This is a genomic window from uncultured Sphingomonas sp. (assembly GCF_964021865.1).
In the GTDB taxonomy this organism is placed as follows: Bacteria; Pseudomonadota; Alphaproteobacteria; order Sphingomonadales; family Sphingomonadaceae; genus Sphingomonas.
The window spans coordinates 1-57,671 of the sequence record NZ_CAXIAM010000002.1 but is presented as its reverse complement, the minus strand read 5'-3'; the positions used below and the strand labels follow the sequence as shown (position 1 = coordinate 57,671).

The window sequence follows — 57,671 nt, the reverse complement described above, 5'->3', positions numbered from 1 at the left end:
CTGCTCTTCGTGCTGCTGCTCGACGCGGCGCTGCGCGTCCTCTAACTCTCTGACCATGAGCGAGTTCACCCAATTCGAGGTGCAGGCGAACGGCATCCGCCAGCATGTGACCGAAGCAGGGAGCGGCCCTGCGGTCCTGCTGTGCCACGGCTTCCCGGAGCTGGGCCATTCGTGGCGGCATCAGCTGCGCTCGCTTGCCGATGCCGGCTACCGCGCGATCGCGCCCGACATGCGTGGCTATGGCCGCACCGAGGTGCCCACCGATGCCGATCGCTACACGATCTTCCACCTCACCGGCGACATGGTCGCGCTGCTCGGCGAGCTGGGCATCGTACAGGCGGCGATCGTCGGGCACGACTGGGGCGCACCGGTCGCCTGGACCGCGGCGCAGCTCCGTCCCGATCTGTTCAGGGCGGTGCTCGGCCTGTCGGTGCCGCATGCGCGGCGCGGCTCGATCAGCAGCCTCGACAAGCTGCGCCGTGCCGGGCTGCACGCGTATTACCAGCTCTATTTCCAGACCCCCGGCGTCGCCGAGCGCGAGCTGGAGGCGGACGTCGATACTGCCATGCGCCGGATCATGTGGTCGCTCTCGGCCGGCCCGCCCGCGCGGTGGAACGGCATGATCGGTCCGCAAGGTGCGCTCACCGCCTTCTGGGAACCGCACGGCGCGATGCCGTGGATCGACGACGCCGACCTCGCCATCTACGGCGCCGCCTTCCGCGCATCCGGGTTCACCGGCGCACTCAACTGGTATCGCAACATCGATCGCAACTGGGATCTCACCGCGCCGCTCGATGGCCTGCCGATCGCGCAGCCGGCGTGGTTCGCGATCGGCGACCGCGACCCGATCCTGCGCTTCGTCCAGCCCTCGATCGAGGCGCTTCCCGAAACCGTTCCCGGGCTGCTGGGCACCAGCGTCCTGCCCGGCGTCGGCCACTGGCTCCAGCAGGAAGCACCCGATGCGATCAATGCGATCATGCTCGACTTCCTCGCGCGCGTCTTCCCCGCCGCGCGCGGCTGAGCCGACGCGTCTATTGCAGGTCCGGCTCACCCGAATGATGCGCCTTCCACTGCATCGCCATCAGGATGCGTGTGTGACCGGAAGGGTGGTCGAAGAATACGATCTCCTCAAGCGGCGACGGGTTCAGCTTGCGATAAGCGCCCAGCTTCAGCGCCACGCGCGCCCAGCCGTCGGGCGCGCGCGACGCGTTGATCCCGAAATAATCAGCCTGCCGTTCGTGAAAGCGGATCAGGCTGTTCGTCACCGGGGTCAGCAACACGCCCAGCACGCTGATGACGATCGTCGCGGGCACCAGCATCGCCGGATCGTTGCGCGACCCGATCCCCCAGCGCGCGCCGAACCGCGCGACCAGCCACGGCGTCGCGCGATCGATCACCAGCAGGAACAGCCCGGCGATCAGCGTGAACCCGATAAGCAACGTCGCCGTGTGGCCCAGCACATAATGACCCAGCTCATGCCCCATGACCGCGCGCACCTCGGCCGGGGATGTCTGATTGAGCAGATTGTCGTTGAGCGCGACACGCACCGTTGGGCCGATCCCGGCGACGTTGGCGGAGATGCGCTTCGTCTGCCGCGATGCATCGACGACCAGCACATTGTCGGCGGGCACGCCATTGGCCTGCGCCATTTGCAACATCTGCGTGCGCAGCGGCGAGGCAGGCATCGGCGTGTAGCGGTTGAACAGCGGCTCGATGAACACCGGGCTGAGCAATAGCCCGATCAGCAGGAAGATGCCGCTCGCCAGCGTTCCCCAGGCCCACCAGCTGCGCGGCAGCTTCCGGTACAAGGTCAGAATTGCCAGCAGCCCGGCTGCGCCCAGCAAGGTGCCGATCACGGTCGCGATCGACCATTCCCCCAGCCACGCCGCCAGCGTCTGGTTCGACATCCCATAGTGCTGCTCGCGCGCCCAACCGACATAGAGCGACCAGGGCAGGGTCAATACGCCGGTGATCGCAAGATAGATCAGCGAGAAGAGAAAGGCCCGCAGCGCCTTGCGCCCGCGCGCCCAGCGATCCGCCGTCTGCGACAGTCGCGCCACCACACCGGCTTGTAACAGCCCCCAGGCGACGACGACGCCAACCACCGCATTCCACAGGATCAGCCAGTAGGTGCCCTCGAAATAGGTGTCCGACTTCGCGCGAGCGGCGGCATCGACTAAGGCGAGATAAGCATCGGTCGCCGCCACGGGATCGAAACCCGGCCCCACCTGCGCCGCCGCCGACGCGATCACGGCCAGTATCATCATCCAGTTCCCCCGCCCTTGTTGCGGCAGGCTAGCGGCGATGCGCGGTGAGCGCCAGCGGTGCCGTTTCCAACAGGGCAAGCCGCCTTCCTCCGTCGCGTCGGACATGATTCAAGAGTACGGAAGGCGATTACCGTCTATATCGTCCTGCCCTAAGCGCTCGCAACCTCGCCCGTGGCGAGCAGCGCGAACGTCGCCAGCCAGTGGCCCCCCATGTAATCGTCGTCGAGATGCGGCAGGCTGGCGCGCAGGTGCCGCTCGGCGGCCTCCGTCATCGCGCTCGCTGCCGGGTGGTTCCCGCCGAGCGCCGCCGCGATCGCGCGCCAACACCATGCACGGCTGAGGTTGAGGCCATCCAGATGCGCGATCTTGCCGTCGCTCCGGTCGGAAACGGTGGCCGGGCGGAACAAGGTCGCGGGCTCGCCGCGCGCCAGATCGGGCAGAAAGGCGTCGAACCAGTCGCCGAACGCCGCAGCGGGCAGCACCCGGCTCATCAACAGCGCCTCGGTCAGCGCCGAGGACAGGAAGTCGTCACCCGATGGCTCCCAGGCCTGACACCCGCGATCACCGCCAAACCAGTCACGCGCCCGCGTATCGATCAACGCGACGAGCGCCGGGTCGCGTGCCACCGCCCAGTCGCGCGCCAGCACCAGCGCGAACGCCGTATTGCCGTGCGTGCCGGCGCGCAGCGGATAGGTGAGCTTCGGCAAATATACCATGAGCCGCGCCGCGAACGCCGCCGCGAGCGGCGCGAGCGCGTCGCCCCAACCCTCCGCGTGGCGCGAAGCCTCGGCATGGAGCGCGAGCAGCCAGGCCCAGCCGTACGGCCGCTCGAACCCTGCGGTCAGCGGCCGGTCGAGATAGGCCAGCTCGCCCGCGACCTTGGCCGGCGTCAGCATCGCGTCGGCACGCGCGACGATGGCGAGCGTCTCGGGCAGGTCGGGGAACAGCCGCCGCACCGTCAACAACTGCCACCAGCCGTGCACGCAGCTGTGCCAGTCGAAGCTGCCGTGGAAGATCGGGTGGAGCGCCGCCGGGGCTACCGCATCCTGCGCGCCGGTCAGCACCTGGTCGAGCTTGTAGGGATATTCGCGCCCGACATGGTCGAGCGTGATGCGGGCGAAGCCGCCGGCGAGCGCGGGATCGAGCAACGTCATCGGACCACCCACCAGATCAGCAGAATATTGAACGCCAGCAGCGGCACCGCCGTCGCCGCCTGCGAGCGGATCACGCCATAGCGATCCTTCAGCTCCAGCAACGCGGCGGGCACGATGTTGAAATTGGCCGCCATCGGCGTCAGCAGCGTGCCGCAGAACCCTGCCAGCATTCCCAGCGCGGCGACCGGCGCGGGATCGCCGCCATAGCCCCGGACGAGCAGCGGCAACCCGACCGCCGAGATCATCACCGGGAAGGCGGCGAAGGCATTGCCCATCACGATCGTGAACAGCGCCATGCCGAGGCCATAGGCCAGCGCCGCGCCGAACACGCTTCCCGCCGGGATCGCCGCGCCGGCCAGCCCGCCGACGACCGTGCCGACGCCCGCCACCGCGAACACCGCGCCGAGGCTTGCGAGCAATTGCGGCATGATCGCGGCCCAGCCGATCTCATCGAGCAATCGCCGCCCGGCCCGCACCCCGGACAGCGGAGGCGCTTTCAGGACAAGATGGCACAGCACCAGCGCCAGGAGCGCGCCGGCGGCCAGCGCCACCAGCGTCGCCTGCGCCGGATCGATCAATGTCGGCAGTTGCTTGAACAGCAACGTGCCGGCCAGCGCCGCGACCGGGATGACGAGCGCAAGTGCTAACAACGGTCCGCGTGGCGCCGACGGCTCGACCGTCTCGCCGCGCCGCATCCGTCCGGAGGTCGCCACCGCGACCAGCGCCAGCACCAGAAGGCCGTTGGCGACGTCGCCGATCCGGTCGCCCGCGAAGAACGACAGCGCGAGCAGCGCATGGAACACGCCATTCGCCCAGCGTCGGTCGACGAAGCCGAGCATCGCCACCGCCGCGAAGAAGGAACCCGCGACCAGATAGACGAAGTTCAGACCGATCACTGCGCCCGTCGCCGCGCCAGCCGACGGTCGAACAGCCATAGCCGCGCACCGTGGATCAGGAAGGCCCCGATCGCGGTCGGGATCGCCCACATCGAGAGGTGGAACGGCTCGATCACGATGCCATTGGCGGCGAGGATACCCTTCATCAGCAGGATCGATCCGATTGCGATGAAGATGTCCTCGCCGAAGAACAGCCCGATATTGTCGGTTGCTGCGGCCAGCGCGCGGACCTTTTCGGGATCGGGGCGGGCTTCCTCGTCCAGATCGCCGCCCTGTCGCTCCGCCGCCGCCTCGGCCATCGGCGCGACCAGCGGGCGAACCGTCTGCGCCGGACCGGCAATCGCGATCAACCCCAACGCGGCCGAGATCTGCCGGAACAGCAGGTAGCTGGCGAGCAACCGGCCCGCCGTCAGCCCCTTCAGACCCGCCACCAGCGTCCTTGCGCGTTCCTGCAAGCCATTGCGTTCGAGCAAACCGATCACCGGCAGCACCAGATAGACCGCGGTAACGTAGCGCGTCTGGTTGAAGGCGTGGCCGAAGCGCCCGAGCACCGCCAGCGGATCGAGCCCGGCGGCCAGCCCGGTGACCAGCGCCGCGACGATGATCACCAGCAACGGATTGAACCGCAACAGGAAGCCGAGCGCGATCACCGCGACGCCGGACAGGACGAGCATCAGCCGGCTTCCCCGTACCCGCCGCCACCCGGCGTTTCGATCACGAACACGTCGCCCGGCGCCATGTCGGCGGAAGCGGTCGCGCCCAGCGTTTCCACGCCGCCGTCGGCACGCTCGATCCGGTTGACGCCGACCGCGCCGTCCGCGCCGCCCATCAGCCCGAACGGCGCGACCTTGCGCCGGTTCGACAGGATGTTGGCGCGCATCGGCGCGCGGAACCGCACGCGCCGGGTCGCGCCGTCGCCGCCTCGCCACGCGCCAGCGCCGCCCGACCCGCGCCTTATCGCGAATGCCTCCAGCAGCACCGGAAAGCGCGTCTCCAGCACTTCGGGGTCGGTGAGCCGACTGTTAGTCATATGCGTCTGGATCGCGCTCGCCCCGGCAAAATTCGGCCCCGCGCCTGCGCCGCCCGCGATCGTCTCATAATATTGGCGGATCGCGTCGCCGAACGTGAAGTTGTTCATCGTCCCCTGCGACCCGGCCATCGCGCCCAACGCGCCCATCAGCGCGTCGGTGACCACCTGGCTGGTCTCGACATTTCCCGCGACCACCGCGGCGGGGAAGCGCGGGTTGAGCATCGAGCCTTCGGGCACGATCAGCGTCACCGGGCGGAGAAAACCGTCGTTCAGCGGCACATCTTCAGCCACCAACGTGCGTAGAACATAAAGCACCGCGGCACGCGTGACCGCGAACGGCGCATTGGTGTTGCCTGCGCGCTGCTCGCTGGTGCCCGAGAAGTCGACGGTCAGTGCACCGATATCGCGGTCGACGCGCACCGCAACGCGCACCACCGCGCCGTCGTCGGTCGCATAACCGAATGCGCCGTCCTTCAGCCCGCGGATCGCGCGCCGCGCCAGCGTCTCGGCATGTGCCTGAACATGCTCCATATAAGCGCTGACCACGCCCAGCCCCTGCTCGGCCGCCAGCCGCTCCATCCCCGCCGCGCCTCGCGCACACGCGGCAAGCTGCGCAGTGAGGTCCGCCATGTTCTGGTCGATCGCCCGCGCCGGATACGGCCCGGTCGCAAGGATCGCGCGCACCTCGTCGTCGCGCAGCCGTCCTTCGGCAACGACCAGCACATCGTTCAGCACCACGCCCTCGTCGTGGATCGTCCGGCTATCGGCCGGCATCGAACCGGGGCTGGTGCCGCCGACATCGGCGTGGTGCCCGCGCGCCGCGACGAAGAAAGCCGGCGTCCCGCCGCCCGCAAAGACCGGCTGGACCACGGTAATATCCGGCAAGTGCGTCCCGCCGCGATAGGGATCGTTGACCGCATAGGCATCGCCCGGCTGCATCCCGCGACCGTCGGCCGCGCGGCTTGCCATCAGATGCCGCACGCAATCGCCCATCGAACCCAGATGGACCGGGATATGCGGCGCGTTGGCGACCAGATGGCCGTGCGCGTCGAAGATCGCGCAGGAAAAGTCGAGCCGCTCGCGAATGTTGACCGACGCCGCGCTACGCTGCAGCGCCGAGCCCATCTCCTCCGCCAGGCCCATGAACAAGCCAGCGAAGATCGCGAGCCGCACCGGATCGACGGCGGCGTCGACCGTCTCCATACGGCGTGGCGTCGTGCGTGTCAGATGCAGCGTACCGTCGTCCAGCACGGTCGCCGACCAGCCGGGCTCGACCGCGACGGTCGAGGTCGCATCGACGATCAAGGCAGGCCCGTCGATGCGCACGCCGGCGATCAGCGCCTCACGACGATGCAGCGGGGTAGGGGCGACGATACCGCCCAACGCCGCCTCGACCGTCTCCGGCGCAACATTCCCATCAGACGTGCCCACCGCCATTTTGGGCGCTTGCGTCGGCAGCACCGCCTCCACCTGAACGCGCTCGACAATCAGCCTGTCGTCGCCGTCGAAGCCGAACCGGTCACGGTGCGCCGCGGCGAAGGCCTCTGCCATCGCGGCCTCGTCTGCGACCGCGACATCGATACCCTGATCGGTGCGCGCATAACGGAGGGTGGCGCTGCGCTCGACCCGCGCCTCCGCGCCAAGCTCCGCGACCGCCTCGGCGGCCAGCTCATCGAGAGCATTGCGCCACGCCGCAACGCCAAGCGGTTCACCGATCGTCCGCTGTCGCACCGCGCGGCGATCCGCCAGCGCGATCCCCCACGCCGACAGGACTCCGGCGAGCGGATGGACGAGCACCTCGGTCATCCCCAGAGCATCTGCGACCAGACAGGCATGCTGCCCCCCGGCGCCCCCGAAGCTCATCAGTGCATAGCTCGCCGGATCATGCCCGCGCGCGACCGACACCGCCTTGATCGCGCCTGCCATGTTCGCGACGGCGATCGCCACCAGCCCTTCGGCCGCCGCGATCCGCTCCGGTCGCGATCCCGTTGCCGCCGTGACGTCGTCGAGCAAGGCGTCAAGCCGCGCCTCCGCCGCTGCCCGATCAAGGGGCTGGTCGCGATCGGGGCCGAACACCGCGGGGAAATGCGATGGGACCACCTTGCCGAGGATCAGATTGCAGTCGGTCACCGTCAGCGGGCCGCCGCGCCGGTAGCACGCGGGGCCGGGATCGGCGCCGGCGGATTCGGGGCCGACCACGAAGCGCCCGCCATCGAACCGACAGATCGAGCCGCCGCCCGCCGCGACCGTATCGATCCGCAGCATCGGCGCGGACACGCGCACCCCACCGATCACCGCCTCCTGTCGCCGCTCGAACGCGCCTGCCCACAGCGAAACGTCGGTCGAGGTGCCGCCCATGTCGAAGCCGATGACGCGCGAGATACCGTCAGCGGTCGCCGCCGCAGCCATGCCGACGATCCCACCCGCCGGACCGGACAACAGCGCATCCTTGCCGCTGACGCCTGCGGCATCGGCGAGCCCGCCCGACGATTGCATGAACAGCGGCGCACCGCCCGCCTCGAACGCCGCGCGCAACCCGTCGACATAGCCGCGCAGGACGGGCGTCAGATAGGCGTCCGCAGTCGTCGTGTCGCCACGTGCGACCAACCGGATCAACGGCGACACCCGGTGACTGACCGAAATCTGCGTGAAGCCGATCCGTTCGGCCGCTTCGGCCAGCGCCGTCTCATGCGCGGGGTATCGCCAACCGTGCATCAGGACGATTGCGACGCTACGCAGACCCTGCTCATAGGCAGCGCGAAAGGCGCGCTCCGCCGCGACGAGATCAAGCGGGCGGACGATCGCGCCCTCGACGTCGACACGCTCGTCGACCTCCACCACCTGCGCGGCAAGCGGCGGCAAGCGACGGATCGCCTGCGCGAAGATGTCCGGCCGATCCTGATAGCCGATCGTCAGCGCGTCGCCGAACCCGCGCGTGATCGCCAGCAAGGTGGGTGCGCCGCCACGCTCCAGCAGCGCGTTGGTCGCCACCGTCGTGCCGATCCGCACGTCGATCGGCGGCAGCGGTCCGTCCGCGATCCCGGTCAGCCGCCGCACCGCCTCGACCGCGGCATCGTCGTAGCGACCCGGGTCGACCGACAGCAACTTAGCGACCGCGATCGAGTCGTCGTCCATCTCCGCCACGACATCGGTGAAGGTACCGCCGCGGTCGATGGCGATACGCCGGAGCGCGGGGCGGGCGGCGGTTTCGGTCATCGCGCTTCTATCGCAACCGCCTGCAGGATTGTCGATGTGGCCAACGGCCTGATTTTCCGCGAAAGGGCTCGGCATGCGATGGAGACGACGTAACCTGGCCTCGATGAGCGCCGATGTCGGCGACGGGCTCGCCCCGGCGGTGGAGGCGGTCACCGGCGCGGCACCGCGCACACCCGACAGCACGCCCGTGCGTGGCTACCGCGTGATCGCGCTGGTCGTCGCCTCGGCGTTGTTCATGCAGCAACTCGACGGAACGGTGCTGACGATCGCCTTGCCGACGATGGCGCGCGATCTCGGCACGCCGGCCGCCAGCCTCAGCCTTGCGCTCACCAGCTACCTGCTGGCGCTCGCGCTGTTCATTCCCGCCAGCGGAACGCTCGCCGACCGGTTCGGATCGCGCAGCGTCTTTTGCGCCGCGATCGGGGTGTTCCTGCTCGGCTCGATCGCCTGTGCGTTGGCGGGTTCGCTGCCGACCCTGGTTGCGGCCCGCTTCGTACAGGGGATTGGCGGTGCGATGATGGTGCCGGTCGGGCGACTTGTCCTGCTGCGCAGCGTCGCGAAGGAAGACATGGTGCAGGCGTTGTCATGGCTGGTGATGCCCGCGCTGATCGGCCCGATCCTGGGGCCGCCGCTCGGCGGGTTCATCGTCACCTGGCTCGACTGGCGGTGGATCTTCTACCTCAACATTCCGATCGGCATCGCCGGGGTCGTCGGCGCGCTGCTGGTGGTGCCGGAGGTGCGCGGCGACGCGCGGGCGCGCTTCGACGTGCGGGGCTTCCTGCTCTCGGGCCTGTCGCTCGGCTGCCTGTTGTTCGGGTTCGAGCTGGCAAGCCGACCCGGTGCAGGGGTGGTCGGGGCGGTCTTGCTGGTGATCGGCATCGCGCTGGGCATCGCCTATGTCCGCCATGCGCGACACACCGACGACCCGATCCTTGATCCGACGCTGATGCGCGTGCCGACCTTCCGGCTGTCAGTGATCGCCGGATCGCTGACCCGGATCACGCAAGGCGCGCAGCCCTTTCTGCTACCGCTGATGTTCCAGCTCGGGTTCGGGCTTTCCGCCGCAAGGACCGGCTCGATAACGATGGCCGGCGCGGTCGGGGCGCTGGCGATGAAGGCGCTCGCGCCGCGCGTGCTGCGGCGCTGGGGCTTTCGCCGCAGCCTGATCGTGTCGGGGCTGGCGAGCAGCGCTGGCTATGCCACCTGCGCCTTCTTCCGCCCGGATTGGTCGAGCGGCGCGCTGCTCGCGGTGCTGGCGATCTCCGGCTTCTTCACTTCGTTCCAGTTCACCGGCTATAATGCGATAGCCTATGCCGATGTCGACAAGACGCGGATGAGCGCAGCGACCAGCTTCTACGCCACTTTCCAGCAACTGACGCTGTCGCTCGGGATCTGCACCGCGGCGACGGTGCTGGAACTAGGCACGCTGTTTGCCGGCACGCGCCAGCCGACGCTGGAAATGTTCTCAATCGCGTTCCTGGTCGTCGCCACGATCTCGGCATCGGCGATCGTCTGGAACCGGAAGTTCGCGGCCGACGCGGGCGCGGAAATGAGCGGCCACCACCGCTGAGTTGTTGCCAGGGCGCGCGTTCGGGGAGGACGGAGACGATGCGGCTTAATGGCGCTTGCGGCGGCAGCGCGCCGGATCGGCGCCGAGCTGCGTCAGTTCGGGGGGTTCCGGTATCTCCATCCGCCAGCCCTCGTCATCGCAGGGCTGGAGGCGCAGGATATGGAGCTTCGGTGCCGCCATCTGCTCGCCGATACGCAGAACATCACCAACGGCGAATTCTATTCTTTGTCGGCAAACTGGCGGCCCCACTCTCCCTTGATGGTAATGGTCGCCCTTTTACCGCGGCCTGCGGGTAACCTATTGATGGCTGGAGAAAGGGGAGGATCGAGATGACCGCAGCCGTTGAGACAGCGCCGGGGCCGGTCGCGACCGGGCCACGCGATCCGCACGACCGCGTCGGACGGCGGCTCCGCTCGCTCGACCTGTTACGCGGCGTGACCGTGGCGGGGATGATCACCGTCAATGCCACGGCGGGGGTGCAGTCGCTCGACAAGCCGGTGTTCGCGACGCTGCTTCATGCCAATTGGGCAGGCTTCACGCTCGCCGACACGGTCTTTCCTGCGTTCCTGACGATGGTCGGTGTGTCGATCGCGATGTCGGCGCGTGGCGAGGCAGGGAGTGCCGCAGCCACCCGGCGCGTTTTGGCACGCGCGGCGCGGATGATCCTGATCGGGCTGCTGCTCGGTCATATGTTCTTCCTCGCCGACTTTCACAAATACGGCGTGCGCCTGCCCGGCGTGTTGCAGCGGATCGGCATCGTCTTCGCGATCTGCGCGCTGCTGTATCCGCGGATGAGCGCGCGGGCGCGTGCGATCGCCGCAGGAGCGTTGCTGATCGGCTATTGGATCTTGTGCCTGTTGCCGGTGCCAGACGGAAGCGCGACCGACCTTTGGGTGCCGGGGCGCAATTTCGTGTCGTGGGTCGATCGCCTTGTGTTCGGCGAGTGGCGCTATGTGAAGGGGCCGTTCGGCTACGATCCCGAAGGACTGCTCGGCACCTTGCCCGCGGTGGCACAGGGGTTGCTGGGCACGCTGGCGGGCGATTGCCTGCGCCGTGGCCTTCCGGTGGCGCGCACCGCCAAGACGCTGTTGATCGCGGGGCTGGCCGGGATCGTGACCGGACTGGCGTGGGGACTTGCGTTTCCGATCGCCAAGAATTTGTGGACCAGCAGCTTTGTCCTGCTCTCGACCGGGCTGACGATCGCGCTGCTCGGGCTGTTCCACCACCTGTTCGATCGCGACGATCGTCCGGCGGGCAAGGGCGATCTGTTCGGTAGCTTCGGGCGGAACGCCATCGCCGCTTACGTGCTGCACGAAGTCGCCTCGATCATCCTGACCGGCGACGCGATCCAGTTGCCTTTCAAGTGGCTGGCACCGATCGTCGGGACGCAGATCGCGGCGTTGGCACCGGTGGCCTTATTCGTCGCGATCGTCTGGTATCCGATCGCCTATATGGACAAGCGCGGCTGGTATCTTCGCGTCTGATGCGGGAGCGTCGGACGGCGTAGCCGTCGCGCCGGATCGCCTCTGCGACCACCGCAAGATCGGCGTCAGCTCGGCGGTGTAGCGCCGCCAACACAGCAGCAACGCCGTGCCCGCTCCTTTTCGGGTTGGCCGCGACGGCGACCAGATGGCGTGGCGAATTCAAGATCGCCGGCACCCTCGGCGGCGAGCGCGGCGACCTCAAGCAGATCGACGCGTCGGGCGCCTCCGTCAGCGACCGTTCCGCTAGCCCTAACACCCACTCGCACTGCCCCGCTTGAAGGGCAGCACGCAACCTCTCGATCTCGTCAGTGCGGTCATGCCACGACGCTAGCGCGAACCCGCCGCTTATGTGTCGCGGAGGCGATCGGTCAGGAAGGCGCGCAACAATGCGGTCACCTCGCCCGGCCGCTCCATCGGCGCCAGATGCCCGCAATTGCGGATCAGGCGGAAATGCGCGTTGGGGATGCTCGCCGCCAGCTCGCGCGCATCGTCGGGCAGGCAGATGCGGTCGCGCTCGCCGACCGCCACCAACGTCGGCACGCGGACGCCGCGGATCGCGTCGCCGATGTCGGGCCGCGCCAGCAGCGCGCGTTGCTGCCGCTCGAACACCTCGGCACCGACGCGTTCGGCCATCGCCTGCGCCGGGCCGCTGATGATCGGGGTCAGCATCGGATCGGCATGCGGCGCGATCGCCAGCATCCCCTGTTCGTCGAGCGTCCGCGCACGCATCCGCAGCGAGGCGCGCGTGCCGAACAGCGCGACCCGCTCGATGCGGTCGGGCGCCTGACGGATCATCTCCAGGGCGACATAGCCCCCCAGGCTGACCCCGGCGACCGCGAAGCGCGGCGGGGCATGCGCCAGCACCCGCGCCGCCATCGCCTCCAGCGTCGCATCGACGGTCAGATCGCCGAGTTCGGGATGGGTGATGTCGCCGAGCGCGATCACCTGTTGCGCCCATAGTTGCCCGTCACAGCCCATCGCGGGCAGCAGAACGAGCGGTACGGTCCGTTGCACCATCATGTCCGTCCCTCCAGGATCAGCTGACGAGCGGGAAGGCGAGCACCGCGATCCCGACCAGCGTCATCACCGCGCACACCGCCGCGGCAGGCACCAGCGTGAAGCGCTGGTGGTCGGCAAGGTCGATCCCGGCAAGGCTGACCAGCAGATAGGTCGACGGCACCAGCGGGCTCAGCAGATGCACCGGCTGCCCCATCAGCGAGGCGCGCGCGATCGCGATCGGCTCGACGCCGTAATGCGCGCCCGCTTCGGCGAGGATCGGCAGCATCCCGAAGTAGAAGGCGTCGTTCGAGATGAAGAAGGTGAACGGCAGGCTGAGCAGCGCGGTGATCGGCGCCATGTACGGCCCCAGCACCGGCGGGATCATGCCGACGACTTCCTTGCTCATCGCCTCGACCATCCCAGTGCCCGACAGGATGCCGGTGAAGATGCCGGCGGCAAAGATCAGCGAGACGACCGACAGCACGTTGCCGGCGTGTGCGGCGATCCGCTCCTTCTGTTCGGCAACCTGGGGATAATTGACGATCATCGCCACCGCGAACGCGAGCATCATCAGCACCGACAGCGGCAGGATCCCCGACACCAGCCCGGCTATCAGCGCGATTGTCAACGCCGCGTTGAACCAGCGCAGCTTCGGGCGGCGCGCCTCGGGAAATTGCGACACCGCCATGCCGGTGAAGCTGGTCGGCTCGTTCGCCTTCACGTGCCCGATGCGTCGGCGCTCCTTGCGCCCGAACCAGATCGCCAGGCCGATCAGGAAGACCAGCCCGGCGATCATGCCGGGGATCAGCGGCAGGAACAGCGTCGCCGGATCGAGCTTCAGCGCGCTCGCCGCGCGCGCGGTCGGTCCGCCCCACGGCGTCAGGTTCATGATCCCGCTGGTGCTCATGAGCAGGCAGCACAGGTACAGCCGGTTCATGTCGTAGCGCTTGTAGAGCGGCAGCAGCGCGGCGATCGTGATGATATAGGTGGTCGATCCGTCGCCATCGAGGCTGACGATCGCGCACAGCACGACCGTGCCGATCAGGATCGCCAGCGGATCGCCGTGCACCACGCGCAGCAGGCGATTGACCAACGGATCGAACAGCCCGGTGTCGGTCATGATCGAGAAGAACAGGATCGCGAACAACAGCATCACGCCGGTCGGCGCGAGATTCTTGATACCGTCGATCATCATGTCGCCCAACCCGGAGGCGAAGCCGGCGAACAGCGCGAAGGCGGTGGGCACGACGATCAGCGCGACGAGCGGCGTCATCCGCTTCGTCATGATGAGCGTCATGAAGGTGGCCACCATCAGGAAGCCGAGCAGGGCAAGGTCCATCGAAAGGATGCTTTCGTCAGGAGGAAAGGGGGATCAGAAGGTGACGGCGATGCGGGTGCCGAGCGTCTCGCCGCTGTCGGCGCCGGTGTAGACGCCCGCGCGATTGTCGGTGTCCCAATGGGCCAGGTTGATCTGGAAGCGGGTGAAGCTGTTCAGATACCAATTGGCGCCGATCGTCGCCGCCCAGCCGCGCCCGCCGCTCAGCAGGCTGGTATAATCGAGGTTTTCGTAACGCGCGGTCAGCTCGATCGCGCCGGGGCCGCCGTCGAAGATCGGCTTCAGCACGCGCGGCTGGCCAAAGCTGCCGAGCCGGGGATTGTACGGGGGCAGGTCGCCGGTGACGAACCAGCCGCCCGACAGGCTCCACGCCTTGCTCACGAAATCGGGGCGGCCGGCGTCGAGCCGGGCGTGGCGTTGGCCGGCCTCGCCCATCACCCAGATCGGGCCGAGGTACCCGCCCGCTTCCACGCCATAGCCGGTGGTGCTACGCCCGCCGAGCAGCGTTCCGGTCGACACGCGCAGCGCGCCGTTGAAGCGCCCGCCGATCACGGTGTTGCGGGTCAGCGTCGTCGCGGCGGACGACAGCGCCTCGTCGAAGCCCCACAGGCCGAGGTGAAGCACGCCGCGGTCGGTCTTGATCGGGTTCCAGTGCGCGCGGGCGAGCGCGGTGCGGCTGTCGCTGACGCTCTGGTTGCCGTCAATCCGGTCGCCGGTAACGGTCAGCGAGGCGTGGCCGCTCTTCCAGAACACGCGCGGCATGACGCCGACGCCATAGAAGCCACGCTGCGGAATGATCGCGGTGGCGACCACCGTGCGCTCCATGAACGGCGTCGAGTCCGAACCGGTCGCGCCTTCGAAGCTGCGGTCGTTGAACAGATGCCCGGCGCGGACGTCATAGTCGATGCCCTTCCCGATCCGATTGCGCCACCCGATGAAGGCGGTGACGATGTCGACCTCGTTCTCGGAGAAGTCGGATTCGAACTGGTAGAAGAAATGCGTGCCGACCCCGCCTTCCAGTCCGAGGCGCAGCGCGCGCATCCCGGTCGTCGTCAAGTTGCGCCCGTCATATCTCGATCCGAAGGTGGAGCTGACGTCGGTCAGGATGCGTCCGCGCGGCTTGAAGGTGTAGATGCCGTCGGCGGAGTGGAACACCGGCAGTCCCGCGCCCCATTCGGTCGTAACGCCCGCCGCATTGGCCTGCCGCGCCTGCACGATGTCGCGCTCCGCGGGGCCGGGGGGCACGAGCTGCGGCGCGAACGGCCGTGTGACGGTGTCGCGGCCCTGAACGTTGGTCTGCGCGATTTGCGGCGGGCTGGACGTCGCCGGAGTCGTGGTCGCCGCAGGAGCGGCAGCGACCTGTTGTGCGCCCTCCAGCCGGTCGAGCCGCGCGCGCAGCGTTGCGATCTCCGCCGCCTGTTGCCGGACCAGCACGGCGAGTTCGTCGGCAGTCGGCGTCTGCGCCAATGCCGGTGCGGCGGCAATCAGCGCGATCAGCGCACTGGCGGTTCGGAACAGGATCATGGCGTCTTGGCCCCTTCGGCGAGGATCGCGCGCCAGTCGGTCAGGAACCGGCGGCGCTTGATCGAATCAAGATTGACGAGAAGCTGCGGCCCGACGCGGATCGGGCGTTGCTGTTCGCGCGACAGCCGCGGCGCGCGCACGTCGGCGCGCACCGGCAGCAGCCACTCGCGTGCGAGCAAGGTCTGTCCGGTGCGCGACAGCAGGAAATCGAGGAACAGCCGCGCCGCCGCCGGTCGTCGCGCATCGCGCGCGATGAACGCGACGCGCGAGGCGACGATCGTATAGTCGCGGGGGAAGATCACGCCGATCCGGGGATCGCGACGCGCGCGGGCCAGGGCATAGGGCCCGACGACGTTATAGGCGATCGCGACGCGCCCCGCCGCGATCGCGTCGAGCATCGGTTCGGTGGTGCGCGACAATATCGGGCGCGTCGCGGCGATCGCTTGCACCAGCGAGCGGGTGTCGCGCGTGATCGCCTGATCCTCGCTCAGATACAGATAGCCGACGTTCGACTGTGCCGGATCATAGGTCGCTACCTTGCCGGTCAGCGCCGCACGACGACTCCGCAGCAACCGCTCGAACGCCTCATGCGTGCGCGGCACCAGCGCGGGCGGGATCAGCCGACGGTTGACGACGAAGGCGACCGGCTCGGCGGTGACGCCATAGCCCATGTTCTTCCACACCGCGGTGGCGGGCAGCGCCGGCTTCTCGGGGCTCAGATACGCTTGCGCATAGCCGTCGTTGATCAGCTTGGCCTGCAGATCCATCCCCGACGACCATACCAGATCCGCGCCCGGCCGGTGCGCTGCCGCGTCGGACACCACGCGGCGATAGATGTCGCGCGATTCCAGATCGTCGTAGCGGACCGCGACGCCCGGGTAGGTGCGACGGAACGCGGCGATCAGCGGCTGCATCGCGGCACTGTCGGCGTTGCCGAAGACATGCACGCCACGCTCGGCGCGCGCCGCGGCGATCAGCGCGTCATAAGAGCGGGGATAGCCCGCCGGGCGTTGCGCGGCGGCGGGCATCGCGGCCCCCAGCACCAGCATCAACAGGATCGGCATACGCATCGTTCAGGTCCTCTCGCTTCCCGCCTCTGAGTTCGGGTAAGCTGTTGAACATGAATTATGCCGGCAAGCTGTCATTAACCTTTCACGGCCCGCACCCGTCATGCGTATTTTGATCGTCGAGGACGATGCGGCGCTCGCGCGCGGGATCGTCGCGCTGCTGCGCGCCACCGGCCATGCGGTCGATCACGTCGCCAATGGCGAGGACGCGCTGATGGTCGTCGCCGACGAAGTCTTTGCGTTGATCGTGCTCGACGTCGGTCTGCCGGGGATCGACGGCTTTGCGGTGCTCCAGACGCTGCGCCGGCAGGGCAATCGCGTGCCGGTGCTGATGCTGACCGCGCGCGACGCGCTCGACGATCGCGTCCGCGGGCTCGATCTCGGCGCCGACGATTACTTGCGCAAGCCCTTTGCGCCAGAGGAACTGGAGGCCCGCATCCGCGCGCTCGGCCGACGACGCGGTGGCGATCCCACGCCGGAACTGGTGGTGGGATCGCTGATGCTTGACCGGTCGGGCGGGGTGGCGCGCGTCGGCGAACGGCTGCTCGACCTGCGACGTCGCGAATGGGCGGTGCTCGACGCGCTGGCGACACGCGCCGGGCAGATCGTCCCGCGCGAAACCTTGCAATCGGAGGTATTCGGCTACGACGAGCCCGTTGGCCCGAACGCGATCGAGGTGAACATCACCCGCCTTCGCGGCAAGCTGGCGCCGGACGGCCCCGCGATCCGCACCGTGCGCGGTGTCGGCTATCTGCTCGATGGCGGATGAAGCCGCACGCGGTCGCGCGCCGGCGCTGCGCACGCGCCTGCTCGCCGCGCTGCTCGCGCCGTTGCTCGGCATTGCGATCTTGCTGGGATTGGCAGGTGCGACGCTGATCGCCGATACCGTGCGACGCACCAACGACCGCGTGCTGGGGGGCGCGCTGGGCGCCATCTCCGAGACGGTGCAGGTCGAACGTGGCGAAGTGACGATGGACCTGTCACCGGCCGCCTTCGGGATGCTGGAGAACAGCGAGCGCGACAACGTTTATTATCGGATCGCGGTCGGCGACCGTCTGCTCACCGGCTATGCCGATCTGTCCGCGCCAAGGGCAGCGGAACTGACGCTCGACGCGCCGCGCTTCCGCTATGCCCGCTATCGCGAACAGGACATCCGCATCGCCGAGGTCCGCCGCGCTTTGCCGCGCATCGCCGAGCCGGTCATCGTGCAGGTGGCCGAAACGCTCGACGGCCGGCGGGCGCTGCGGAACCGGCTGCTGCTCGCACTGCTGCTGGGGGAGGTTTCGCTGATCGGTGTCGCGATGCTGCTGATCCGACCGGCGCTCTCGTGGAGCCTGCGACCGTTGTCGCGGCTGCGCGATGCCGTGGCGGCGCGTGATACGCGCGCCACGCCGGATCTTTCCCGGCTGGACGCCGGCCCGCTGCCCACCGAACTGCGCCCGCTGGCCGATGCCTTCGACCATCTGCTCGCCCGCCTCGACACCGCGACGGCAGGAATGCGCCGTTTTACCGCCGACGCCTCGCACCAGATGCGCACCCCGTTGGCGGTATTGAAGGTGCAGGTGGCGCTGGCGCGGCGCGGCGACCCGGCGGCGCTCGGCGAGATCGCCGATGCCGCCGACCGCCTCGAACACCTCGTCACGCAATTGCTGGCGCTCGCCCGCGCCGATGAAGCCGGGGCCGCGCCGCCCTCCGAACGCGTCGATCTGCGCGAGGTCGCAGTAGCAGTCATCAACCGCCGCATCGCCCAGGCGATCGAGGCATCGGTCGAACTGCATCTCGATGCCCCCGAGACGATCGCGATAAACAGCCACCGCACGCTGATCTTCGAAATCCTCTCCAACCTGATCGACAACGGCATCCGCTACAATCGACCGGGCGGGCAGGTGACGATTGCCGTCACGCGCGGCGACGATGGCGTATCGGTGATCGTTGCGGACGACGGACCGGGCTTGCCCGATACCGATGTCGCCAAAGCCGGACACCGGTTCGCGCGCTTGTCCACCAGCCACGGCACCGAAGGGACCGGTTTGGGTCTCGCCATTGCCCGTTCGGGTGCGCAGCGCATCGGCGCGACCCTATCGCTGGTGAATACGCGTCCCGGACTACGCGTCGTCTTGCGTTTCGGCATGCCGGACTGACGCAACTTCAATAGTGTTATTGAAAGTCTTCATCGATGATCACGCTATCATCAGATAAATGCCTGAGATTACGGTCGATTGAAATAATTTTTCATTGTTAAATCATCTTGGCGGTGACACACCCCCTGCGCTGACACCGGGAGGTAAGCCGCTGACGATCCATCGCAAAAGGTGGACGCAGGCATTGCCGCCCCGGCGCTTCAGGGAGCGTAGGGGAGTAAAATAGATGACGATGAGGAATTTGCTGGCCGGCGGATGCTGCTTGGCCGCACTGATAGCCATGCCGTCGCTGGCTGCGGCGCAGACGGACGACACGCCCGCACCGTCGATCGGCGATCCGGTTGCCTCGGCGAAGCTTGCAGCAGACGGCGCGCGCGACACCCGCAGCGACAGCGGGCAAGACGTGGTCGTCACCGGCACGCGCATCGTGCGCCCGAACAACCGCTCGGCGGCGCCGATCGTCACCACCACTGCCTTCGACATCGCCGCACAGGGGGCGACCACGATCGAGGAAGTCGTCAATCGGCTGCCGCAGGTGCAGGTCAATTCCGAGCAGAATTTCAGCGATTCCGAGGGGCGTCAGCGGATCAAGCTGCGCAGCCTCGGTTACGAGCGCACGCTGATGCTGATCGACGGGCTGCGCATCGGCCTGCCCAACACCGTCGACGTCGGCATCATCCCCAACGCGCTGGTCGAGCGGATCGACGTGCTCACCGGCGGCGCATCGTCGGTCTATGGATCGGACGCGGTCTCGGGTGTGGTCAACTTCATCCTGAAGAAGAACTTCTCGGGCATCCGCATCGACGCCAATTACAGCTTCTTCAATCACGACAATTCCGCCAATGCCGTCACCGAGGCGGCGTCGCGCGCCGGCTTCAATTCGCCGAACGGTTTGACCAACGATGGCGGGCGTAGCGACATCAGCCTTGCTGCCGGCACCAGCCTGTTCGACGGGCGCATCAACTTCAGCAGCTTCATCAACTATCGCCAGTCCACGATCGTGAAGCTGGGCGATCGTTCGACCGCGGTCTGCGAAGTAACGCAATCGGCCAACAACGCGCCGCTCGGCTGCAATCGCGCCAGCTTCACGCCCGCCGGTACGATCATCCCGCAATCGGGCCCGCGCGCTGGTCAACAGCTCGTCAACAATCCCAATGGCGACGGTACGTTCATCCCGATCAACAGCGGACCGGCGGGCACGTCGGCGAACCCGTATGACGATCACGCCTTCCAGCGCCCGTTCGAGCGCGTCAACGTCGGCGGCTTCCTCACCGCCGAGATCACCAGCGACATCGAACTCTACGCCAATGCGCTGTTCTACCGCGACAAGTCGTACAACACGATCCTGAACCGCACCTTCAACTTCGGCGCATATGGCAGCGATCCGTATCAGGTGAATTGCGACAACCCGTTCCTGTCGGCGTCGCAGCGCACAGACCTGTGCGGCGCGAACGCCGGGGTGGCGGGGCAATATGCACCGATCGACGTCCGCTATCGCTTCGATGGCCTGCCGCTGGTCCGGTCGAAGTTCACTAACGAGGGCTACCGCATCGTCGCGGGTCTGCGCGGCAAGGGGCTCAACGACGTCTGGACCTATGACGTCGCGGCGATGATCTCGCGCGCGCGGCTCGACACGATCGACCAGCCGTTCGCGCAATTCGCGAACGTGAACCGCTCGCTGGACGTCGTGAACGTCGGCGGCGTGCCGACCTGCCGCTCGGTCGTGAACGGCAGCGACCCGAACTGCGTCCCGTTCAACGCGTTCGCACCCTTCAACAAGGATCAGGCGCTCAACGATTACCTGTACGGCGGCGCGACCGGCGGGATCAGCACGCGCATCCCGCGCCTGTTGCAGTTTCTCGCGACCACCAGCGGCGATCTCGGCAAGTACGGCATCACCTCGCCGTTCGCCGAACAGGGCGTCGCGGTCGCGCTCGGCGCCGAGTATCGCGAGGAGATGGAGCGGACGATCGTCAACCAGATCTTCATCGACAACAACGGCGGCCAGAACCAGCGCGTCACGCAGAACATCTTCGAGGCCAATGCCGAGATCCAGGCCCCGCTGGTCGAAAATCAGTCGTGGACGCGGTTGCTGCAGTTCAACGGCGGCTATCGCGTGTCGAAGTACAACCGCCTCGAAAACCGCTTCACCACCTGGAAGGTTGAGGGTCTGTGGGCGCCGGTCGAGGACATCACGTTCCGCGCATCCTATAACAAGGCGCAGGCCGCGCCGGGCGTCGGCGCCGCGGCGGGTGCATCGAACATCTTCTGGAACCAGGGTTTCTATGCCGACCCGTGCGCGCCGCGTGTCGACAGCAGCAACCCGAACGGTCCACGCCTCGCACCGCTGTACAGCGCGGCGCAATGCGCCAACACCGGGCTGCCCGCGAACCTCTATGGCAGCACGACGCTGATCTGCCCCGACGATCGCTGCACGGTGCGGGAGGGCGGATTCAACCTGAAGCCGGAAACCGCCTACACCAAGACGTTCGGCGTCGTGCTGCGCCCGCGCTTCATCCCCGGCCTGACGGTGTCGGTCGACCGCTGGCTGATCGACCTCGAGGATCAGCTGACGTTCCTTCAGCCGCAGGACATCATCAACGAGTGCCTGACCACCGGGCTCGACTATTTCTGCCGCGGCATCATCCGCAATCCGGGCACCGGCACGCTGTCCAGCTCGCCGGCGACCAGCCCGGCCACCGGCTGGGTCGCGCGCGGATCGTCGAACGGCTATAAGGAACAGTCGTACGGCTGGGACTTCCAGGGCCAGTACAATGTCGGCCTCGGTGGTGCCGGGCTCCTCGACGTCAGCTTCAACGGCACGCTGATGACGCGCAACGGTGGGCAGGCGTCGCCGGCCGCGATCCAGCGCAACTGCACCGGCTATTTCAGCAGCGGGTGCGGCGAGAGCATGCCGCGCTGGGCGCACCAGATGCGCGTGACGTGGTTCGCGCCGGAGCGCGTCGCCAACGTCTCGGTCAACTGGCGTCACCGCAGCGGGATGCCGACGACCTTCTACGCGCCCGCCAGCACCGGCATCCCGCCGCAGGACGAAAGCCAGCGTCGTGACCAGTACCCGGGCATCGCCACCTACGACTGGATCGATCTCGCGGTCGGGTTCGACATCAGCAAGCGCATGACGTTCCGGATCGCCGCGAACAACCTGTTCGACCGCGACCCGCCGATCGTCCCCGACAGCCGGGCGAAGATCGGACTGCTGCGCGGCAATACGATCATGGGCTACGACCTGCTCGGTCGGCAGATCGTCGCGGGCGTCTCGCTGAGGCTGTAACCGCTGTCGCCGCCCGTCCCGATCGGGGCGGGCGGCGCATCGTCACATCACGGGATCAGCCGTGCCGCACGCAACCGCTCGAACAGCGCGAAGAACGCGTCGTCGGTCGGTCGATAGCCGGTGAAGCCCAGCCGCCGGCTCTTGCTCATATCGGTGACGACCTCGATCGGCCGGCCGAGATCCGCATCGGTGTGCCACGGCGAGGCGAGGCGACCGAGATCGGGCTCGACCAGCCCCTCACGTGCCGCGATCTCGCGCCACAGCGCGGCATCGTCGGCCATCTGCTGCTCCAGCGGCCGCACGACGCCGTCGAACGGCGCGGGCTCGACGCCGAACCACTCGGCGATCCGCCCCCACATCCATTGCCATCGGAAGACGTCGCCATTCACGACGTTGAACGCCTGATCGTGCGCCGCTTGCGTTTCGGTCGCCCACAACAGATGCTCCGCGAGCAGCCCGGCGTCGGTCATGTCGGTCAGCCCCGACCATTGCGCGGCGGAACCGGGAAAGACGAACGGTCGCCCGGTCTCGCGGCACAGGGTGGCGTAGGTCGCCAGCGTCGTCCCCATGTTCATGGCGTTGCCGACGGCCAGGCCGATGACGGTATGCGGCCGGTGCACGCTCCAGGTAAAGCCGTCGCGCGCCGCCGCGGCGAACACCTCGTCCTCCTGCGCATAGTAGAAATTCTCGACGTCCAGCCGCCCTTGCTCCTCGCGGAACGGCGTCTGCGGCAGCGTTCCTTTGCCATACGCCTCGAACGGCCCGAGATAGTGCTTCAGCCCCGTGACCAGCGCGACATGGCGCGGCCCGGCCGGACGGGGCAGGGCATCGAGCAGGTTGCGCACCATCGCACCATTGACGCGGATGTTCTCCGCCTCGCTGTCCTGCCGTGCCCAGGTGGTGATGAACACCGCATCGGGGTTGATGTCACGCAGCGCCGCGGCGGTCGCGTCCGCATCCTGCAGGTCCGCCGTGACCGGCCGTACGTCGTTCTGCGCGACCGGACGTCGCGCAAGCCCGTGCACCGTCCATCCGCGCTCCACCAGCAACGCCGCCGTCGCCGCGCCGACGATCCCGCTCGCGCCCACCACCAATGCCGTCTTCGTCATAATCGCTCCTTGTCCGCGACATGAGCTAGGCACGGCGCCCAAGCGCTTCTAGACGGCACCATTCACCTCCCCAGGCACCCGAAGGTAACCACATGCAACCCGGCACGCGCGACGAGGAATGGCGGGAGGATTGCGCACCGCGCCGCGTGCTGGAGCTGTTCGCGACCAAATGGACCAGCATGGTGCTCCACACGCTTCATGCCCGCCACGACGGCGCGGCGCGCACCGGTGCGCTCCAGCGCAGCCTGCCCGGCATTTCCAAGAAAATGCTGACGCAGACGGTCCGGGATATGGAGGACAGTGGGCTGCTGAGCCGGCATGTGCACAGCGTGATGCCGCCGATGGTTGAATATCGGCTGACAGCACTCGGCCGGCGCTTCGTCGAGCCGATCGAATGGCTCTACGGCTGGGGACGCGACAATGCCGACGCGTTGGACGCGCTGCGACCGCGCCCAAGCTCGCGCCGGACCTAACGGCGTTGCCAACGATTAGGAGCCGCCGCGCTCCAGCCATGCGTTCAGCGACAAGGCATCGCTGGCGGCGGTTTCCGCGCACATGCTGTGCCGCATCAGTTCCAGCGCCCACCGCTGGTGCGCGCACGCCTCGCTTGCCACCGTGTCCTCGGGCACCCACAGCGCATAGTCGCGCATGTGCGCATCCGCGGCGGTGAACAGGACGCAGATGTCGGCGGCGATCCCGGTCAAGATCAGCCGGCTCACCCCCACTTGCGGCAACAGCACCGGCAGGTTGGTCGCGTAAAATCCCGAAAACTGCGGCTTCACGATGAAATAGTCGGTGTCGCGCGGATGGAGGAGGTCGATCAGCGGTTTGCCCCGGCACGCCTCCGCCCGGCAATGATCGATGATCGCCGCGCGATCGGACAGCCAATGCCCGAAGTTGTCGTTGACGTAGATTACCGGCACGCTCGCCCCGTCGGCCGCATCGCGCAACCGGCGGATGCGCTTCGCCGCTGCGATCGCCGCGGGCGCAAGCGCCTCGCCGCCCTCGAACGCTAGATCGTTGATCATGTCGATGATCAGCAATGCCGAGGCACCCGGCGAGGGGGTTTTTGCATCAGCCATGACGCGCTTCCTTCTGCTAAGGCCGTGCGCCGACGTCATGATCGCGATCGCGGGTCCTGTCGTTGATCCATATGAGCGCGCCGCGGCTCAGTAGATGTCGCGTCGGTACCGCCCCTGCTCCAGCATCGTCTCCAGCACGTCCTCACCCAATATGGCGGCGAGTGCGGCATGGACGCCCGGTGCCATGCCGGCGATGCTGCCGCAGACGTAGATGGCTGCACCGGCGCGCACCGCCGCGGCGATCCGGTCGCTCGCTGCCGTCACCGCCTCCTGCACATAACGCGGCGCCTCGCCATGCCGGGACCATGCGGTAAACGTCTCCGTCAGCACGCCGCTGGCCGCCAGTGCGGCGCGCGTCTCCGCGTGGAAGTCGTCATGCGCGGCATGGCGCTCGCCGAAGAACAGCCACGCAGGCGCGCCCCCGTCGACCGCCCGTTGCCGCAGATGCGCGAGCAACCCCGCCAGACCCGTACCATTGCCGATCAGGATCAGCGGCGTCGCAGGATCGGCCGGTGCGTGGAAGGCGGGATTGTGGCGGATGCGCGCGCGCACGACGCCGTTCAGCGCTGCACAGCGGGTCAGCCAGCCGGAGCCGAGCCCGGCAAAGCCATCCGCCGCCTGACAGGCTCGCACGATCAGTTCGACGCGCCCGTCCGACGGGATCGAGGCGATCGAATACTCCCGATGCGGCAGCGGCGGGAGCGCTTCGGGATCGAAGGCGTCGCCCGGATCGGCGGGGAGCAGCCGCGTCATCAACGTCGCCCGCGTCTCGGAGGTGTCGACCAGACCGTTGGCGCAGATAAACGCGTCGACGCGCGCCGGATCCTGTTCGGGCATTACCTCAAGAATGTCGCCCGCCTGCCAAATGACCGATTCCGAACGTGGTGCCAGAGCGATATGCCACGCCGCGCCGCCGACGCTGCCCGGGTTCAGCAAACGGCGTTCCACCAGCCGCCATTCGCCCATCGGCGCCGGTGCCCAATCCGGCTGATCGGTCTGCGCCCCCAGTCCGGCTAGCTGCTGCTGCCAGTGGCGTTGCGCGTCGGCATCCTCTCCGTTGGCCTCGACGAGATCGAACAGCCGCGCCGCACCGGCGTCGTGCAGCCAATGATCGACCCGGTGGCCGAACGCGCAGAAGTCGCGATACTCCCGGTCCCCCAGCGCCAGCACGGCATAGGACAGGTGCGACAGCGCGCCCGGCGCCGCCGCCATTGTCCGGGCAAAGGCCCGCGCCGCGTCGGGCGGCTCGCCCTCGCCATAGGTGCTGGCAACGACGAACAGACGCTCCGCGCGCGCCAAGGTCGCCCGGTCGAGCGCCCCGATCGGTACCGCCGCCGCGCCCGGCAGCGCATGCGCCGTCAACCGCGCGAGCCGCTCGGCCGAGCCGGTCTGGCTGGCATACGCCACAAGCGTGGTTGCCGTCTTGTTTGTCGCGGGAGCAGGGGCGAGCGTCGTCACCTCGGCCAGCGCCCGCTTGCGACGCCGCCGCGCGAAATACAGCAGGAAGCCGGTGATCGTGAACAGCGGCATCGTCAGGCTGCTCAGCATGATGGCGACGCGCCCGAGGATGCCGAAGTAGGCGCCACGATGGATTTCGAGGACGCTGGCAACGATGTCTTCGCCCGTCGAGCGATCCGCATAGCGCGTGTCGGACACGATCTTTCCGGTGGCACTGTCGACGGTGATGTCGTCGGTGACGCGGTCGTGGCGCGCATTGGGAAGCTTGGCGCGGAACTGCACCTTCGGGCCATCGCGGCTGGTGGCGGTGACGCTGTCGTAACGCTGGCCGGCGGTGACCTGCGCAAAGCTCTGCCACGCGCGCGGCAGGTCGGCGTCGGGCCCTTTGCCGGGCTTGCCGAGCTTGCCGCGCCCTTCGTGGCCGCGTTCGACCGACAGCAAATGCTGCACACCGCTGCGATACCAGTCATACGACCACCACAGCCCGGTGCCGGCGCTGATCAGATAGAAGATCAGCACCCAGCCACCGACCACGGCATGAAGCGCGCGGTACAGGTTGCGCCCGGTCATCCGGAGGTCGAGGACGAACCAGTTCCGCCAGTCGAGCGGCCGGCGTGGCCAGCGCAGATAGAGGCCAGACAGCGCAAAGTAGATCAGCGACAGCGCTGCGAACCCGGTGATCTGCCGCCCGACGCCGTTGCCGCCACCGGGTAGAGCGAGCCAGCGGTGCAGTTTCTCGACGAACTCGAAGAAGCCTTCCCCACGCGGCTCGCCAAGGATCGCGCCGGTTGCGGGATCGAGGAAGGACCGGTGCCGCTCCTTCGATCCCTTGACCGAGAAGCTGACCGACGCGGCGCGACCGGGGTCGCGCTCGACCACCAACCGCGTGATCTTCGCACCGGGACGCTGCGCGCCGAAGCGCGCGATCAGCGCCGGGGCAGGGAGTGGGGCAGTAGAGGCTGGCGTAACGGTCACCACGCCGGGATTCAGCGCGGCGAGGACCTCGGCCTCGAAGCTCATCAGCCCGCCGGTGACCCCCATCACCGCCAGCACCAGCCCGGCGGTGATGCCGAGAAACCAGTGTATTTGAAACAGGACCGTCCGCATCATGAACCAGCACTTCCCCCGCTAGTGCGAATAAGTCGCGTTAACGGAGCAGGTCGAGCTGGTCAATGATTGTGCTAAGTCTTCCGTTCCTCCCGCTCTCCGGACCCCGCTCGATGAGCGGCGCCACAGCAAGGGGCGGTCTCTGGCTCATGATGACATGAGGTCGAGCCCGCCGATTGTCATTGCGAGCGAAGCGAAGCAATCCAGGGCGTCCTGATCCGACTCTGGATTGCCCCGCTACGCTCGCAGTGACGGACGAAAATCACGCCATCAGGCTCTGGATGCCGGCTCAGCCAGACGGGAGTTACGGCTTGGCCGTACCGCCACCGGTGCGGTACCGATCGAACCACGCGATGATCGCCGACGCCTTCGCCGCCGATTGCGAAGGCCGTGACGTGAACCCGCCGTGGCTCGCTCCCGGCACCTTCACCAGCGCGGTCGGCACGCCGCGAATCTGAAGCGCGGCATAATATTGCTCGGACTCGCTCACCGGGGTGCGATAGTCCTCGCTGCCCACGACGACCAGCGTCGGTGTCTTGACGTTGCCGACCAGGCTGAGCGGCGAGCGGTTCCAATAGCTCATCGGATCTTCCCACGGCAGCTTGCTGAACCAGTAGCGTGAGGTGAACAGCGTCGCATCCATCGTCAGCGCTTCGCTGGTCCAGTTGATGACCGGCTTCTGCGTCGCGGCCGCCTTGAAGCGATCGGTCTTGCCGACGATCCACGCGGTCAGCACCCCGCCGCCCGATCCGCCGGTGACGAACAGATTGTCGGGGTCGGCGGTGCCGTCCGCGATCGCGGCATCGACCGCTGCGATCAGGTCGTCATAGTCCGCGGAGGGGTAATTCTTGTCGATCAGGTTCGCGAACTCCGCGCCATACGAGGTCGAGCCACGCGGGTTGGTCCACAGCACCGCATAGCCCGCGGCGGCATAAAGCTGCACGTCGGACGCGAAGCTGGGGCCATAGGCACTGTTTGGCCCGCCGTGGATCTCGAGGATCAGCGGCACTCGCGCGCCCGGCACGCGGCCGGCGGGGGTCGCGAGCCAGGCGTCGATCGGTCGACCGTCGGGCGCGGTGACCGCGATCTTGCGGACGTTGGCAAGCGCCTTCGACGACGTCAGCACGTTGTTGAGCTGCGTCAGCCGCCGCGGCTTTCCGTCGCTCCACACCCACACGTCGGCGGGCGCGCTCGCGTCGCCGCCGGTGTAGGCGATGGTCCCGCCCTTGGAGACCGAGAAGTCGCCACCGGTGTAGGGCCGGTCGATCCCGCCGCCCTCGACATTGTCGATCAACGGCTGCAGCCGGCCGTCAAGCCCGATCCGCCCGATCCGGCGCTGTCCGCGATCGTCATAGCTGGCGTACAGGCTCCGTCCGTCGGCGGCCCAGGTCGCTTCCTCGATCGCGCGATCGAGCGACGCGGTCAGCGAGCGCGGCGCTGCGGCCTGCCGATCACCGACGTAGAGTTGGGTATTCTCATAGCTGCGCCGCTTGTCGTCGAAGCCGAGCCACGCGATCCGCGTGCCGTCCGGCGAGACGCGCGGCTGTCCGTCCGGCCCGTCACGCGTCGTCAGCGTCCGCAGTACGGCGGTGTTGACGTCGACCGCCATCACGTCCGAGTTCAGGATCTGGCGCTCGGCGTCGGGTCCGCGGATCGCGGCGAAGACGATCTCGCGGCCGTCGGGCGTCCACGACAGCGGCCCGCCGTCGTCGAAGGCGCCGAACGTCAGCTGTCGCGCCGCCCCGCCATCGGCTGCGACCATGAACAGATGGTCACGCCCCGGCTTCACATAGCCGCCGCCGTCGTTGCGATAGTTGATCCGGTCGATGACGGTCAGCGGCTCGGCCCATTTCGCGCCCTCCGGCTTGGCAGGTGCCTTGCCCAGCGTCGTCGGCTCGCCGGCGACAGTCGCGATATAGGCCAGCCGCGTCCCGTCCGGGGACCATGCCAGCGCCTGCGGATCGCCGGGAAAGCCGGTAACCCGCGCGCTCGCGCCGGTGGCGATCCAGCGGACGAACAGCTGCGATCCGTTGCCGTCGCCCGCCACATAGGCGACGCGGGTGCCGTCGGGCGACCAGCGCGGGCTCGATCCCTGCGCCGCGAACGGCGATTGCCGCCCGCTGGCGACGTCGATCAGCCACAACGACGATTGCATCCGGTCGGTCATGATGTCGGCACTGCGCCGGACGTAGACGATCGTGCGCCCGTCCGGGCTGATCTGCGGATCGGCGGCGATCGACAGGCCGAACAGGTCCTCGCCGGTGAAGCGCCGGTTCGGCGCATCGACGGGGGCGGCGTTGGGCTGTTGCTGCGCCGCGGCCGGGGCGGCGGCGAGCAGGGCGAGGGCGACGGTCAGGCGCAAGGGGGCGTTCCTTCGAATGGTCAGCGAGCGGTGGTGGGGAGCTTCACGACGGTGCCGCGATGCATCACGAAGTCGACATGCTCCAGCCGCGTGACATCGTCGAGCGGCGAGCCGCGCACCGCGATGATGTCGGCGGTCTTGCCGGGCGCAAGCGTGCCGATGTCATCGCGCCCCAGCAGGTCGGCGGCGCCGGTCGTGGCGGCGGCGATCGCCTGCGCGGGGGTCAGGCCGTTCTTCACCAGCAGCGCGAATTCGGTCGCATTGTCGCCGTGCTTCGACACGCCGGTGTCGGTACCGAAGGCCACCTTCACGCCCGCGGCATAGGCGCGACGGTGGCTGGCGGCCATCGCCGCTGCGGCCTGCTCGGCCTTGGCGATCGTCGCGGGCGGCAACGCCCCGCCGCGCGCCTGCGCCAATGCGGCGACCGGCGCGATCTCGGTCGGCACCAGATACGCGCCCTTGGCCTTGAACAGCCGGATCGTGTCGTCGTCGAGGAAGGTGCCGTGCTCGATCGAGTCGACGCCCGCCTCCAGCGCGGCCTTCGTCCCCTCGGCGGCGTGGCTGTGCGCGGCGACCTTGCGGCCCAGCGCGTGCGCGGTGTCGATGATCGCGCGCATCTCTTCCGGGGTCATCGCACGCCCCAGTCCGCCGCTGACGTTCGAGAGCACCCCGCCGGTCGCGGCGAACTTGATGACCTTCGCCCCCATGCCGACCTGCGCGCGCACCGCGCGGCGGCAATCGTCGGGCCCGTCGCACAGGTTGATCTCATGCGCGTGCACCGCCTCGGCGAACTCTTCGCCAAGCCCGTTGCCGGCATCGCCGTGCCCGCCCGTCACCGAGATCATCTCGCCGGCATTGGTGATGCTCGGCCCCTCGACCGTCCCGGCATCGATCGCATCGCGCAGCGCACGGATCCCGCGCGGATCGCCACCGAGATCGCGCACCGACGTGAACCCCGCCGCCAGCGTCGTGCGCGCGTTGGCGACCGCGGTCATCTCGTCATCGAAGCGGTCGCGCGTCAGCGCCTCCAGCCGCGCGCGCATCGGGTCACCACCGATCCCCCACAGATGGACGTGCATGTCGACCAGACCCGGCAGCACGAACGCGTCGCGCAGATCGACCAGCGTCGCGCCCTGTTCGGGGGCGACGAAGCCGTCACGCAGCTCTGCGACCTTGCCGTCGCGCACGACGATCGTGGTGCGCCCGCGTGGCGCCTGCCCCGGCCGGTCGAGCAACGCCCCCGCCTGAATGTAGGTCACCGCACCCGCCGCAGGCGCCTGCGCGACCGCAGGCATGGCGGTCGTCATCGCCAGAACTGCGAGCAAAGCCTTGAACATCCCTGAACTCCCCTTTTGCCGGCATCGTTGCCGAGCCGGCGACCGAAGGCAAGCGGGCGTGTGCTCAGGCTGGGCGCATGCCGATATAGCGCGAGACGTTGTCGGCCAGCACGGTCAGCGGCACGTTGCCGCCATCGACCACCGCCTGATCGAAGTCGCGCAGGTCGTAACGTGCGCCGAGCGCCTTCTGCGCCCGCGCGCGCTGCGCGACGATCTCGGCGCGCCCGACCTCGTAGCCGCATGCCTGACCCGGCCATGCGCAATACCGATCGACCTCGCTTTCGGCATTGCTGCGCGGCAGCCCGGTCGCGGCGACGAACTCGGCCAGCGCCTTGTCGCGCGACCAGCCCAGCGCATGGATGCCGGTGTCGACGATCAGCCGCACCGCGCGCCACGCGAGCCCCATCAGATAGCCGAGCCGCCCGGCCGGATCGCCCGCATACATGCCCAGCTCGTCGGCGAGTTGCTCGGCATAGAGCGCCCAGCCTTCCGAATAGGCGTTGAAGGCGAGGATCGAGCGGATCAGCGGCAGCCGCTGCGCATATTCGCCCTGCCAGACATGGCCGGGGATGCCTTCGTGATAGACGAGGTCGGGGATCGTCACGCGATTGTGGATCGAGGGATCGCCGAGGTTGATCCACACCTTGCCCGGCTCGCGCCCGTCGATCGTGCCGGGGCCGCCATAGGCCGCCGGCGCTCCCGGTTCCTGCGCCAGCGGCATGCGGCGGATTTCGAGATTGCCGCGCGCCAGCCGCCGGAACGCCTGCGGCAATTTGGGGCGGATCGCGTCGATGCGGCCCTGCATATAGGCGACGATCTGGCGTCGCCCTTCGTCGCCATCCGGAAAGCCGATGCCGGGGCGCTGCTGATAGGCGATCGTGCGCTCGGCGACGCTGCCCTGCGTCAGCCCTTCGTTGCGCAGGATCACGTCCATCTGCGCCTGAAGGTCGGCGAGCCGCGCGCGTCCCATCGCGTGCAGATCGCCCGCGCTCCGCCGCGTCGTGGTGCCCGCGCGCAGCCCCCAGGCATACCATTGCTCGCCGTGCGGGCGCGCGTTCAGCCCCGGCGCTGCGGTGGCCACCGCCCGTTGCGCCCGGATTTCCGCCAGTTGCCGCTCCAGCGCCGGCACGATCGCGCCGCGCACGATCGCGGCGGCGCGGGTCGTCCAGTCGCCCGCCACCGCCTTGCCCTTGCGTGCCAGCGGCCCGATCAACGGCCCATCCTCGTTCGCCGCCTCGGCAAGCGTCCGCGTCATCCCCGCGATCGTCTTGTCGAGCAGGAACGACGGCGGCACGACCCCCATCGCGCGTGTCTGGCGTATCCGTACCGTCTCGCCGTCGAGCTGCGCCGGCATCGCCGCCAGCCGCGCGAGATACGCCTCAGCATCGGCCTTGTCGCGCACCGGCTGGTCGCCGTCGAGCATCTGCGGCACGTCCAGCCACGCGCCGACGTTCTGCACGACACCATAAGGCGTGTTGCGCCAGTCGCCGATCGTCGCCACCCCGTAAGGTAGCTTCATTCCGTCGAGCGCGGTCTGGAAGGCGCTTTCGACCACCGCGAGGCTGGTCGCCGTAGAGGCATCCAGCCCGGCGCGCGGCAGTTTCGCCAGATCGGCCAGCGCACCGCTCAGAAAGCGTTGCCGCGCCGCGACGCCGGCCGGCGAGCGATCCTCCAGCCGCCGCCGCAACCCGGCATGCGCGCCGTCGTCGACACCCAGCGTCGTCGCGCGTTCGGGCTGAAGCTCCAGCAACTGCCACGCGACCCGGTCGAGGAACGCCTGCGCGCTCTCGCCGGGCGGCGTCGCTCCGGCGGCGGTGGCAGCAGTAACGGCGGTCAGGCCGAGCAAGGTGTCGCGGCGCGAGACGAGATGGTTCATCCGCCTGTGATGGCCGGCACCGGAGGGAAGGTCAAACGTCCGTGGGCGGGGAAGCGACCCCGCCCACCGCATCACGCCGCCGGACAGGTCGCCCCGGCCGGATCGGTCGCAAGCCGCACGTCCGATACCGAGAGCGCGAACGGGGCATCGGCGTCGATCGTCATCGGCGTGGAAACCTTCTCGACGGTCGCGCCCCGCTCGCGGAAGCATTTCAGCGGCACGCGCAGCACCTGCCACCCGCTCTTGCCGAGCAGCGGCGCAACGTCGACGCGCCCGCCGCCCAGCGCCAGCCCGACCGGCCCCCTCGCCGGCATATCGACGCGGTAGGTGATCTGCAGGTTCAGGTCGGCGTTGGTCTCGCGCAGCAGTGACAGGTCCGGCCCGGCGATCTTCGCCGCGCCCTTGCCCTTCCACGTCAGCCGCACCGCGCCTTCCTGTGCGGTCGCGCTGTCGACCGCGATGCGCGAGACCGCCGGGTCGAGGTCGAGCCGGAACGGGGCAGGCACCTTGCCACGCGCGAAGAACAGGCTGGTATTGGCGAGGCTCGCGTCGACCCCCGCCACTTCGCTGAGCGCGCCGACCTTGCCCGGCCTGGCGTAGCTGAGCCCGTAACCGAACGGGAACAGCGGGTCGTAACCGGGCGCACCGCGGTTCAGCGCGAACTGCCCGGCGGTCTTTGGCCAACTGAACGACAAGGTGCCGGTGAAGTCGCGCTTGCCGCCGATCAGCACGTCGGCGACGCCTTCGCCCTCCGATCCGGGAAACCACGATGCGACGAACGCATCCGACTGGTTCAGCTCCGGGTTCACCCACAACGGCCGACCGGAGAGGAAGACCGACACGGTCGGGATGCCCGCCGCCTTCAGCGTCTTGAGCAGCGCCAGCGCCTGCTTGTCGCCGGCCTCGAACTCCAGCGTGCGGACGTCGCCACGCATCTCGGCATAAGGCTGCTCGCCGAAGACGACGATCGCGACATCGGGCTTGGTCGTGAACCGACCATCGGTCGACAGCGTCGCGCTGCCGCCGCCCGCCTTGGCCGCTGCGGCGATCCCGGCGAAGATCGACGTCGCGCCTGGGAAGTCGGCATTGCTGTTGCCATCGCCCTGCCACGACAAGGTCCAGCCACCCGACTGCCGCCCGATGTCGTCGGCGGCGTCGCCTGCGACGAGGATGTTGGCGCCCGCCTTGATCGGCAGCACGCCGTTGTTCTTGAGCAGCACGAGGCTCTTGGCCACCGCCTCGCGCGCGACCGCGCGGTGCGCCGCCGAACCGAGCTGCTGGGGCTGCGCCTCATAGGGGCGGGCAGGGTCGAACAACCCCAGCTTCATCTTCACGCGCAGGATGCGCCGCACCGCATCGTCGATCCGCGCCATCGGAATCTTGCCCGAACGCGCAGCGGCGAGCGTCGTGTCGAACAGCCCCTTCCAGCTATCCGGCGCCATCGCCATGTCGAGCCCGGCGTTGAAGGTCGCCGGACAATCGGCATTGGTGCAGCCGGGGATCTGCCCATGCCCGTTCCAGTCGCCGACCACGAAGCCTTCGAACCCCATCCGGCCTTTGAGCACGTCGGTCAGCAGCGAGCGGTTGCCGTGCATCTTCTGCCCGTTCCAGCTCGAAAAGCTCGACATCACCGTCATCACGCCGGCCTTGATCGCGGGCGGGTAGCCGGCGGCGTGGATGCGGATCAGCGTGTCCTCATCGACCTGCGTGTCGCCCTGATCGACGCCGTCCTTGGTGCCGCCGTCGCCCAGGAAGTGCTTGACGCTCGCCGCGACATGGCCGTGCTGGATACCCCGGTTCGCGCCGACGCCCTGCAATCCCTCGACCATCGCACCCGAATAGGAAGCGACCACCGCCGGGTCCTCCGAATAACCTTCGTAGCTGCGCCCCCAGCGATCGTCCTGCGGCACCGCCACGGTAGGCCCGAACGCCCAGTCGATCCCGGCTGCGGCGGTCTCCGCCGCGGTCGCCGCGCCGATCTGGCGGATCAGCGCCGGGTCGCGCATCGCGCCCAGCGCGATATTGTGCGGGAAGATCGTCGCGCCGACGACATTGTTGTTGCCGTGCACCGCATCGACCCCGAACATCAGCGGGATCGCGGTGTGACCGGCGCGCTGCTCCATCGCCACCGCGTTGAAGGCGCGCGACGTCGCCACCCACGGTGCGGCCGGCGAACGATCCGGGCTGCCGATCGGCGGCGAGCTGCCGCCGGCGAGGATCGAGCCGAGCGGATATTTCCGCAGGTCTTCGGGCTTGATCGCACCGATATCGGCCTGGATCATCTGGCCGATCTTCTCTTCCAGCGACAGGCGGGCGAGCAGTGCGGTGACCTTCGCCTCGGTCGCCGGATCGACCAGCCCGGTGCTCTTCGCGACCGGCCAGCGATCGGGATGCGCGACCTGCGCCATCGCCCCGCTCGCGGCGACCGTCATCAACGCCACCGCCAGATAGCTCACGCCCCGCATCGTCATCCCCGCCTGCCTTCTATCATCGCTCTGACTAGGCCGTGCTGATAACGCTATCCCATATGCCTTGCCAATGGCGATCAGTCCCTAAGGGTAGTAGTCCGATCGCCCGAGCTGGTATCGCTAACCTGCTCGATCACCACCACGTCGCATAGAGTGCGATCAGGATCAGCACGATGCCAAGGCTCGCGACGTTGAACCCGGTCGTGGTGCGGAAATCGATGCCTTGCACAGTCACCCGATTGGCATCCGCGCGCGATTTGACCATCAACGACAGCACCACGGCCAGCGCGAGGCTCAGCAGGAACACCAGGCTCATGCGGTTGAGGAACGGCAAATCGGGCAGGGCGGCGCGCAGGACGTACGACAATACCACCGATGCCACCGCGGCGCCGATCGCCCCCGCTTCGTTCGCGCGCTTCCAGAACAGGCCCAGCAGGAAGATCACCGTGATCCCCGGCGTGAAGAAGCCGGAGAATTCCTGGATGAACTGGAACGCCTGATCCGATTGCCCGATCAGCGGGCGCGCGGTCAGCATCGCGATCACGATCGACACGCAGGCGGCGATCCGCCCGACCAGCACTAGCTGTCGCTCCCGCGCGGGATCGGCGCGCCCGTCCTCGGCGGTGGTCGCGCGGCCGAACTGCTTGGCGTACAGGTCGAGCGTGAAGATCGTCGCGATTGCGTTGATCTTCGATGCGGTCGACGCGATGATCGCCGCGATCAGCGCCGCGAACACCAGCCCCAGCAATCCGGGCGGCAGCAGCCGCAGCATCGCCGGATACGCCTCGTCGGGCTTGGCGAGGTCGGGCGCCAGCACCACCGCCGCGATGCCGGGCAGAACGATGACCAGCGGCATGAGCAGTTTCAGGAAAGCGGCGAACACGATGCCCTTTTGCGCTTCGGGCAGGCTCTTCGCGGCAAGTGCGCGCTGGATGATGTACTGGTTGAACCCCCAGTAGCTCAGATTCGCGATCCACATGCCACCGATCAGCACCGCGAGCCCCGGCAGCTCCTTATAATGGGGGTTGTCGGGGGACAGGATCATGTCGAAGTGATCCGGAACGCGCCGCGTCAGCTCCGAAAAGCCGCCGACGATCCCGGCATCGCCGCCGATCGCCCGCAACGTCAGCGCCGACACCAGCAACCCGCCCAGCACCAGCAGCGTCACCTGCACGATGTCGGTCAACGCCACCGCCTTCAGCCCGCCACGCAGCTGATATAGCACGGCAAATGCGCCGAGGCCGACCAGCGCCAGGTCCTGGTTGATCCCGGCGACCTGCGTCACCGCGATCGACCCCAGCCAGATGATCGAGGTCAGATTCACGAAGATATACAGTGCCAGCCAGAACACCGCCATGATCGTGCGGATCGACGTACCGTACCGCTGCTCCAGGAACTGCGGCATCGTGTAGATGCGGTTGTGAAGGAAGATCGGTAGGAAGAACTTGCCGACAATCAACAATGTAGCGCCCGCCATCCACTCATAGGAGGCGATCGCCAGCCCGATCGCATAGCCCGAGCCCGCCATGCCGACGATCTGCTCGGCGGAGATATTGGCGGCGATCAGCGACGCACCGACCGCCCACCACGGCAGCGCCTTGGACGCGAGGAAATAGTCCGACGTGTCCTTGCTCTCGCCAGCCTTGTCGCGGCTAACCCATTGCGCGAGCACGAAGATGCCGATCGCATAGCCAATCACCACGACCAGATCGATCGTCTGCAACGTCATCCCGCTTCCTCCCCGCTATCTCCGCACCTGTTTAGCGTGTGTGACAGCGCCGTCCATGACGGTCGTGGCCGCGATCTAATCAGTATGGGAATTGGAGCGGCCAGGGGCGTTGGCCGCCCGATGGAGTATCGAGAGATCGTTCCGAAAACATCGGGAAAGACAGAATGGGTCGATTGACAACCAGCACTTGGCGTGGCTGATTAGACGGATGGGGACGGCGATCTCCCCACGAGGCGTCAGCCAGAGCATCGCGTCCGGCAAGAATTCGCGAAGGACGCACCATGCCTGCCCCAAACGCCATCACACCCGAAAAGCTCGCGCGCCTCGTTGCATCGACCGGCGCGCCGCAAATACTCGATCTACGCCACGCCGCGGTTGCGGCCATCCCGGGCTCGCTGTTCCCGACCCATGCGGATCCGACCCGGTGGAGATATGCTTCCGGCGCGTCCGTCGTGATCGTGGACGCCGATGGCAGCGGCCCGGCCGTCGCGGCGGCCGCCATCCTGCGTAGCGACGGTGTAGCGGCCGAAGTTCTCGACGGCGGTTTCGCCGGATGGGCGGCAAGCGGGCTGCCGATGGTATCGCTGGGCCATTTGCCGCCACGGCACGAGGATGGCCGCACGTGGTGGGTCACCCGCGCTCGGCCCAAGGTCGACCGCATCGCCTGTCCCTGGCTGATCCGACGTTTCATCGATCCTGAGGCGCGCTTCCTGTTCGTAGCCCCCGGCGAGGTGGTGAAAGTCGCTACGCAGCAGCAGGCCGAACCGTTCGACGTCGCGGAGGAGGGCGTGTTCTGGAGCCATCGTGGCGAGCGTTGCACCTTCGACGTCATGGTCGAGGCATTCGGGCTGGCGACGCATCAGCCACTCGCGCATCTGGCCACGATCGTGCGCGGCGCCGATACCGACCGGCTGGACCTGGCCCCGGAAGCAGCCGGACTGCTTGCCATTTCACTCGGTCTGTCGCGCATCCACAGTGACGATCACGTCCAACTCGAAGCAGGCATGTCGGTTTACGACGCGCTCTATCGCTGGTGCCGCGACGCGCAGGGCGAGAAGCACGATTGGTCTTCGCATCAGCCGACGCGCGCAAAGGTGTCGGCATGACTGCGGGAGTGGCGAACGCCGCAAGCACGATCCGCCCTCACCCGGTCACGCTGCAGCAAGCCTTTTGGGTCTGGTTGCGCATCGCCCTGCTCTCGTTTGGCGGCCCCGCCGGACAGATTGCGGTCATGCACCGCATCCTCGTCGACGAGAAACGCTGGATCGGCGAGCAGCGGTTCTTGCACGCACTGAACTATTGCATGTTGCTGCCCGGTCCGGAGGCACAGCAGCTCGCCACGTATATCGGTTGGCTGATGCATCGCACGAGAGGGGGCATCGTCGCGGGCGTGCTGTTCGTCATTCCCGGCGCAGTCGCCATCATGGCGTTGAGCTGGGTCTATGTCCTCTATGGCCAGCTCGGTATCGTCTCGGCGGTCTTCTTCGGTCTCAAATGTGCCGTGCTTGCGGTCGTGCTTCAGGCGGTAATGCGGATCGGTGGACGTGCGCTCGGGACAGTGCCGGCGCGGGGCCTTGCTGTGCTGGCGTTTGTGCTGATCTTCTTCGTCGGTACGCCGTTCCCGCTAATCGTCCTAGGTGCTGGGCTGGTTGGCTGGTGGTCCGTCCGTCAGGGTAGCGTCGCCTTCCGGGGCGGCGGTCACGGCGCATCAAAGGGCACGCTCGTGGCTGACGCCAATACGTTGCTTGGCGAGGATCTGCCCGCGCATGCGCGACCGTCCTGGCAGCAGACAATTTACACGGCACTGGTATGGCTCGCTCTTTGGCTCCTGCCGGTAGCCGGGCTGCTGGTCGCGCTCGGCCCAGACAATGTGTTTAGCCGCATCGCCACCTTCTTCTCGACAATGGCAGTGGTGACGTTTGGCGGAGCTTATGCCGTACTCGCCTATGTCGCGCAGCAAGCGGTGGCTAATTATGGCTGGCTGGGGCCGCAGGAGATGCTGGATGGCCTCGGCATGGCCGAAACGACGCCGGGGCCGCTGATCATGGTGCTCCAATTCGTCGGTTTTCTCGGCGCTTACCGCGATCCTGGCAACCTCTCGCCACTGGTCGCCGGCACCCTAGGTGGTCTGCTCGCGACATGGGTGACGTTCGTGCCGTGTTTCCTGTGGATATTCCTCGGCGCGCCCTTCATCGAACGACTGCGCGGCAATGCTGCAGTAGCCGGAGCGCTTTCCGCCATCACCGCGGCGGTGGTCGGCGTCGTTCTGAACCTGGCGATCTGGTTCGCGCTGCATACCCTGTTCCGCAAGACCACGTTGGTGGCGGCGGGGCCGCTCCGCTTCGATGCTCCGGTGTTCACCAGCGTTGATCCGGCGGCGGTCGTCTTGGCACTTGGGGCCGCTTACGGGATATTTGTCATGCGAGCGGGGGTCATCGCGACCTTGCTGGCGACCTCGGCCGCCGGTCTTGCGCTCTACGGCGCAGGGATCATTCGGTAAAGCGGGCATGGTCGTGTGCTTGCAACGTCGCGACACGCCATTCTTACCGCCGCTGGTGACCCCTACGAGAATCGAACTCGTGTTTTCGCCGTGAGAGGGCGACGTCCTAACCGCTAGACGAAGGGGCCGTGCGCGGTGTGAGGCGCGCTGTTAGGTCGATGGGGTCGGGGCGTCAAGCGACTTTCGTGCCGACGGCCAAAAAGGTGCGTCGGCACGATGGCCGACGCACCTCAACGTCACGCCGCCTTGCGACGCTCCGCCATCTCCGTGTTCAGCATCTCGGCCAGCAGGAACGCCAATTCCAGGCTCTGGCCGGCGTTCAAGCGCGGATCGCAGTGCGTGTGGTAACGGTCGGCGAGGCTCTGCTCGGTCACGTCGATCGCGCCGCCGGTGCATTCGGTCACATTCTGCCCGGTCATCTCCGCGTGGATGCCGCCGGCGTGTGTGCCCTCCGCTCGGTGAACCGCGAAGAAGCCACGCACTTCGGACAGGATACGGTCGAACGGACGGGTCTTGTAGCCACTCGTCGCCTTGACGGTGTTGCCGTGCATGGGGTCGCAGCTCCAGACCACCGGATGCCCCTCGCGCTTCACCGCGCGCACCAGCCGCGGCAAATGCGCCTCGATCTGGTCGTAGCCATAGCGGGTGATGAGCGTCATCCGCCCCGGCACGCGCTGCGGGTTGAGGGTGTCGAGCATCCGCAGCAAGGCATCCGGCTCGAGCGACGGCCCGCATTTGATGCCGATCGGGTTCCCGATCCCGCGCAGGAACTCGACATGGGCCGAGCCCTCGAAGCGGGTACGGTCGCCGATCCACAGGAAATGCGCCGAGGTGTCGTACCAGTCGCCGGTCAGCGAATCCTGCCGGGTGAGCGCCTGCTCGAACGGGAGCAACAGCGCCTCGTGGCTGGTGTAGAAGGTGGTTTGCGACAGCTGCGGCACCGTGTCCGGGCTGATTCCGCACGCCTCCATGAAGTCGAGCGCCTCGCCGATCCGATCGGCGGTTTCGGCATATTTCTTGGCCCACGGGCTGCGGCCCATAAAGTCGTGCGTCCAGCGATGCACCTGGTGCAGATTGGCATAACCACCCTGCGCGAAGGCGCGCAGCAGGTTCAACGTCGCCGCCGATTGCGCGTAGGATCGGATCATGCGCTCCGGATCGGGGATGCGCGACTCTGCGGTGAACGCGATGTCGTTGACATTGTCGCCACGGTAGCTGGGCAGCTCGACGCCGTCGATCGTCTCGGTGTTGGCCGAGCGCGGTTTGGCGAACTGCCCGGCCATCCGCCCGACCTTCACCACCGGCAGCTTGGAGGCGAAGGTGAGCACCACCGCCATCTGGAGGATGACTCGGAAAGTATCGCGGATGTTGTTGGGGTGGAATTCGGCAAAGCTCTCCGCGCAATCGCCGCCTTGCAAGAGGAACGCCTTACCTTCGGCGACCTTGGCGAGATCGGCGGTCAGGTTGCGTGCTTCGCCCGCAAAGACCAACGGCGGAAACGAGGCCAGCCGCCGCGTCGCATCATCCAGCGCCGCAGCATCGGGATAGACGGGGAGCTGGCGCGCTTCGGCGGTTGTCCAGCTATGCGGGGCCCAACTGGCCATGGTATTCATCCTTCCAACTAATGCCTGCGCCTTGAACCAACCGCGCGCGGGCCGCAATCAACTTCCTCTTTACAGCACACCCGGATAGGCGCCGCCGTCGATCAGCAGGCTTTGTCCCGTGATGAAACCGGACGATGCGGCGCAGAGGAAGGCGCAGGCATCACCGAACTCTGTCGGCTCGCCGAACCGCCTGGCGGGAATACGGTCAAGCGCGGCTGCGGCGGCTTCTTCGACCGAGACGCCGTTCTTCTCCGCATTGAAGGCGTGCACGCCTGCCAGCCGTCGGGTGTCGAACAGGCCGGGGAGCAGGAAGTTGATCGTGACATTGGCATGTGCGACTTGTCGCGCGACCCCTGCCAGAAAGCCGGTCAGCCCGATCCGGGCGCCGCTCGACAGATCGAGCCCGGGCACCGGCGCCTTCACCGATCCCGACGTGATGCACACGATCCGTCCAAAGCGGCGGTCGATCATGCCGTCGATCACCTTCTGCACCAGCCGGATCGGGGTGACCATGTTGGCATCCACGCCGGCGTGAATCGCATCGCCGTCGAGCGCGCGAAAATCGCGTAGCGGCGGACCGCCGTTATTGTTGACAAGGATGTCGACCTGTCCGTCGGCGACATCGATCAACGCCGTCTGGACCCGCTCGTCGCCGACATCGCCTGCGATCGTCCGAACGGTCGCGCCATCGTTACGCAGGGCAGCAGCCGTCTCCTCCAGGGCCGCAGAGTCACGGCCGTTGAGGATCACCGTGCACCCCGCCCGGGCCAGCGCGGTGGCGCACGCCCGTCCGAGGCCGTGGCTGGATGCGCAGATGATCGCCGTCCGGTTCGTCAGCCCGAGATCCATGCCTGTCGTCCTTTCCTTCGCCGTCAGCCCGGCAGCTTCCAGTCCCAGCCGAGCGGATCGCCGTCCATCACCTCGACGCCGCTGCCCGCAAGTTCGTCACGGATCGCGTCCGAGCGCGCGAAATCCTTGGCAGCGCGCGCTTCCTTGCGTTCGGCGAGGCGCGCTTCGATCGCCGCCTCGTCGATAGCGGCGCCCACCGGGCGCACGCGCAAGGCCGCACGATCGAGCTGCGCCAGATCGAGCCCCAGCACATCATCGAAGGTCGACAGCGTCGCGAGCCGATCGGCCGCGGACAGTTTCTTGTCGCCAAGCAGCGCATCCAGCACCGGCAGCGCACGCGGCGTCGCCAGATCGTCACTGATCGCGGCATCCAGTTGAGCGATATAATCGGCCGCGCGCGCGCCGCCAGTGGTGCTCCGGCTGCGCAAGCCTTCGACCGCATGGACCCAGCGCTTCAGCCGTACCTGCGCCGCAGCCAGATTCTCCCACGAGAATTCCAGCTCGCTGCGGTAATGCGCCTGCAGGCACATCAACCGGTAGGAGAGGGGATGGAAGCCCCGCTCGATCAATCGAGAAAGCGTGAGGAACTCGCCCGATGACTTGCTCATCTTTCCCGTACGATCGACGAGGAAATTGTTGTGCATCCAGAAGGTCGCGCCCGTGTCCGCGCAGTCGCAATGCGCCTGATTCTGCGCGATCTCGTTGGGATGATGAATCTCGCGATGGTCGATCCCCCCGGTGTGGATGTCGAACGCGGGCCCGAGATATTTCGCCGCCATCACCGAGCATTCGAGGTGCCAGCCGGGTGCGCCGCGGCCCCAGGGCGAGTCCCATTCCATCTGCCGCGTCTCACCGGGCGGTGTGGTGCGCCAGATCGCGAAATCTTGAGGGTGCCGCTTGCCCGCGACCGTCTCGATCCGCCCATGCGCGGCATCGTCGGCCGCCCCCGCCAGCCGACCGTAATCGGGCACGGTGGTGGTATCGAAATAAAGGCCATCGTCAAGCTGATAGCAGTGACGATCGGCGATCTTCTCGCCCCACGCGATCATCTCCGCGACGTGATTGGTGGCCAGCGGCATATGCGTCGGCGTGCGGATGTTCAGATCGGCAAGATTTTGCCTGAAGGCATCCGTATAATGCTTTGCGATCGCCCAGATATCGCGACCGCTCGTCCGCGCCGCCGCCTCCATCTTGTCATCGCCCGCATCGGCGTCGGACGTCAGATGCCCGACGTCGGTGATGTTGATGACATGGGTGAGCGGCCAACCCTTCGCCGCAATCGTCCGGCTCAACGTGTCGGTGAAGACATAGGCGCGCAGATTCCCGACATGCGCATAATGATAGACGGTCGGGCCGCACGAATAGATGCGGACGTTACCCGGATCGCGCGGGGCGAACGGTTCGAGCGTGCGCGAAAGGCTATTGTAGAGGATCAGGGGGACGCCGGTCATCCCGCGCTCTTAGTCCGCTGGCCCCGTCACGCCAACCGCCCGTGGACGTTGTGGCGTGCAACACTTGCGCGTGTGATGCGCTTGCTGTTCCGCATCGAGCAGCAACAAGGAGCCATGCGTGACGAAGATTGCCGTCGTTCAGACCACGACCGGGATCGATCCTTCCCGAAATGCCGGCGCACTGGTCGCGGCGATCGAGGAGGCGGGGGCTTCCGGTGCCGCAATGGTCTTCACGCCGGAAATGTCGGGACTGCTCGACCGCGATCGCGCCCGCGCTGCGGAAGCGATCATGCGCGAAGGCGACGACCGCGTCCTCGTCGCAGTGCGCGAGGCCGCGGCGCGGGCGGGTGTGTGGGTGCATCTCGGATCGCTGGCGCTGCGGCGCCCTGACGGGCGGCTCGCCAATCGCAGCTTCGTGATCGACGCGGTCGGCAACATCCGCGCCCGTTACGACAAGATGCATTTGTTCGATGTCGATCTGCCCACCGGCGAAAGCTGGCGCGAGTCGGCAAGTTATGCTGCGGGCGATCGTCCGGTGGTGGTCGGCACGCCGCTGGGCCGCATGGGCCTGTCCATCTGTTACGACATGCGCTTCCCTGACCTGTACCGCGCCCTGACCGATGCCGGCGCGCAGATCCTGTCGGTGCCGGCCAGCTTCACGCGGCCGACGGGGGCGGCGCATTGGCACATCCTCCTGCGTGCTCGCGCGATCGAGGCGGGAGTTCATCTCGTCGCCGCCGCGCAGACCGGCGTGCATGAGGACGGTCGCGCCACCTATGGTCATTCGCTGGTCGTCGATCCGTGGGGCGAGGTGCTGCTTGATATGGGTGAGGCACCCGGGATCGGCTATGCCGAGGTCGACGCCACGCGCGTACAGGATGTGCGCAGCCGGGTGCCCGCGGTGCAGCATCGCCGCGTGGTCACCGCGCCAATCGTGATCGCGTGAGGGAGTGAACGCTTGCGGGGCTGGGCGCTTGCTGCTAGGGCCGGTGTGTTCGGCGCGAGCCTCGCTCGCCGCCGCATTACCTGTTTGATCCGGAGTTGAAGGTTCCAATGCAGATCATCGTTCGCGACAACAATGTTGACCAAGCCCTTCGCGCGCTCAAGAAGAAGCTGCAGCGTGAAGGCGTGTATCGCGAAATGAAGCTGCGCCGCCACTACGAGAAGCCCTCGGAGAAGCGTGCGCGCGAGCGTGCGGCGGCAGTGCGTCGTGCGCGCAAGCTGGAGCGCAAGCGTGCGGAGCGTGACGGCGCGCGGTAAGACGCTGCGTCGGTCGCGGTGCCGCCTCGTGCAGCGCTGCGCCCACTCCGTTTTTGCCAGCGCGTCGCCGCGGCGGCGCGTGCTAGCCTGAGGTTGCCCGCCGATGTCGACTGTCACCGCCGTTCCGATCCCTCCCGTCCGGCGCGCCTATGTGCTGTGGTTGGTGGCGGGGTTGCTGATCGCCCTGGTGGCAGGCGTAGCGCTGGCGCGCGCCGGGAGCACCGGGGTCGTCACGACCCCCTCCGGGCTGCGCTATCAGGTATTGAAGGCGGGCGAGGTCAAGACGCCGTCGCCGACCGACACTGATGTCGCCCTCATCAATTATGAGGGGCGGCTGGTCGACGGCACCGTCTTCGACAAGTCGCAGCAGCCGACGCCATTGCCGGTCGCGGGGGTCGTTCCGGGTTTCTCCGAGGGCCTGAAGCTGATGCACAAGGGTGCCAAGTACCGGTTCTGGATCAAGCCGGAACTCGGCTACGGTGACCGCGCCAATGGTCCGATCCCTGCCAATTCGACGCTCGTCTTCGACGTCGAATTGCGCGACTTCCTTCCCGAAGCGACCGTGCGCCAGATGCAGATGCAGCAGAGCATGATGGGCGGAATGCCGGGAATGGGTGGCGCGGGCGGTCCTGCTGGAGCAGCGCCCGGCGGGCGTTGATACGGGTTCCCTCGGGAACAGATGAGGGCGGCCTGCGGGTCGCCTTTCTCGTTTGTGGACCGGACGACTGCTCTAGATGCGGCTGAAGCTCGATCGGGAGTGATGTCGATCGGGACGTTTGCGGAGCGTTAGATCGAGCTGCCGTAATATGATTCGTCATTGCGAGCGCAGCGAAGCAATCCAGGGCGTCCTGGTCCGGCACTGGATTGCTTCGCTGCGCTCGCAATGACGATAGTGGTGTCGTTCCCGACCCAAAGTTCTTCGAGCACCATCGCAGCACGTCTCTACGCGGGAAGGACCCCGCTCAGGACAGCTTGGTAGCCGCAGGATTCGGCGCTGCCACCGACTCTTCGCGGCGACGAACCCCCTCCAGCCCGCTCGGGCCGCGCAGCACCGGAGCGCCGGTTGGGGTCGCAACGGGCACCACCTGTCGCCGCATACACAGGCCCGGCCCCGTGTGCGGAAACTCGCGACAATTCCAAAGCTCGCGCTCCAGCCCGGCACCCTGATCGCGCAGATAGCTGAACGACATGCTCGCCATTTGCACCGGCGTCATCGCCGTTCCGGCCGGCAGCATCGCCTGGTCGGTCCAACCAAGAAATTTGCACTTAGCGCGCGTTCCGCAAGCGGCTTTGGCAAGTGCGGGATAATTCTCCGGTGAGCCATCGGGTAGCAGCGCCGTGAAGCTGTCGGGCTCACCCGGTACGGTGCTCGTCGCCACCTGTGCGGCGCTCGTGGTGCCCGGCATGGCGGCGGCGATCGCGACCGCGGCGTCGGCCAATGCCCCGCCAAGTCGATGGACCGGCGAGATGTCGGCCAACCCGGCGATCACCGGCTCGTCGCTAGAGACGCTGCGCCGGAACGCGGCGGGCGTGCCCCACCAGCCGGTCCAGCGGAAGAACAGATGCGTGTGCACCTCGGCGAGTTTGTCGAGGCTCGCGCTCCAATAGGGCACGACCCAGTCGGTATGGTAATGCGTGGCATAGCCGACTTTGGCGAACACCGCCCCGTTCAGCGCCTTCGTCGCCACTTGGCGCGCGCGCTCCCATGCCGGCTCGGAGGGATGCCGCACCAGCGCACCGTCGCAGGTGAAGGTGAACTGGCAGCCGGTCGCGCGCTCCTGCCCCTGAAAGACCACGCCGCATACCGTTTTCGGAAAAGCGGGATGGCGCAGCCGGTTGAGCACCACCTGCGCGACCGCCTGCTGCCCCGACGGATCGTCACCGGCCTCATACCAGGCCGCCGCGGCCAGGCAGTCGGTCGCCCGCGCGCGCTGCGTGTCGTCGCCTGCGAACAGGAACGGACGTGCCGCCGGGCGCGGGCCGCGCACGAACGGGATCGACGCATTGTAGACGCGCGCGTCCTCCGGAGTCAGATCCTGCAATTCGACCGGTTCCACGGTCGGCACCTCGGACGCGGCGACCACGCGCTGCGGGCGCTTCACCTTTGCCGCGACGGCGCGCGGCATGTCTGGTGCCCGCCGCGCGACCAACGCGGGCACCATGAGCGCCGACGCCGCGATCCCGCCGAGGATCGCGCGTAACCTCCAGCTCAGATCGGACAGATCAGTTCTCCGGCAGGAAGTCCGGCACCGACAGATAGCGCTCGCCGGTATCGTAGTTGAAGCCGAGCACGCGCACGTCGTCGGGCAGGTCCGGCAGTTTCTGGAGGATCGCGGCGAGCGTCGCGCCTGAGGAAATGCCGACCAGCAGCCCTTCCTCGCGCGCCGAGCGCCGCGCCATGTCCTTTGCGACGGCGGCATCGACCTCGATTACGCCGTCCAGCGCCTGCGTATGCAGGTTCGCGGGGATGAAGCCCGCGCCGATCCCCTGGATCGGGTGTGGCCCGGCCTGCCCGCCACCGATGACGGGCGACGCCTGCGGCTCGACCGCGAACACCTTCAGGTTGGGCCATTCCTTCTTGAGCACCTCGGTCACGCCGGTGATGTGCCCGCCGGTGCCGACTCCGGTGATGATGACGTCGATCGGCGAGTCGCGGAAATCGTTCAGGATTTCCTGCGCAGTGGTGCGAACGTGCACGTCGATGTTCGCCGGATTTTCAAATTGCTGCGGCATCCATGCGCCGGGGGTCTGCTCGACCAGCTCCAATGCGCGTTCGATCGCACCCTTCATGCCCTTTTCGCGCGGGGTCAGGTCGAACTCGGCACCATAGGCCAGCATGAGGCGGCGCCGCTCCAGGCTCATGCTCTCCGGCATCACGAGGACCAGCTTGTAGCCTTTGACCGCCGCAACCATCGCGAGGCCGATGCCGGTGTTGCCGCTGGTCGGTTCGATGATCGTGCCGCCGGGCTGGAGCGCGCCCGAGTCTTCCGCCGCCTCGATCATCGCCAGCGCGATGCGGTCCTTGATCGAGCCGCCCGGGTTTGCCCGCTCAGACTTGATCCACACTTCGGAGCCGGGAAACAGCTTGTTGATGCGGATGTGCGGCGTGTTGCCGATCGTCTCGAGGACGTTCTGGGCCTTCATGGCTGCGCTACTCCATGTTGTGGTTCGGTTTCGATCATGTCGGGCGGATCAAAGGTCCGCGCGCGGCGGAGTTCCGGGAACAGTCGCGACCACAGCAAGGTCACCGCAATCGCGCCGATGCCGCCGAATACCACCGCGCCGACCGGGCCGAGCAGCGAGGCCATCAGCCCGCTTTCGGCCTCGCCCAGCTCGTTCGACGCCGAGATGGTGAGTTGCGACACCGCGCTCACACGGCCGCGCATCGCGTCCGGGGTATGGAGCTGGATCAGCGAGGTGCGGACATAGACCGACACCATGTCCGCCCCGCCCGCGACGATCAGCGCGATCAGGCTGATGACGAAATCGACATGGATCGCGCCGCCCACGCCGACCTGCGTGACGCCGAGCAGATCGGTGACCTGCGTCGCGACGCCGAAGGTGAGGATCGCCAGCCCGAACACGACGACCGCGGCCAGCATCTTCACGCCGACGTTCGACTTCATCGGCCGAAACGAGAACCAGATGGCCGTTGTCCCGGCACCGATCCCCATGCCGGCGGCGAGGAAGCCGAGCCCGCTCGCCCCGACATGCAGAATATCGCGCGCATAGATCGGCAGCAGCGCAGTCGCTCCCGCCAGCAATACCGCAAAGAGGTCTAGTGTTATCGCGGCCAAAACCAGACGGTTACGCCGCACATAGGAGAAGCCGTCGAGGATACGCTGGATCGGCTGGCGGTCCTTCTGCGCAGCCGGCTGCGGCACCTTGCCGATCAGGAACATCGTGCCGAGCGCCAGTGCGAGAAGCGCCGAGATCACGCCATAAGCGACGTCGGGGTGGATCGCGTACAGCAGCCCGCCGATGCTCGGCCCCGCCACCGTGCCGAACTGCCACGCGATCGACGAAATCGCGATCGCCGTGGGCAGGCTTTCCTTCGGAACGAGATTCGGCGCCAGCGCCGAATAGGCCGGGCCGGAAAAGGCGCGCGCGATTCCGATCAGCACCGCCGCGCCGAACAGGAACGGCAATGAAAGATTACCCGACCACGTCAGCACCCCCAGCGTGGCGGCGTTGAAAACCAGCAGCGCGGTGGTTCCGCGCACGATCCAGCGTCGGTCGATACTGTCGGCGACCAGCCCGACGATCGGGGTCAGCAGGAACAGCGGAATGAACTGCACCAGCCCGATCATCCCGAGCATGAAGGCGGCTTGGCGAATGTCCATCGTCTCGCGCGCGATGCCGTACACCTGCCAGCCGATGATGATCGCCTGCGCGCTGACCGCGATCGTTCCCGCGAAACGCGACAGCCAATAGGCGCGAAAGTTGGCGATCCGCAGCGGATGCAGCGGTGCAGACGAGAGGATCGGCGCACTCATTGGCGTCGGCCTAGACCGCCCCCCAATCCCTTGCAAGCCGGTGGGGTTTGCAGTCTGTACCGTGCCGTGGCTATAGGCCGCTACGTCTTTCAAGAAACGAGGTAGTGTCCATCGTGGCAAAAGCCCCAGCAGCACGCAGCGAAGCACCGGCTGCCGACCCGCAGAAAACGAATCGCGAGCGTCCCGCCGAGCCGCGCCCCTATGAGGCGAGCAAGGACGAGCTCCTCAAATTCTACGAGGACATGCTGCTGATCCGTCGCTTCGAGGAGAAGGCCGGGCAGCTTTACGGCCTCGGCCTGATCGGCGGCTTCTGCCACCTGTATATCGGTCAGGAAGCGGTCGCGGTCGGGCTCCAGTCGGCGCTGACCGAGAAGGACTCGGTGATCACCGGCTATCGCGACCACGGCCACATGCTGTTGTGCGGGATTCCGCCCAAGGACGTCATGGCGGAGCTGACCGGGCGTCAGGCCGGCATCTCGAAGGGCAAGGGCGGCTCGATGCACATGTTCAGCGTCGAGCATAAATTCTACGGCGGCCACGGCATCGTCGGCGCGCAGGTGTCGCTGGGCGCGGGCCTCGCGTTCAGCCACAAGTACAATAACGACGGTGGCGTGTGTCTCGCCTATTTCGGTGACGGCGCCGCTAACCAGGGTCAGGTGTACGAGAGCTTCAACATGGCCGAGCTGTGGAAGCTCCCGATCATCTTCGTGATCGAGAACAACCAGTACGCGATGGGCACCAGCGTCAACCGCGCCTCGGCCGAGGATCAGCTGTATCGTCGCGGCGAGAGCTTCCGCATCCCCGGCATCCAGGTCGACGGCATGGACGTGCTGGCATCGCGCGGTGCGGCCGAGGAAGCGCTGGCATGGGTGCGCGCCGGCAAGGGGCCGATCATCCTCGAGATGAAGACCTATCGCTACCGCGGCCACTCGATGTCGGACCCTGCCAAATACCGGTCGCGCGACGAGGTGCAGGCGGTGCGCGACAAGTCCGACCCGATCGAACATGTCAAGAAGCTGCTGACCGAAGGCCACGGGGTCAAGGAAGAGGACTTCAAGGCGGTCGAGCAGCGTATCCGCAAGCAGGTCGCCGAATCGGCCGATTTCGCCGAAAGCACGCCGGAGCCGGATCCGGCCGAACTGTATACCGACGTTCTGGTGGAGAAGTACTGAGATGGCGATCGACATCAAGATGCCGGCGCTGTCGCCCACCATGGAGGAGGGCACGCTCGCCAAGTGGCTCGTCAAGGAAGGCGACACGGTGAAGTCCGGTGACATCATGGCCGAGATCGAAACCGACAAGGCGACGATGGAATTCGAGGCGGTCGATGAGGGCACCGTCGCGAAGATCCTCGTTGCCGAGGGGACGGACGGCGTGAAGGTCGGCACGGTCATCATGCAACTCGCCGGTGAGGGCGAGGAAGCCGGTGCCGCCACCAAGGACGACACGCCCAAGGCCGATGCGGCGGCGGACGAGAAGAAGGCCGACACGGTCGAGGACTCGGCGCATCCGGCGCAGGAAAAGGTCGATACCGGCGCGCGCCAGCTCTTCGAGGCGGCATCGCACAAGGCCGAGGTGACCGACCCGGCGATCCCGCAGGGCACCGAGATGGTGAAGGTCACCGTCCGCGAGGCACTTCGCGACGCGATGGCCGAAGAAATGCGCTCTGACGAGCGCGTATTCGTGATGGGCGAGGAAGTCGCGCAATATCAGGGCGCGTACAAGGTGACCCAGGGCTTGCTCGACGAGTTCGGCGACAAGCGCGTGATCGACACGCCGATCACCGAATATGGCTTTGCGGGCGTGGGCACGGGCGCGGCGATGGGCGGCCTGAAGCCGATCGTCGAGTTCATGACCTTCAACTTCGCGATGCAGGCGATCGACCACATCATCAACTCGGCCGCGAAGACCAACTACATGTCGGGCGGCCAGATGCGGTGCCCGATCGTGTTCCGCGGTCCGAACGGCGCAGCGAGCCGCGTCGGCGCGCAGCACTCGCAGAATTATGGCCCGTGGTACGCCTCGGTGCCGGGGCTGATCGTGATCGCGCCCTATGACGCGGCGGACGCAAAGGGGCTGCTAAAGGCGGCGATCCGCAGCCAGGACCCGGTGGTGTTCCTCGAGAACGAATTGCTCTACGGTCGCTCCTTCGAAATTCCGAAGCTGGACGACTGGGTGCTCCCGATCGGCAAGGCGCGGATCATGCGCGAGGGCAAGGACGTCACGATCGTCAGCTATTCGATCGGCGTCGGGCTCGCGCTCGAGGCCGCCGAAACGCTGGCAGGTGAGGGGATCGAGGCGGAGGTCGTCGACCTGCGCACGCTGCGCCCGCTCGACAAGCAGACCGTGCTCAAGTCGCTCGCCAAGACCAACCGGCTGGTGGTGGTTGAGGAGGGCTGGCCGACCTGCTCGATCGCGTCGGAAATCGCCGCGATCGCGATGGAGGAGGGGTTTGACGATCTCGACGCGCCGGTGCTGCGCGTCACCAACGAGGACGTACCGCTTCCCTATGCGGCCAATCTCGAGAAGCTGGCGCTGATCTCGAGCGACAAGATCGTCGCGACCGTGAAGAAGGTCTGCTACCGCGGCTGAGCTGCCGCCGCACCTTTTCGCTGCCGATCAGGTGGCGGAGAGGTGCGCGGCATCGCACAGCCGGCGCTGTGCGGCGGTCATGCTCGTCGTGTTGCTGAGTTCCTGTGCTGAGCGGTCGCGTACCGTGAAGGACTGAAGCGACGTCAATTCCTTGGGTGCCATGAAGCCCATGCCGACAATTGGCTTGTACGTGTAGCGCAACTCGGCAAAGATCAGTGCCGAATTGTCGACCGGCTTCACCTTGTTCGTCGCCGGCCCAATGCCGGCGGCGAGCGTGGCATCGGTCGCCCCGTCCCCTTCCAGGCCATAGGAGGACGCGACGTTCTTCGCACCGAAACAGCGTTGCCACGTGATCTTGTAGCCGGCCTGTGTGCCGGTCTGTCCGTTACTCTCCACGGTCGAGACGATCACGCGCCCCTGCTGCCCGAAATCGATCCCGCTGCCGGCGAACGCGACGCCGGTCATCACCTCGTCCACCTGCGCCTCGTCGATGCTGCCGCGATAGCGCGCGACATTGTCCGCGACCATCATCGCCAACTGGTTCAGCCGCAACGTCACCACCGCGAGATTGGCGACCTCGATCCCCGTCAGCGCGATCGGCAGCAGGAACAGCAGCGCCAGCGCGAACTCGATCATCGCCACGCCGGAACGATCGCGACGAAGCGCCCGCAGAATGACGAATGCGCGCGTCACGAGCATCGCACTCGGATTTGCTGATCGCCATAGGGCTGATTGCGGATCAACGTCCGCGCATCGACGATCGTATTACGCCCAAGGCCGATCGCGCGCGCCAGCGGAAACAACCGCGGTACTTTGACGAGAACGTCGTAATAGATCACGTCGTCGGCGGTGCCCATATCATCGCCCCCGCCGAAGGTGGCGTCATAGCGGCCGTTGTTGTTGCGATCCTCGTAGCAGTCGGTCGAATTGTACTGCCCGACCGGCGCGGTGTCGGCAACGATCCGCTCGCCTTTCCCGACCGAAGCGAAATTGGTGTAGCTGAGCGGCGTGACCGTCACCGCCGCTGGATCGTCGCGACTGCCCCTCGGCAGGATCGTGCGGACCTCGGCACGGATTGCCGCCGCCACCTGATCCTTGCTGACGCTGCCGACCGTCGCCCTGCGCGCCGCCCGCTCCATCGCGCCGTTGGTCAGCGCGCTGAGATAGACCTGATAGCCAAGGTCGAGCGCACCCATCACCAGCGTCAGGAACGGAAGCACGACAAGGCCGAACTCGACCAGTGTCGCCCCGTCCGATGCGAGAAGCAACGCGCGCAGGGGCCGGCGATGCGGGCTCACGACGACAGTCGCAGTCCGCCGATCGTCTGCGCGATCTTGGCGAAGGTTTTCCGCAGTGCGTCGGTGTCGCTGGCGATCGCCCAGTGGTCTCGGTCGGTCGCGCATTCCTTAAGTTCCTGCGACAGCCCCGAGGCGCCGAACCCGACGATCCAGATAATGAAACCTCGTTTCTTCATCTCATTACAGATGATCTGCGTTCGACGCAGGTGACTCGCGTTCATCTGCGCATTTTCAGCCGATGAAGCGGCTACAGGGCTGTCCGCCTGTACTTTGTACATCACGTTGTTCATGCCCCAAGCATCCGAACCATATTTACTGGTCGCCAGTTCTCCGTCGGTCATGAAGACGATATGTCTGGAAACCTGATATCCTCCCGGTGCCACCGCATCAGCGTTCGTTTCGCTAAAAATGCCCGCTGGTGCAAGAAAGCGCGCGCCCCAGATCAAGCCGATGTCGTGATAGGTGGCACCCGTGGCTGTCAATGAATTAACATAAGAGTTGAAAGTGGTAGAAGATTTAGACGTGGCATTGTAATCGTCGGTGTACTTCTTTAGCGGGCTCGCTTCAGCTGGACAGCTGGAGCTGGCGGCATAAAGTCGAAGTGAAGCCGTGTATTGATCAGGATAATAGAGATCGTGGTATAGTAAGGGGGATAGGGCGGGCTTCCAGCGGGTGCTGGCACTGTTCGGCTTGAGATCGATTTGCAGATCAAAAGCTCCGTTTGGAACCTCGAGCGGTGAGGAAGAGTCGATATTCTGCACGGTGGCGGCTTCGCGAATGCAACCATCCCACGAGAATGACGCAGGCGCACCGTCGTTCTGCCCGTTCGGACTTCCCTGCCAATAGGCCGGATTTGTGTACTGATCCTTTGTTTGAACCCACTGCTTTACATTAATGGACATATTGGTCCAATACCATTGGACATAGTCGCAGTTATAGGACGACCAACCTTGTGGGCAGCTTCTGGTTACATATTCGCCACGACGTGACGGATAATTGACGTTCTCATTTCCTGTTCCACCTGCGATGTACGATGGGTTCAGCTGATAGACGACGCGGCCGACGTTAACGTTTGAAGAATACGGAACAAAGCCGTAGCGGATGCGACCGGCTCCACTCGCCGCCCCCGGTCCGAGGGCGGCGTAGAAGTCCTTCACAGCCTGCTTCAAACCATCGAGCTTGGACGGGTTGCTGCTGTTGGGTACTCCGCCGGCAGGAGTTTCGCTCATCGACCCCGTCACGTCCAAAACGAACATCACATCCGTATTCGGGATGTTCAGCTCCGCCTGACACGTCGTGCTCACCGGAATCGATCTGAAGCCGAACATCCGCATCAGCGTCATCGGCATCGAGAGCGAGGCGCGGCCGACCACCACGCCGTTGGCGCCCTTGTCGTACACCGCCGTGACCTGCTCGGCCGCATAGGTGCCGGCGGGGAAGTTGAAACGGAAGAACTCGCTCGCCTTGGCCTTCTCAGCGTCGGTGAGTCGCGTAACGTTCGACATCGCCTTGCGTCCAGCGAGTGCGCCGGAATCGCACGCCTGTTGCAGCCGCGTATAGGCCATGTAGGTGCGACTCGCGTCGATTGCGCCGCCGACCATCGCCAGCAACGGAATGACCGCGAATGCCGCCATGATTGCGACATTGCCGGCCGCATCGCGCAACAGTCGGGACAGGACACGCGGAAGGATGAACGGCACGCGCAGTTTCTCGTTACGAACAGTCGGCGAAGGCAGGGAGCCATGCAGCAGGAATGGGTAAGGGCACCTCAATCGAGATGGTTAATTCGAACTTTACCGACCCGGAACGACGGTTGGCGATGACCTATGCCGCCTCGGCACACCGTCCCGCGCTCGACGCCTTGTGGTCGCTCGACGACAAGCTCGCGGGCATCCTGCGCGCCACGCGGGAGCCGATCGTCGGGCAGATGCGGCTGACCTGGTGGCACGACGCGTTGACGTCGCTCGACGACGCCGCGCCGCCCGCCGAGCCGGTACTTCAGGCGCTGGCGCGCGACGTCGTCCCGCACGTCTCCGGGCGCGATCTTGCCGATCTCGTCGAGGGGTGGGAGGCGCTGCTGGAGCCGACGCTCGACGCCTCCGCGATGCAGGCGCACGCCACGCACCGCGGGGGCGGGTTGTTCACGGCGATGGCGGCGATCGTCGGCGTCGACGATCCGGCGATCGCCACCGCGGGCGCCGGCTGGGCGCTCGTCGATCTCGCCGGGCACCTGGAGGTGCCGGCACAGGCGGACCTCGCCCGGACGATGGCGCGCGCCACGATCGCGGGGATTGCGGGGTTCCGCTGGCCGGTCGCCGCACGCACGATCGGCGCGACCGCGCGATCGGCGTCGCTCGACCTGGAACCCAGCCCGAAGCTGCGCGGACACCCGGCCCGCGCGGCGCGATTGTTGTGGCTTCGGGTCACCGGACACTGACCACCATCTTGCGCGGCCTGTCGCCGACGCTAGCGTGCCGGCAATCGAGGCGGGGGCATGCGACATGTGGCGATATCTGGTCGGAGGCGTGGCGGCACTGTTGCTGGTCGGGGCAGGGTGGTTGATCTTCAACGGCGAAGCGCATCCCGACGCGCCGCTGAACGCCGTCGGCGTCGCGCAATCCGGAGGCGCGTCGCCACAGACGGATACCGACGTCGCGTCGCTCCCCGAAGCACCGGCACGCAGCCGTGAGCAGAAGCGCTTCGGCCGCTACGACAAGGATCGCGACGGTCGCATCACCCGTGACGAATATCTCGTTCCGCGTCGTAAGGCATTCGCCAAACTCGACTCCAATGGCGACGGCCGCCTCAGTTTCGACGAATGGGCGATCAAGACCACGACCCGGTTCGCCGACGCGGATCGCGATCGTTCCGGGGCGATGGACGCGGCGGAGTTCGCGACCACGGCGCCGAAGCGCAAAGCCCCACGGCCGACCTGCCGCTGCGAGGACACGCCCAAGCAGGAAGACTGATCGCGGCGCATCGCTCATCGGGCATGTCGGTGTGCCGCCACCCGACAGCAAGGCTCAGACCGGCGCCTCGATCTCGAACCGTGCGCCCTCCGGCGGATAGTGCATGGTGGGGGTGCCCGTGACCCGGCCCGACAGCACCCGCTCGATCATCCGCGTCCCGAACCCGACCCGCGTCGGCGGCACCACCGGCGGTCCGTCCCGCTCGACCCATGCAAAGCGGAACCGCCGGTGCGCCGCATCGCCCGCCAGCTCCCAACGGATCTGCACCGATCCTTCCGGCACCGACAGCGCGCCATATTTGATCGCGTTGGTCGTCAATTCGTGGAGCGCCATCGACAGCGCCAGCGTGATGTCTGGCGACAGCCGGATTGCCGGCCCCTCGATCGAAAACCGGCTGCCTCCGCGATCGATGAACGGTGCCAGCACGCGCTCGACGATCTCCCTGATCGCCGCACCTTCGACCTCGTCGCGCACCAGCAATTCGTGCGCGGTGCCCAGGCTCGCGATTCGCCCCGCCACCGCGGTGCGGCCCTCCGCCAGTGAGGTGGCGTCGCGCAGCGTCTGGCTGACGACCGCACCAACCGTCGCCAACGTATTCTTGACGCGATGGGTCAGCTCGCGCGCCAGCACCATCCGGTGCTCCTCCGCGAATTTGCGGACCGAGATGTTCGAGGAAAAGCCCGACAGCGCCAGCGGTGTCCCATCCGCGCGGCGTTGCAACGCACCCTGCACGTGGATCCAGCGCTGCTCGCCGGCGGGTGTCAGCACGCGATACTCGATATCGTAGGGCGCGCCGTTCTCCATTGTGTCGGCCAACGCCACCTGGACACGACGATAATCCTCGGGATGCAGGCTCCGCTCGAAGTCGGCGTAGGTGAAATCCTCGTTCGGGTCGCGCCCGAAATTGGCGAGGCATGCGTCCGACACCGTGACCGTCAGGTCGGGGAGCGCGACCGACCATGTTCCCAGCCCGCCGGCCTTCAACGCCAGCGTAAGCCGCGCCTCACGCTCGGCCAGTGCGGTCTCACGCCGCGCGACTTCCGCCGTCAGCGCATCACGGTCGTCCTGCAACTGCCGCAGGCGATACCGCTCGATCGTCACGTCCAGTTGCGTCGCGACAAAATAGAGCAGGGCGCCATCCGCCGAAAACACCGGCGCCACCATCAACCGGTTCCAGAACGGCGTGCCGTCGCGGCGATGGTTCAACAGATCGATGTCGATCCGCTCGCGCCGCGCGATCGCCTCACGAAGCCGCTGAATGTCAGTCGCTTCGGTCAGCGGCCCTTGCATGAAGCGGCAATTGCGCCCCAACACCTCGGCGGCGGAAAAGCCGGTAAGTGCTTCGAACGCCTGATTGACGAAAACGAGCGGATTGTCGGGAAGGCGCGGATCACTGACCACCATCGGCGTGATCGAATGCGTCACCGCGGCGAGGAAAGGATCGCTTGGGTCAAGCGAGCGCGCGAACGCCGCCACCGCCGCGCCGATCTCTGGCGGCGCGATGAAGGGGGCGACAGGGGAGGGCGCAAGCGGGGATCGATCCAAGATGTACCCAACCTAAATCAGTAAGGCGTCCAGCACAATGTCACGTCGGGCCGCGGCGCGTTTTATTCCGTTGCTGACGCCACTTGATCGGTCCCGCCCGTCGTCGGCGCCGCGCTCCATAGCGTCGCATAACCGAACAGCCCGGCGATCAGCGACGCGCTCAGGATCGCCAACGCCGCGATCTCTGTGCCGGTCGAGCCTGCGAACGCCAGCTCGGCGATGAAGAGCGAAATCGTGAAGCCGATGCCCGCGACCGCACCGATCCCCACGATCATCCGCCAGGTCACGCCCTCAGGAAGCCGCGCTGCGCCGATCGCCACCGCAGCCCATGTCGCCGCGAAAAAGCCCACCGGCTTGCCGATCACCAGTCCGGCGACGATCCCCAACGCCAGCGGCGATCGCAGCGCCTCGCCGATCAGCTCGACCGACAGATGGATGCGCACGTTCGATAGAGCGAACAGCGGCAGCACCAGATATGACACCCACGGCGTCAAAATGCGAACCAGCCGCTCGGCGGGTTCGTCGGTCGCCGCCGCCATCTCGTGGATATAGCCGAGCTGGCTTTGTGCCTCGTCGCGCCCACGCTCGGCAGCCGCCTCGTCG

Annotated in this window: 46 protein-coding genes and 1 tRNA gene (1 of these 47 running past the window's edge); 17 read left to right on the top strand and 30 right to left on the bottom strand. The window is 67.1% G+C overall.

Translation table 11 applies throughout. The annotated features are described in order from the left end of the window. Both AADI75_RS01025 and AADI75_RS01020 read left to right on the top strand, forming a co-directional pair. A protein-coding gene (locus AADI75_RS01025) for a gluconate:H+ symporter (RefSeq protein WP_341207201.1) crosses the window boundary here: on the top strand, nt 1-45 show its end. It extends 1,275 nt beyond the left edge of the window; only the last 45 of its 1,320 coding nucleotides appear in the window; its start codon lies beyond the left edge, outside the window; it ends in the stop codon at nt 43-45. A 10-nt stretch (nt 46-55) separates the two neighbouring features. Continuing rightward, nucleotides 56-1,021 (top strand): alpha/beta hydrolase, encoded by a 966-nt coding sequence (locus AADI75_RS01020; protein WP_341207200.1) that lies wholly within the window; start codon nt 56-58, stop codon nt 1,019-1,021. Between the two features lie 10 nt (nt 1,022-1,031). On the opposite strand, the gene AADI75_RS01015 is transcribed toward AADI75_RS01020, so the two are convergent. From AADI75_RS01015 to AADI75_RS00995, 5 genes are all read right to left on the bottom strand, one after another. Further along, nucleotides 1,032-2,267 carry a M48 family metallopeptidase gene (locus AADI75_RS01015; RefSeq protein ID WP_341207199.1) on the bottom strand — a complete coding sequence of 412 codons (1,236 nt, stop codon included), beginning with the start codon at nt 2,265-2,267 and terminating at the stop codon, nt 1,032-1,034. Between the two features lie 149 nt (nt 2,268-2,416). Beyond that, the gene (locus AADI75_RS01010) at nt 2,417-3,421 is read right to left on the bottom strand and encodes a DUF2891 domain-containing protein (RefSeq protein ID WP_341207198.1); all 1,005 of its coding nucleotides are present in this window, start codon (nt 3,419-3,421) and stop codon (nt 2,417-2,419) included. Further along, nucleotides 3,418-4,317 (bottom strand): DUF979 family protein, encoded by a 900-nt coding sequence (locus AADI75_RS01005; RefSeq protein ID WP_341207236.1) that lies wholly within the window; start codon nt 4,315-4,317, stop codon nt 3,418-3,420. Before AADI75_RS01005 ends, AADI75_RS01010 begins: the two co-directional genes overlap by 4 nt. Continuing rightward, nucleotides 4,314-4,991: a DUF969 domain-containing protein gene (locus tag AADI75_RS01000; RefSeq protein ID WP_341207197.1), complete on the bottom strand. Its 678-nt coding sequence runs from the start codon at nt 4,989-4,991 to the stop codon at nt 4,314-4,316. The genes AADI75_RS01005 and AADI75_RS01000 overlap by 4 nt, the downstream gene beginning before the upstream one ends. Next, nucleotides 4,991-8,563: a hydantoinase B/oxoprolinase family protein gene (locus AADI75_RS00995; RefSeq protein ID WP_341207196.1), complete on the bottom strand. Its 3,573-nt coding sequence runs from the start codon at nt 8,561-8,563 to the stop codon at nt 4,991-4,993. Before AADI75_RS00995 ends, AADI75_RS01000 begins: the two co-directional genes overlap by 1 nt. A gap of 103 nt (nt 8,564-8,666) precedes the next feature. Here AADI75_RS00995 and AADI75_RS00990 point away from each other — a divergent pair, with 103 nt between their 5' ends. Next, nucleotides 8,667-10,133: an MDR family MFS transporter gene (locus AADI75_RS00990; protein WP_341207195.1), complete on the top strand. Its 1,467-nt coding sequence runs from the start codon at nt 8,667-8,669 to the stop codon at nt 10,131-10,133. 45 nt (nt 10,134-10,178) lie between these two features. Here the strand turns inward: AADI75_RS00990 and AADI75_RS00985 are convergent, their stop codons facing one another. After that, nucleotides 10,179-10,382, bottom strand: a complete 204-nt coding sequence (locus AADI75_RS00985) for a family 20 glycosylhydrolase (protein WP_341207194.1) — start codon at nt 10,380-10,382, stop codon at nt 10,179-10,181. 80 nt (nt 10,383-10,462) lie between these two features. Here AADI75_RS00985 and AADI75_RS00980 point away from each other — a divergent pair, with 80 nt between their 5' ends. Beyond that, nucleotides 10,463-11,617 (top strand): heparan-alpha-glucosaminide N-acetyltransferase domain-containing protein, encoded by a 1,155-nt coding sequence (locus AADI75_RS00980; protein ID WP_341207193.1) that lies wholly within the window; start codon nt 10,463-10,465, stop codon nt 11,615-11,617. Between the two features lie 345 nt (nt 11,618-11,962). Here the strand turns inward: AADI75_RS00980 and AADI75_RS00975 are convergent, their stop codons facing one another. The 4 genes from AADI75_RS00975 to AADI75_RS00960 are packed head-to-tail and all read right to left on the bottom strand — an operon-like array spanning nt 11,963 to nt 16,546. After that, entirely contained in the window at nt 11,963-12,637 is a 675-nt protein-coding gene (locus AADI75_RS00975) for an alpha/beta fold hydrolase (protein WP_341207192.1), read from the bottom strand. A 16-nt stretch (nt 12,638-12,653) separates the two neighbouring features. Beyond that, a complete protein-coding gene (locus tag AADI75_RS00970; RefSeq protein ID WP_341207191.1) occupies nt 12,654-13,955 on the bottom strand; it encodes a CitMHS family transporter in 1,302 nt (433 codons plus the stop codon). Between the two features lie 33 nt (nt 13,956-13,988). After that, nucleotides 13,989-15,476 (bottom strand): porin, encoded by a 1,488-nt coding sequence (locus AADI75_RS00965; RefSeq protein WP_341207190.1) that lies wholly within the window; start codon nt 15,474-15,476, stop codon nt 13,989-13,991. Next, entirely contained in the window at nt 15,473-16,546 is a 1,074-nt protein-coding gene (locus AADI75_RS00960; RefSeq protein WP_341207189.1) for an ABC transporter substrate-binding protein, read from the bottom strand. The genes AADI75_RS00965 and AADI75_RS00960 overlap by 4 nt, the downstream gene beginning before the upstream one ends. 100 nt (nt 16,547-16,646) lie before the next feature. Here AADI75_RS00960 and AADI75_RS00955 point away from each other — a divergent pair, with 100 nt between their 5' ends. The 3 genes from AADI75_RS00955 to AADI75_RS00945 all read left to right on the top strand — a co-directional run bounded on the left by AADI75_RS00955 (nt 16,647) and on the right by AADI75_RS00945 (nt 21,976). Then, nucleotides 16,647-17,312: a response regulator transcription factor gene (locus AADI75_RS00955; protein WP_341207188.1), complete on the top strand. Its 666-nt coding sequence runs from the start codon at nt 16,647-16,649 to the stop codon at nt 17,310-17,312. Then, a complete protein-coding gene (locus AADI75_RS00950) occupies nt 17,302-18,684 on the top strand; it encodes a sensor histidine kinase (protein ID WP_341207187.1) in 1,383 nt (460 codons plus the stop codon). The genes AADI75_RS00955 and AADI75_RS00950 overlap by 11 nt, the downstream gene beginning before the upstream one ends. A gap of 262 nt (nt 18,685-18,946) precedes the next feature. After that, complete coding sequence (locus AADI75_RS00945; RefSeq protein WP_341207186.1) at nt 18,947-21,976, top strand: TonB-dependent receptor; 3,030 nt, start codon at nt 18,947-18,949, stop codon at nt 21,974-21,976. 47 nt (nt 21,977-22,023) lie between these two features. Here the strand turns inward: AADI75_RS00945 and AADI75_RS00940 are convergent, their stop codons facing one another. Then, nucleotides 22,024-23,085, bottom strand: a complete 1,062-nt coding sequence (locus tag AADI75_RS00940) for an SDR family oxidoreductase (protein ID WP_341207185.1) — start codon at nt 23,083-23,085, stop codon at nt 22,024-22,026. Between the two features lie 92 nt (nt 23,086-23,177). On the opposite strand from AADI75_RS00940, the gene AADI75_RS00935 reads away from it, so the two are divergent. Further along, complete coding sequence (locus tag AADI75_RS00935; RefSeq protein ID WP_341207184.1) at nt 23,178-23,558, top strand: helix-turn-helix domain-containing protein; 381 nt, start codon at nt 23,178-23,180, stop codon at nt 23,556-23,558. Nucleotides 23,559-23,573: 15 nt separating this feature from the next. Here the strand turns inward: AADI75_RS00935 and AADI75_RS00930 are convergent, their stop codons facing one another. The 7 genes from AADI75_RS00930 to AADI75_RS00900 form a co-directional block, all read right to left on the bottom strand. After that, on the bottom strand, nt 23,574-24,167 hold the full coding sequence (locus AADI75_RS00930) for an isochorismatase family cysteine hydrolase (RefSeq protein ID WP_341207183.1): 594 nt from the start codon (nt 24,165-24,167) through the stop codon (nt 23,574-23,576). Between the two features lie 87 nt (nt 24,168-24,254). Beyond that, the gene (locus AADI75_RS00925; RefSeq protein WP_341207182.1) at nt 24,255-26,735 is read right to left on the bottom strand and encodes a sulfite reductase flavoprotein subunit alpha; all 2,481 of its coding nucleotides are present in this window, start codon (nt 26,733-26,735) and stop codon (nt 24,255-24,257) included. 301 nt (nt 26,736-27,036) lie between these two features. Continuing rightward, nucleotides 27,037-29,094: a S9 family peptidase gene (locus tag AADI75_RS00920; RefSeq protein WP_341207181.1), complete on the bottom strand. Its 2,058-nt coding sequence runs from the start codon at nt 29,092-29,094 to the stop codon at nt 27,037-27,039. 20 nt (nt 29,095-29,114) lie between these two features. Then, a complete protein-coding gene (locus AADI75_RS00915) occupies nt 29,115-30,431 on the bottom strand; it encodes an amidohydrolase family protein (protein WP_341207180.1) in 1,317 nt (438 codons plus the stop codon). Nucleotides 30,432-30,495: 64 nt separating this feature from the next. Then, a complete protein-coding gene (locus AADI75_RS00910; protein WP_341207179.1) occupies nt 30,496-32,307 on the bottom strand; it encodes a DUF885 family protein in 1,812 nt (603 codons plus the stop codon). A 71-nt stretch (nt 32,308-32,378) separates the two neighbouring features. Continuing rightward, nucleotides 32,379-34,772, bottom strand: a complete 2,394-nt coding sequence (locus tag AADI75_RS00905; RefSeq protein WP_341207235.1) for a glycoside hydrolase family 3 N-terminal domain-containing protein — start codon at nt 34,770-34,772, stop codon at nt 32,379-32,381. A gap of 136 nt (nt 34,773-34,908) precedes the next feature. After that, a complete protein-coding gene (locus tag AADI75_RS00900; RefSeq protein WP_341207178.1) occupies nt 34,909-36,504 on the bottom strand; it encodes a sodium/solute symporter in 1,596 nt (531 codons plus the stop codon). A 281-nt stretch (nt 36,505-36,785) separates the two neighbouring features. On the opposite strand from AADI75_RS00900, the gene AADI75_RS00895 reads away from it, so the two are divergent. Both AADI75_RS00895 and chrA read left to right on the top strand, forming a co-directional pair. Further along, the gene (locus tag AADI75_RS00895; protein ID WP_341207177.1) at nt 36,786-37,610 is read left to right on the top strand and encodes a sulfurtransferase/chromate resistance protein; all 825 of its coding nucleotides are present in this window, start codon (nt 36,786-36,788) and stop codon (nt 37,608-37,610) included. Continuing rightward, on the top strand, nt 37,607-39,004 hold the full coding sequence (gene chrA, locus AADI75_RS00890; protein WP_341207176.1) for a chromate efflux transporter: 1,398 nt from the start codon (nt 37,607-37,609) through the stop codon (nt 39,002-39,004). Before AADI75_RS00895 ends, chrA begins: the two co-directional genes overlap by 4 nt. 53 nt (nt 39,005-39,057) lie before the next feature. Here the strand turns inward: chrA and AADI75_RS00885 are convergent. The 4 genes from AADI75_RS00885 to cysS form a co-directional block, all read right to left on the bottom strand. Further along, nucleotides 39,058-39,132, bottom strand: a tRNA-Glu gene (locus AADI75_RS00885). A gap of 108 nt (nt 39,133-39,240) precedes the next feature. After that, nucleotides 39,241-40,617 (bottom strand): 3-deoxy-7-phosphoheptulonate synthase class II, encoded by a 1,377-nt coding sequence (locus AADI75_RS00880; RefSeq protein ID WP_341207175.1) that lies wholly within the window; start codon nt 40,615-40,617, stop codon nt 39,241-39,243. Nucleotides 40,618-40,677: 60 nt separating this feature from the next. Further along, entirely contained in the window at nt 40,678-41,457 is a 780-nt protein-coding gene (locus AADI75_RS00875; protein ID WP_341207174.1) for an SDR family oxidoreductase, read from the bottom strand. Nucleotides 41,458-41,480: 23 nt separating this feature from the next. Beyond that, a complete protein-coding gene (gene cysS / locus AADI75_RS00870; RefSeq protein WP_341207173.1) occupies nt 41,481-42,908 on the bottom strand; it encodes a cysteine--tRNA ligase in 1,428 nt (475 codons plus the stop codon). A 118-nt stretch (nt 42,909-43,026) separates the two neighbouring features. Between cysS and AADI75_RS00865 the strand changes: the two genes are divergently transcribed. The 3 genes from AADI75_RS00865 (at nt 43,027) to AADI75_RS00855 (ending at nt 44,826) form a co-directional block, all read left to right on the top strand. Further along, nucleotides 43,027-43,854 (top strand): carbon-nitrogen hydrolase family protein, encoded by an 828-nt coding sequence (locus AADI75_RS00865; RefSeq protein ID WP_341207172.1) that lies wholly within the window; start codon nt 43,027-43,029, stop codon nt 43,852-43,854. Nucleotides 43,855-43,961: 107 nt separating this feature from the next. Beyond that, a complete protein-coding gene (rpsU, locus tag AADI75_RS00860) occupies nt 43,962-44,168 on the top strand; it encodes a 30S ribosomal protein S21 (protein WP_007404630.1) in 207 nt (68 codons plus the stop codon). A gap of 103 nt (nt 44,169-44,271) precedes the next feature. Beyond that, nucleotides 44,272-44,826: an FKBP-type peptidyl-prolyl cis-trans isomerase gene (locus AADI75_RS00855; protein WP_341207171.1), complete on the top strand. Its 555-nt coding sequence runs from the start codon at nt 44,272-44,274 to the stop codon at nt 44,824-44,826. Nucleotides 44,827-45,130: 304 nt separating this feature from the next. Here AADI75_RS00855 and AADI75_RS00850 read toward each other — a convergent pair whose 3' ends face one another. The 3 genes from AADI75_RS00850 to AADI75_RS00840 form a co-directional block, all read right to left on the bottom strand. After that, nucleotides 45,131-46,294, bottom strand: a complete 1,164-nt coding sequence (locus AADI75_RS00850) for a cell wall hydrolase (protein ID WP_341207170.1) — start codon at nt 46,292-46,294, stop codon at nt 45,131-45,133. 97 nt (nt 46,295-46,391) lie between these two features. Further along, entirely contained in the window at nt 46,392-47,312 is a 921-nt protein-coding gene (gene cysK, locus AADI75_RS00845; protein WP_341207169.1) for a cysteine synthase A, read from the bottom strand. Further along, entirely contained in the window at nt 47,309-48,664 is a 1,356-nt protein-coding gene (locus AADI75_RS00840; protein ID WP_341207168.1) for an MFS transporter, read from the bottom strand. Before AADI75_RS00840 ends, cysK begins: the two co-directional genes overlap by 4 nt. A 113-nt stretch (nt 48,665-48,777) precedes the next feature. On the opposite strand from AADI75_RS00840, the gene pdhA reads away from it, so the two are divergent. Both pdhA and AADI75_RS00830 read left to right on the top strand, forming a co-directional pair. After that, the gene (gene pdhA, locus AADI75_RS00835; RefSeq protein WP_028965811.1) at nt 48,778-49,836 is read left to right on the top strand and encodes a pyruvate dehydrogenase (acetyl-transferring) E1 component subunit alpha; all 1,059 of its coding nucleotides are present in this window, start codon (nt 48,778-48,780) and stop codon (nt 49,834-49,836) included. 1 nt (nt 49,837) lies between these two features. Continuing rightward, nucleotides 49,838-51,256, top strand: coding sequence for a pyruvate dehydrogenase complex E1 component subunit beta (locus AADI75_RS00830; RefSeq protein WP_341207167.1), 1,419 nt, complete (start codon nt 49,838-49,840; stop codon nt 51,254-51,256). Nucleotides 51,257-51,283: 27 nt separating this feature from the next. Here the strand turns inward: AADI75_RS00830 and AADI75_RS00825 are convergent, their stop codons facing one another. The 3 genes from AADI75_RS00825 to AADI75_RS00815 are packed head-to-tail and all read right to left on the bottom strand — an operon-like array spanning nt 51,284 to nt 54,254. Beyond that, nucleotides 51,284-51,949 carry a pilus assembly protein gene (locus AADI75_RS00825; protein WP_341207166.1) on the bottom strand — a complete coding sequence of 222 codons (666 nt, stop codon included), beginning with the start codon at nt 51,947-51,949 and terminating at the stop codon, nt 51,284-51,286. Then, entirely contained in the window at nt 51,946-52,554 is a 609-nt protein-coding gene (locus tag AADI75_RS00820; RefSeq protein WP_341207165.1) for a TadE/TadG family type IV pilus assembly protein, read from the bottom strand. Before AADI75_RS00820 ends, AADI75_RS00825 begins: the two co-directional genes overlap by 4 nt. After that, the gene (locus AADI75_RS00815; protein ID WP_341207164.1) at nt 52,551-54,254 is read right to left on the bottom strand and encodes a TadE/TadG family type IV pilus assembly protein; all 1,704 of its coding nucleotides are present in this window, start codon (nt 54,252-54,254) and stop codon (nt 52,551-52,553) included. Before AADI75_RS00815 ends, AADI75_RS00820 begins: the two co-directional genes overlap by 4 nt. A gap of 53 nt (nt 54,255-54,307) precedes the next feature. On the opposite strand from AADI75_RS00815, the gene AADI75_RS00810 reads away from it, so the two are divergent. Both AADI75_RS00810 and AADI75_RS00805 read left to right on the top strand, forming a co-directional pair. Continuing rightward, on the top strand, nt 54,308-54,991 hold the full coding sequence (locus AADI75_RS00810; RefSeq protein ID WP_341207163.1) for a squalene/phytoene synthase family protein: 684 nt from the start codon (nt 54,308-54,310) through the stop codon (nt 54,989-54,991). Nucleotides 54,992-55,055: 64 nt separating this feature from the next. Further along, complete coding sequence (locus tag AADI75_RS00805) at nt 55,056-55,523, top strand: EF-hand domain-containing protein (protein ID WP_341207162.1); 468 nt, start codon at nt 55,056-55,058, stop codon at nt 55,521-55,523. A gap of 54 nt (nt 55,524-55,577) precedes the next feature. On the opposite strand, the gene AADI75_RS00800 is transcribed toward AADI75_RS00805, so the two are convergent. After that, nucleotides 55,578-57,068, bottom strand: a complete 1,491-nt coding sequence (locus AADI75_RS00800; protein WP_341207161.1) for an HWE histidine kinase domain-containing protein — start codon at nt 57,066-57,068, stop codon at nt 55,578-55,580. 62 nt (nt 57,069-57,130) lie between these two features. After that, on the bottom strand, nt 57,131-57,671 hold a 541-nt coding region (locus AADI75_RS00795; protein WP_341207160.1), incomplete at its 5' end, for a Na+/H+ antiporter NhaA.

Excerpts from the sequence above, each read along its gene's own strand:
- AADI75_RS01020 (WP_341207200.1), top strand. The coding sequence starts at position 56 with ATGAGCGAGTTCACCCAATTCGAGGTGCAGGCGAACGGCATCCGCCAG.
- AADI75_RS01015 (WP_341207199.1), bottom strand. The coding sequence starts at position 2,267 with ATGATGATACTGGCCGTGATCGCGTCGGCGGCGGCGCAGGTGGGGCCG.
- AADI75_RS01010 (WP_341207198.1), bottom strand. The coding sequence starts at position 3,421 with ATGACGTTGCTCGATCCCGCGCTCGCCGGCGGCTTCGCCCGCATCACG.
- AADI75_RS01000 (WP_341207197.1), bottom strand. The coding sequence starts at position 4,991 with ATGCTCGTCCTGTCCGGCGTCGCGGTGATCGCGCTCGGCTTCCTGTTG.
- AADI75_RS00995 (WP_341207196.1), bottom strand. The coding sequence starts at position 8,563 with ATGACCGAAACCGCCGCCCGCCCCGCGCTCCGGCGTATCGCCATCGAC.
- AADI75_RS00990 (WP_341207195.1), top strand. The coding sequence starts at position 8,667 with ATGAGCGCCGATGTCGGCGACGGGCTCGCCCCGGCGGTGGAGGCGGTC.
- AADI75_RS00980 (WP_341207193.1), top strand. The coding sequence starts at position 10,463 with ATGACCGCAGCCGTTGAGACAGCGCCGGGGCCGGTCGCGACCGGGCCA.
- AADI75_RS00975 (WP_341207192.1), bottom strand. The coding sequence starts at position 12,637 with ATGATGGTGCAACGGACCGTACCGCTCGTTCTGCTGCCCGCGATGGGC.
- AADI75_RS00970 (WP_341207191.1), bottom strand. The coding sequence starts at position 13,955 with ATGGACCTTGCCCTGCTCGGCTTCCTGATGGTGGCCACCTTCATGACG.
- AADI75_RS00965 (WP_341207190.1), bottom strand. The coding sequence starts at position 15,476 with ATGATCCTGTTCCGAACCGCCAGTGCGCTGATCGCGCTGATTGCCGCC.
- AADI75_RS00960 (WP_341207189.1), bottom strand. The coding sequence starts at position 16,546 with ATGCGTATGCCGATCCTGTTGATGCTGGTGCTGGGGGCCGCGATGCCC.
- AADI75_RS00955 (WP_341207188.1), top strand. The coding sequence starts at position 16,647 with ATGCGTATTTTGATCGTCGAGGACGATGCGGCGCTCGCGCGCGGGATC.
- AADI75_RS00950 (WP_341207187.1), top strand. The coding sequence starts at position 17,302 with ATGGCGGATGAAGCCGCACGCGGTCGCGCGCCGGCGCTGCGCACGCGC.
- AADI75_RS00940 (WP_341207185.1), bottom strand. The coding sequence starts at position 23,085 with ATGACGAAGACGGCATTGGTGGTGGGCGCGAGCGGGATCGTCGGCGCG.
- AADI75_RS00935 (WP_341207184.1), top strand. The coding sequence starts at position 23,178 with ATGCAACCCGGCACGCGCGACGAGGAATGGCGGGAGGATTGCGCACCG.
- AADI75_RS00930 (WP_341207183.1), bottom strand. The coding sequence starts at position 24,167 with ATGGCTGATGCAAAAACCCCCTCGCCGGGTGCCTCGGCATTGCTGATC.
- AADI75_RS00925 (WP_341207182.1), bottom strand. The coding sequence starts at position 26,735 with ATGATGCGGACGGTCCTGTTTCAAATACACTGGTTTCTCGGCATCACC.
- AADI75_RS00915 (WP_341207180.1), bottom strand. The coding sequence starts at position 30,431 with ATGTTCAAGGCTTTGCTCGCAGTTCTGGCGATGACGACCGCCATGCCT.
- AADI75_RS00910 (WP_341207179.1), bottom strand. The coding sequence starts at position 32,307 with ATGAACCATCTCGTCTCGCGCCGCGACACCTTGCTCGGCCTGACCGCC.
- AADI75_RS00905 (WP_341207235.1), bottom strand. The coding sequence starts at position 34,772 with ATGCGGGGCGTGAGCTATCTGGCGGTGGCGTTGATGACGGTCGCCGCG.
- AADI75_RS00900 (WP_341207178.1), bottom strand. The coding sequence starts at position 36,504 with ATGACGTTGCAGACGATCGATCTGGTCGTGGTGATTGGCTATGCGATC.
- AADI75_RS00895 (WP_341207177.1), top strand. The coding sequence starts at position 36,786 with ATGCCTGCCCCAAACGCCATCACACCCGAAAAGCTCGCGCGCCTCGTT.
- chrA (WP_341207176.1), top strand. The coding sequence starts at position 37,607 with ATGACTGCGGGAGTGGCGAACGCCGCAAGCACGATCCGCCCTCACCCG.
- AADI75_RS00880 (WP_341207175.1), bottom strand. The coding sequence starts at position 40,617 with ATGAATACCATGGCCAGTTGGGCCCCGCATAGCTGGACAACCGCCGAA.
- AADI75_RS00875 (WP_341207174.1), bottom strand. The coding sequence starts at position 41,457 with ATGGATCTCGGGCTGACGAACCGGACGGCGATCATCTGCGCATCCAGC.
- cysS (WP_341207173.1), bottom strand. The coding sequence starts at position 42,908 with ATGACCGGCGTCCCCCTGATCCTCTACAATAGCCTTTCGCGCACGCTC.
- rpsU (WP_007404630.1), top strand. The coding sequence starts at position 43,962 with ATGCAGATCATCGTTCGCGACAACAATGTTGACCAAGCCCTTCGCGCG.
- AADI75_RS00855 (WP_341207171.1), top strand. The coding sequence starts at position 44,272 with ATGTCGACTGTCACCGCCGTTCCGATCCCTCCCGTCCGGCGCGCCTAT.
- AADI75_RS00850 (WP_341207170.1), bottom strand. The coding sequence starts at position 46,294 with ATGCCGCGCGCCGTCGCGGCAAAGGTGAAGCGCCCGCAGCGCGTGGTC.
- cysK (WP_341207169.1), bottom strand. The coding sequence starts at position 47,312 with ATGAAGGCCCAGAACGTCCTCGAGACGATCGGCAACACGCCGCACATC.
- AADI75_RS00840 (WP_341207168.1), bottom strand. The coding sequence starts at position 48,664 with ATGAGTGCGCCGATCCTCTCGTCTGCACCGCTGCATCCGCTGCGGATC.
- AADI75_RS00830 (WP_341207167.1), top strand. The coding sequence starts at position 49,838 with ATGGCGATCGACATCAAGATGCCGGCGCTGTCGCCCACCATGGAGGAG.
- AADI75_RS00810 (WP_341207163.1), top strand. The coding sequence starts at position 54,308 with ATGGGTAAGGGCACCTCAATCGAGATGGTTAATTCGAACTTTACCGAC.
- AADI75_RS00805 (WP_341207162.1), top strand. The coding sequence starts at position 55,056 with ATGTGGCGATATCTGGTCGGAGGCGTGGCGGCACTGTTGCTGGTCGGG.